This is a genomic window from Pseudoalteromonas sp. SG45-5 (genome assembly GCF_014164085.1).
Classification (GTDB): domain Bacteria; phylum Pseudomonadota; class Gammaproteobacteria; order Enterobacterales; family Alteromonadaceae; genus Pseudoalteromonas; species Pseudoalteromonas aliena.
In genome coordinates this window covers 1-56,706 of sequence record NZ_JACJEM010000028.1, presented here as the reverse complement: position 1 = coordinate 56,706, position 56,706 = coordinate 1, and the positions used below count along the sequence as shown (strand labels likewise).

General features: G+C 38.8%; 55 protein-coding genes, 1 tRNA gene and 1 pseudogene. 38 read left to right on the top strand and 19 right to left on the bottom strand.

The window, feature by feature from the left end; translation table 11 throughout:
• The first annotated feature begins 244 nt into the window (after window positions 1-244).
• Together H5119_RS10890 and H5119_RS10885 are read left to right on the top strand one after the other, a co-directional pair.
• Window positions 245-1,291, top strand: a complete 1,047-nt coding sequence (locus tag H5119_RS10890) for an NAD(P)-dependent alcohol dehydrogenase (RefSeq protein ID WP_182702236.1) — start codon at window positions 245-247, stop codon at window positions 1,289-1,291.
• 88 nt (window positions 1,292-1,379) lie between these two features.
• The gene (locus H5119_RS10885; RefSeq protein WP_182702235.1) at window positions 1,380-3,518 is read left to right on the top strand and encodes a TonB-dependent receptor; all 2,139 of its coding nucleotides are present in this window, start codon (window positions 1,380-1,382) and stop codon (window positions 3,516-3,518) included.
• Window positions 3,519-3,546: 28 nt separating this feature from the next.
• On the opposite strand, the gene H5119_RS10880 is transcribed toward H5119_RS10885, so the two are convergent.
• A complete protein-coding gene (locus tag H5119_RS10880; protein WP_182702234.1) occupies window positions 3,547-3,753 on the bottom strand; it encodes a DUF2986 domain-containing protein in 207 nt (68 codons plus the stop codon).
• A gap of 136 nt (window positions 3,754-3,889) precedes the next feature.
• Here H5119_RS10880 and H5119_RS10875 point away from each other — a divergent pair, with 136 nt between their 5' ends.
• Window positions 3,890-5,377: a dipeptidase gene (locus tag H5119_RS10875; RefSeq protein WP_182702233.1), complete on the top strand. Its 1,488-nt coding sequence runs from the start codon at window positions 3,890-3,892 to the stop codon at window positions 5,375-5,377.
• A gap of 18 nt (window positions 5,378-5,395) precedes the next feature.
• Here the strand turns inward: H5119_RS10875 and H5119_RS10870 are convergent, their stop codons facing one another.
• Window positions 5,396-6,193 carry an EAL domain-containing protein gene (locus tag H5119_RS10870; protein WP_182702232.1) on the bottom strand — a complete coding sequence of 266 codons (798 nt, stop codon included), beginning with the start codon at window positions 6,191-6,193 and terminating at the stop codon, window positions 5,396-5,398.
• A 222-nt stretch (window positions 6,194-6,415) separates the two neighbouring features.
• On the opposite strand from H5119_RS10870, the gene H5119_RS10865 reads away from it, so the two are divergent.
• Window positions 6,416-6,598, top strand: a complete 183-nt coding sequence (locus tag H5119_RS10865; RefSeq protein WP_182702231.1) for an XRE family transcriptional regulator — start codon at window positions 6,416-6,418, stop codon at window positions 6,596-6,598.
• A gap of 9 nt (window positions 6,599-6,607) precedes the next feature.
• Here H5119_RS10865 and H5119_RS10860 read toward each other — a convergent pair.
• Together H5119_RS10860 and H5119_RS10855 are read right to left on the bottom strand one after the other, a co-directional pair.
• Window positions 6,608-6,741, bottom strand: a pseudogene (locus tag H5119_RS10860) (DUF2256 domain-containing protein).
• Between the two features lie 2 nt (window positions 6,742-6,743).
• Complete coding sequence (locus H5119_RS10855) at window positions 6,744-8,273, bottom strand: cryptochrome/deoxyribodipyrimidine photo-lyase family protein (RefSeq protein WP_182702230.1); 1,530 nt, start codon at window positions 8,271-8,273, stop codon at window positions 6,744-6,746.
• A gap of 98 nt (window positions 8,274-8,371) precedes the next feature.
• On the opposite strand from H5119_RS10855, the gene H5119_RS10850 reads away from it, so the two are divergent.
• Window positions 8,372-8,980, top strand: a complete 609-nt coding sequence (locus H5119_RS10850) for a flavin reductase family protein (RefSeq protein ID WP_077538666.1) — start codon at window positions 8,372-8,374, stop codon at window positions 8,978-8,980.
• 74 nt (window positions 8,981-9,054) lie between these two features.
• Complete coding sequence (locus H5119_RS10845) at window positions 9,055-9,813, top strand: sulfite exporter TauE/SafE family protein (protein ID WP_182702229.1); 759 nt, start codon at window positions 9,055-9,057, stop codon at window positions 9,811-9,813.
• Between the two features lie 55 nt (window positions 9,814-9,868).
• Here the strand turns inward: H5119_RS10845 and H5119_RS10840 are convergent, their stop codons facing one another.
• A complete protein-coding gene (locus H5119_RS10840; protein ID WP_182702228.1) occupies window positions 9,869-10,504 on the bottom strand; it encodes an SDR family oxidoreductase in 636 nt (211 codons plus the stop codon).
• A 233-nt stretch (window positions 10,505-10,737) separates the two neighbouring features.
• Complete coding sequence (locus H5119_RS10835; RefSeq protein ID WP_077538661.1) at window positions 10,738-10,983, bottom strand: hypothetical protein; 246 nt, start codon at window positions 10,981-10,983, stop codon at window positions 10,738-10,740.
• A gap of 542 nt (window positions 10,984-11,525) precedes the next feature.
• On the opposite strand from H5119_RS10835, the gene H5119_RS10830 reads away from it, so the two are divergent.
• A complete protein-coding gene (locus H5119_RS10830; RefSeq protein ID WP_077538659.1) occupies window positions 11,526-11,909 on the top strand; it encodes a response regulator in 384 nt (127 codons plus the stop codon).
• Window positions 11,910-12,016: 107 nt separating this feature from the next.
• On the opposite strand, the gene rpsT is transcribed toward H5119_RS10830, so the two are convergent.
• Window positions 12,017-12,277, bottom strand: a complete 261-nt coding sequence (rpsT, locus tag H5119_RS10825; protein WP_008166555.1) for a 30S ribosomal protein S20 — start codon at window positions 12,275-12,277, stop codon at window positions 12,017-12,019.
• 294 nt (window positions 12,278-12,571) lie between these two features.
• On the opposite strand from rpsT, the gene murJ reads away from it, so the two are divergent.
• The 13 genes from murJ (at window position 12,572) to H5119_RS10760 (ending at window position 27,642) form a co-directional block, all read left to right on the top strand.
• A complete protein-coding gene (gene murJ, locus H5119_RS10820) occupies window positions 12,572-14,110 on the top strand; it encodes a murein biosynthesis integral membrane protein MurJ (protein WP_404936253.1) in 1,539 nt (512 codons plus the stop codon).
• An 84-nt stretch (window positions 14,111-14,194) separates the two neighbouring features.
• Window positions 14,195-15,145, top strand: a complete 951-nt coding sequence (gene ribF / locus H5119_RS10815) for a bifunctional riboflavin kinase/FAD synthetase (protein WP_182702227.1) — start codon at window positions 14,195-14,197, stop codon at window positions 15,143-15,145.
• A gap of 5 nt (window positions 15,146-15,150) precedes the next feature.
• A complete protein-coding gene (ileS, locus tag H5119_RS10810) occupies window positions 15,151-17,979 on the top strand; it encodes an isoleucine--tRNA ligase (RefSeq protein WP_182702226.1) in 2,829 nt (942 codons plus the stop codon).
• A gap of 12 nt (window positions 17,980-17,991) precedes the next feature.
• A complete protein-coding gene (gene lspA, locus H5119_RS10805; RefSeq protein WP_182702225.1) occupies window positions 17,992-18,492 on the top strand; it encodes a signal peptidase II in 501 nt (166 codons plus the stop codon).
• A complete protein-coding gene (fkpB, locus tag H5119_RS10800; protein WP_077538652.1) occupies window positions 18,489-18,929 on the top strand; it encodes an FKBP-type peptidyl-prolyl cis-trans isomerase in 441 nt (146 codons plus the stop codon). The genes lspA and fkpB overlap by 4 nt, the downstream gene beginning before the upstream one ends.
• Window positions 18,929-19,858: a 4-hydroxy-3-methylbut-2-enyl diphosphate reductase gene (gene ispH, locus H5119_RS10795; RefSeq protein ID WP_182702224.1), complete on the top strand. Its 930-nt coding sequence runs from the start codon at window positions 18,929-18,931 to the stop codon at window positions 19,856-19,858. The genes fkpB and ispH overlap by 1 nt, the downstream gene beginning before the upstream one ends.
• A gap of 30 nt (window positions 19,859-19,888) precedes the next feature.
• The gene (locus H5119_RS10790; RefSeq protein WP_182702223.1) at window positions 19,889-20,923 is read left to right on the top strand and encodes a sensor histidine kinase; all 1,035 of its coding nucleotides are present in this window, start codon (window positions 19,889-19,891) and stop codon (window positions 20,921-20,923) included.
• A complete protein-coding gene (locus H5119_RS10785) occupies window positions 20,920-21,621 on the top strand; it encodes a LytTR family DNA-binding domain-containing protein (protein WP_182702222.1) in 702 nt (233 codons plus the stop codon). Before H5119_RS10790 ends, H5119_RS10785 begins: the two co-directional genes overlap by 4 nt.
• A gap of 347 nt (window positions 21,622-21,968) precedes the next feature.
• A complete protein-coding gene (pilV, locus tag H5119_RS10780) occupies window positions 21,969-22,520 on the top strand; it encodes a type IV pilus modification protein PilV (protein ID WP_077538644.1) in 552 nt (183 codons plus the stop codon).
• A gap of 1 nt (window position 22,521) precedes the next feature.
• On the top strand, window positions 22,522-23,517 hold the full coding sequence (locus H5119_RS10775; RefSeq protein ID WP_182702221.1) for a PilW family protein: 996 nt from the start codon (window positions 22,522-22,524) through the stop codon (window positions 23,515-23,517).
• Window positions 23,505-24,011 carry a pilus assembly protein PilX gene (locus H5119_RS10770; RefSeq protein WP_182702220.1) on the top strand — a complete coding sequence of 169 codons (507 nt, stop codon included), beginning with the start codon at window positions 23,505-23,507 and terminating at the stop codon, window positions 24,009-24,011. The genes H5119_RS10775 and H5119_RS10770 overlap by 13 nt, the downstream gene beginning before the upstream one ends.
• A gap of 15 nt (window positions 24,012-24,026) precedes the next feature.
• Window positions 24,027-27,209 carry a pilus assembly protein gene (locus tag H5119_RS10765; protein WP_182702219.1) on the top strand — a complete coding sequence of 1,061 codons (3,183 nt, stop codon included), beginning with the start codon at window positions 24,027-24,029 and terminating at the stop codon, window positions 27,207-27,209.
• Between the two features lie 10 nt (window positions 27,210-27,219).
• Window positions 27,220-27,642: a type IV pilin protein gene (locus H5119_RS10760; protein ID WP_182702237.1), complete on the top strand. Its 423-nt coding sequence runs from the start codon at window positions 27,220-27,222 to the stop codon at window positions 27,640-27,642.
• Between the two features lies 1 nt (window position 27,643).
• Here H5119_RS10760 and H5119_RS10755 read toward each other — a convergent pair whose 3' ends face one another.
• Window positions 27,644-28,180 (bottom strand): GspH/FimT family protein, encoded by a 537-nt coding sequence (locus H5119_RS10755; RefSeq protein ID WP_182702218.1) that lies wholly within the window; start codon window positions 28,178-28,180, stop codon window positions 27,644-27,646.
• Between the two features lie 79 nt (window positions 28,181-28,259).
• The gene (locus H5119_RS10750; protein WP_182702217.1) at window positions 28,260-28,835 is read right to left on the bottom strand and encodes a GspH/FimT family pseudopilin; all 576 of its coding nucleotides are present in this window, start codon (window positions 28,833-28,835) and stop codon (window positions 28,260-28,262) included.
• Window positions 28,836-28,988: 153 nt separating this feature from the next.
• Here H5119_RS10750 and glnB point away from each other — a divergent pair, with 153 nt between their 5' ends.
• The gene (glnB, locus tag H5119_RS10745) at window positions 28,989-29,327 is read left to right on the top strand and encodes a nitrogen regulatory protein P-II (protein ID WP_077539086.1); all 339 of its coding nucleotides are present in this window, start codon (window positions 28,989-28,991) and stop codon (window positions 29,325-29,327) included.
• A gap of 130 nt (window positions 29,328-29,457) precedes the next feature.
• On the opposite strand, the gene H5119_RS10740 is transcribed toward glnB, so the two are convergent.
• The 6 genes from H5119_RS10740 to H5119_RS10715 all read right to left on the bottom strand — a co-directional run bounded on the left by H5119_RS10740 (window position 29,458) and on the right by H5119_RS10715 (window position 35,173).
• Entirely contained in the window at window positions 29,458-30,813 is a 1,356-nt protein-coding gene (locus H5119_RS10740; protein ID WP_182702216.1) for a sodium-dependent transporter, read from the bottom strand.
• A 186-nt stretch (window positions 30,814-30,999) separates the two neighbouring features.
• Window positions 31,000-32,304 (bottom strand): HAMP domain-containing sensor histidine kinase, encoded by a 1,305-nt coding sequence (locus H5119_RS10735; protein ID WP_182702215.1) that lies wholly within the window; start codon window positions 32,302-32,304, stop codon window positions 31,000-31,002.
• A gap of 19 nt (window positions 32,305-32,323) precedes the next feature.
• Entirely contained in the window at window positions 32,324-33,028 is a 705-nt protein-coding gene (locus tag H5119_RS10730) for a response regulator transcription factor (protein ID WP_182702214.1), read from the bottom strand.
• Window positions 33,029-33,049: 21 nt separating this feature from the next.
• Complete coding sequence (locus H5119_RS10725; protein ID WP_182702213.1) at window positions 33,050-33,433, bottom strand: DUF3019 domain-containing protein; 384 nt, start codon at window positions 33,431-33,433, stop codon at window positions 33,050-33,052.
• Window positions 33,423-34,280: a MipA/OmpV family protein gene (locus H5119_RS10720; RefSeq protein ID WP_182702212.1), complete on the bottom strand. Its 858-nt coding sequence runs from the start codon at window positions 34,278-34,280 to the stop codon at window positions 33,423-33,425. The genes H5119_RS10725 and H5119_RS10720 overlap by 11 nt, the downstream gene beginning before the upstream one ends.
• A gap of 89 nt (window positions 34,281-34,369) precedes the next feature.
• Window positions 34,370-35,173, bottom strand: coding sequence for a hypothetical protein (locus H5119_RS10715; protein WP_182702211.1), 804 nt, complete (start codon window positions 35,171-35,173; stop codon window positions 34,370-34,372).
• A gap of 108 nt (window positions 35,174-35,281) precedes the next feature.
• Here H5119_RS10715 and H5119_RS10710 point away from each other — a divergent pair, with 108 nt between their 5' ends.
• A complete protein-coding gene (locus H5119_RS10710; protein ID WP_182702210.1) occupies window positions 35,282-36,436 on the top strand; it encodes a serine hydrolase in 1,155 nt (384 codons plus the stop codon).
• On the top strand, window positions 36,433-36,927 hold the full coding sequence (locus H5119_RS10705; protein WP_182702209.1) for a histidine phosphatase family protein: 495 nt from the start codon (window positions 36,433-36,435) through the stop codon (window positions 36,925-36,927). The genes H5119_RS10710 and H5119_RS10705 overlap by 4 nt, the downstream gene beginning before the upstream one ends.
• A 108-nt stretch (window positions 36,928-37,035) precedes the next feature.
• On the opposite strand, the gene yhbY is transcribed toward H5119_RS10705, so the two are convergent.
• Window positions 37,036-37,332 carry a ribosome assembly RNA-binding protein YhbY gene (gene yhbY, locus H5119_RS10700; protein ID WP_077538615.1) on the bottom strand — a complete coding sequence of 99 codons (297 nt, stop codon included), beginning with the start codon at window positions 37,330-37,332 and terminating at the stop codon, window positions 37,036-37,038.
• Between the two features lie 88 nt (window positions 37,333-37,420).
• On the opposite strand from yhbY, the gene rlmE reads away from it, so the two are divergent.
• The 8 genes from rlmE (at window position 37,421) to H5119_RS10660 (ending at window position 45,490) form a co-directional block, all read left to right on the top strand.
• Complete coding sequence (rlmE, locus tag H5119_RS10695; protein WP_007377784.1) at window positions 37,421-38,050, top strand: 23S rRNA (uridine(2552)-2'-O)-methyltransferase RlmE; 630 nt, start codon at window positions 37,421-37,423, stop codon at window positions 38,048-38,050.
• 66 nt (window positions 38,051-38,116) lie between these two features.
• Complete coding sequence (gene ftsH, locus H5119_RS10690) at window positions 38,117-40,060, top strand: ATP-dependent zinc metalloprotease FtsH (protein ID WP_259398982.1); 1,944 nt, start codon at window positions 38,117-38,119, stop codon at window positions 40,058-40,060.
• A gap of 76 nt (window positions 40,061-40,136) precedes the next feature.
• Window positions 40,137-40,982 (top strand): dihydropteroate synthase, encoded by an 846-nt coding sequence (gene folP, locus H5119_RS10685; RefSeq protein WP_182702207.1) that lies wholly within the window; start codon window positions 40,137-40,139, stop codon window positions 40,980-40,982.
• The gene (glmM, locus tag H5119_RS10680; RefSeq protein ID WP_138585522.1) at window positions 40,982-42,331 is read left to right on the top strand and encodes a phosphoglucosamine mutase; all 1,350 of its coding nucleotides are present in this window, start codon (window positions 40,982-40,984) and stop codon (window positions 42,329-42,331) included. Before folP ends, glmM begins: the two co-directional genes overlap by 1 nt.
• Window positions 42,332-42,403: 72 nt before the next feature.
• Window positions 42,404-43,153: a triose-phosphate isomerase gene (gene tpiA / locus H5119_RS10675; protein ID WP_182702206.1), complete on the top strand. Its 750-nt coding sequence runs from the start codon at window positions 42,404-42,406 to the stop codon at window positions 43,151-43,153.
• A gap of 1 nt (window position 43,154) precedes the next feature.
• Window positions 43,155-43,508 (top strand): preprotein translocase subunit SecG, encoded by a 354-nt coding sequence (gene secG / locus H5119_RS10670; protein ID WP_138585520.1) that lies wholly within the window; start codon window positions 43,155-43,157, stop codon window positions 43,506-43,508.
• Between the two features lie 71 nt (window positions 43,509-43,579).
• Window positions 43,580-43,664: transfer RNA gene (locus H5119_RS10665), tRNA-Leu, on the top strand.
• A gap of 200 nt (window positions 43,665-43,864) precedes the next feature.
• A complete protein-coding gene (locus tag H5119_RS10660; protein ID WP_182702205.1) occupies window positions 43,865-45,490 on the top strand; it encodes a methyl-accepting chemotaxis protein in 1,626 nt (541 codons plus the stop codon).
• Between the two features lie 451 nt (window positions 45,491-45,941).
• Here the strand turns inward: H5119_RS10660 and H5119_RS10655 are convergent, their stop codons facing one another.
• Window positions 45,942-47,492 (bottom strand): PAS domain-containing methyl-accepting chemotaxis protein, encoded by a 1,551-nt coding sequence (locus H5119_RS10655; protein ID WP_182702204.1) that lies wholly within the window; start codon window positions 47,490-47,492, stop codon window positions 45,942-45,944.
• Between the two features lie 631 nt (window positions 47,493-48,123).
• Here H5119_RS10655 and gshA point away from each other — a divergent pair.
• Together gshA and H5119_RS10645 are read left to right on the top strand one after the other, a co-directional pair.
• Entirely contained in the window at window positions 48,124-49,701 is a 1,578-nt protein-coding gene (gshA, locus tag H5119_RS10650; RefSeq protein ID WP_182702203.1) for a glutamate--cysteine ligase, read from the top strand.
• A gap of 137 nt (window positions 49,702-49,838) precedes the next feature.
• Window positions 49,839-50,447 carry a transglycosylase SLT domain-containing protein gene (locus H5119_RS10645; protein ID WP_077538608.1) on the top strand — a complete coding sequence of 203 codons (609 nt, stop codon included), beginning with the start codon at window positions 49,839-49,841 and terminating at the stop codon, window positions 50,445-50,447.
• A gap of 202 nt (window positions 50,448-50,649) precedes the next feature.
• Here H5119_RS10645 and H5119_RS10640 read toward each other — a convergent pair whose 3' ends face one another.
• Complete coding sequence (locus tag H5119_RS10640) at window positions 50,650-51,918, bottom strand: HlyC/CorC family transporter (protein ID WP_157604317.1); 1,269 nt, start codon at window positions 51,916-51,918, stop codon at window positions 50,650-50,652.
• A 61-nt stretch (window positions 51,919-51,979) separates the two neighbouring features.
• Window positions 51,980-52,786, bottom strand: a complete 807-nt coding sequence (locus H5119_RS10635) for an inner membrane protein YpjD (RefSeq protein ID WP_182702202.1) — start codon at window positions 52,784-52,786, stop codon at window positions 51,980-51,982.
• Between the two features lie 251 nt (window positions 52,787-53,037).
• Between H5119_RS10635 and ffh the strand changes: the two genes are divergently transcribed.
• The 5 genes from ffh to rplS all read left to right on the top strand — a co-directional run bounded on the left by ffh (window position 53,038) and on the right by rplS (window position 56,641).
• Entirely contained in the window at window positions 53,038-54,417 is a 1,380-nt protein-coding gene (ffh, locus tag H5119_RS10630) for a signal recognition particle protein (protein ID WP_077538606.1), read from the top strand.
• Window positions 54,418-54,678: 261 nt separating this feature from the next.
• On the top strand, window positions 54,679-54,927 hold the full coding sequence (gene rpsP / locus H5119_RS10625; protein WP_011327633.1) for a 30S ribosomal protein S16: 249 nt from the start codon (window positions 54,679-54,681) through the stop codon (window positions 54,925-54,927).
• A 17-nt stretch (window positions 54,928-54,944) separates the two neighbouring features.
• On the top strand, window positions 54,945-55,481 hold the full coding sequence (rimM, locus tag H5119_RS10620; RefSeq protein WP_007378357.1) for a ribosome maturation factor RimM: 537 nt from the start codon (window positions 54,945-54,947) through the stop codon (window positions 55,479-55,481).
• Window positions 55,481-56,248, top strand: a complete 768-nt coding sequence (gene trmD, locus H5119_RS10615) for a tRNA (guanosine(37)-N1)-methyltransferase TrmD (protein ID WP_138585702.1) — start codon at window positions 55,481-55,483, stop codon at window positions 56,246-56,248. The genes rimM and trmD overlap by 1 nt, the downstream gene beginning before the upstream one ends.
• A 33-nt stretch (window positions 56,249-56,281) precedes the next feature.
• Window positions 56,282-56,641 (top strand): 50S ribosomal protein L19, encoded by a 360-nt coding sequence (gene rplS / locus H5119_RS10610; protein ID WP_007378355.1) that lies wholly within the window; start codon window positions 56,282-56,284, stop codon window positions 56,639-56,641.
• The last annotated feature ends 65 nt before the right edge of the window (window positions 56,642-56,706 follow it).

Here is a 56,706-nt window from a genome sequence, read left to right as displayed (position 1 = left end):
AAATAACTCACTAACGACGTTAAAAATTATTTATATAGAACAACTATGTATCATAATTTTAGCCTTGTTATTGAGCTATTTTCTTATCGCTATAATAGATCACTAATTTAATGCAATTGGTATAATAAAAAGCCCGAACAATGTTCGGGCTTTTTTGTGTCTATTTTTTGTATTGTCAGTTTCAATTCACAGCGGGTGTAGCATACTGTTGATGATTTAAATTTTTAACAACTATGGAGTTATTATGAAAACAGTAGGATATGCAGCAAAAAGCCAAGGTTCTGAACTCACAGAGTTTTCTTTTGAACGCCGCGATTTACGAAATAACGATATAGAAATTGAAATTTTATACTGTGGCGTATGCCATTCAGACTTACACGCCGTTCGAAATGATTGGGGTGGCAGTGATTATCCGTTAGTTCCTGGACATGAAATTGTAGGCAAAGTGTTGTCGGTAGGTAACGACGTAAAAAAATATAAGCAAGGCGACACGGTTGCTGTTGGTTGTATGATTGATTCGTGTAAAAGCTGCGATCAGTGTGATAACGACGAAGAGCAGTTTTGCCGAGAGGGCATGGTAGGTACTTATGCAGGTAAAGACAGAGTCAATGGCGACATGACTCAAGGCGGTTACTCAAAACACGTGGTTGTACGGGAAGAGTTTGTACTTTCGGTACCACAAAACCTAGATCTTTCACGCGTTGCACCGCTACTGTGCGCAGGTATTACAACGTACTCTCCACTTCATAAATGGGGTGTAAAAAAAGGTAGTCGAGTTGCTGTTGTAGGTCTGGGTGGACTTGGTCATATGGCTGTTAAAAATGCAGTTGCTATGGGGGCAACGGTTACAGTTGTCGGTCGTAGTGAGTCTAAAAAAGAAGACGCAGTGAAATTAGGTGCTGATCATTACTTAGTATCATCAAATGACGATGAAATGAAAGGGGCGCAATCTGCTTTTGACGTTATTATCGATACCGTGCCCGTCAAGCATGACTTGTCTATTTATACACCGCTACTTGATATTGATGGTACGTTAGTTATCGTTGGCCAAGTGGGTCCCGTGGATGAAGTAAATACGGTCCCCCTATTAATGGGACGTCGCCGAATTGCAGGATCGTTGATTGGTGGTATAGCAGAAACGCAGCAAATGCTCGATTTCTGTGGCGAGAACAACGTACTCCCTGAGTGTGAAATGATCAACATTAATGAAATTAACACCGCGTACGAACGGATGGAAAAGTCAGACGTTCGATACCGTTTTGTCATTGATATGGCGTCGTTAAGCGCTTAAAACTGATAAAGTGCGACAATTTGTCGCGCTTTTGCTTTAACCGTACATACTATAATTTATGCCAATTATTACAGTGGCATAAATTAAAATGGTTTATAAAAGAAAAATTAAAAAAACATATTTACTAACCCCTCTCGCACTTCTAATTAGCGGTGTGTTATCACCCACAGTATTTGCCGACGACACGTCATTGGAAGTAATTGAAGTACATGGTCATGTGCAAAATAAACACTTAGCGCTTAGCTCGTCAGAATCACTATTAAGTGATTTAGGTGTGGATTTTTCAGCGGCAGGTGGGGTGTCAAATTTACCCATTTTAAACGGTTTAATGGGCGATAGAATAAAAGTGCGTGTTGATGGCGCTGATTTAACCGCTGCGTGTGCTAACCATATGAATCCACCCCTTTCTTATATTTCTGCAAATCAAATTACCGCTTACAATGTTGTTGCGGGCATATCGCCAGTGAGTGCTGGTGGCGATAATATTGCAGGTGTAATAAGCGTAAATTCTATTTCTGCGCAGTATAACGAAAATAACGGCCTTAGTTGGCATTCAGGTTATGTGTCGGCGCAGTACAACAGTCTAGGTAATGGCCGTAAATTGGGTATGGGAGCGCGTGTTGCCAGTGATACTGTTAGCTTTAATTACCAAGGTGCTTTTAGCGACGCCAAAAGCTACGATGATGGTAATGGCGATTTGGTGTTCGATACTTTATATCGCGTGCAAAACCACAATTTAACTGCGGCAATACGTGATGAAAATCAACAGTTTGTACTTAAGCTAAGTCATCAAAAAATCCCGTATCAGGGATTTCCAAATCAGTATATGGATATGACCGATAACATCAGTTACGGAGCTATAGCTCAATATAAACGCTCTTTTGAAAACAGTGAGCTTGAGGCACAGTTAAATTGGCACAACGTAAAGCACGAAATGGGGTTTTTCAGTGCAGAAAAAACAGGCATGATGCCAATGAAAACCGATGCCCAAGATATAAGCTCGCAACTAAAGTGGCGCATTGCGCTTGATCAAAACAGCAGTATTTTACTCGGTCAAGAATATTATCATTACAGTATTAATGATTGGTGGCCAGCTGTTGAAGGGTCAATGATGATGGGGCCAAACGAGTACGTAAATATAAATAATGGCAAACGCGAGCGTATTGCTGTATTTGCTGAATATGAGAGTCAGTTAAACAAACAATGGTGGCTAAACACCGGTGTACGAATTGAAAATATAAGCACAAATGCAGGTGAAGTGCAGGGATACAACAATGGCATGCCTATGATGAATATGGGCACAATGAACTCTATGCCTATGCAGCCAAATAATGCCACTGCAGCTATTGAGTTTAATGCCAATGATAGAGCTAAAACAGATACGGTCGTCGATGTTAGCTTATTGCTTAATTATCAAATAACAAATAATGATGAGCTTCAGTTTGGTCTTGCTCGTAAAAATAGAGCGCCCAATTTGTACGAGCGATACAGTTGGGGAGTAAGCAACATGGCGACCACTATGATTGGTTGGTACGGTGATGCAAATGGTTATATTGGCGATCCTGACTTAGCTGTTGAAACGGCGCATACATTTAATTCTACGTATATTAAATCGGCAAAAGAAGATGACTGGCGTATTAGTGCTAATGTTTGGTATACCGATATTACAGATTATATTGACGCTGATATTATTAGGTCCTTCAATCGCTTTGGCTTAGAGGACACTACGCGTAATGTGCTCAAATTTACCAATGTAGATGCCACTTTATATGGCGTTAAATTAGACTTAACCGCTAATATTTATAAATCTAAACAGTTAGGTAACTGGCAATTAAAAGCGAAAGTTACCAATACCAGAGGCAATCGCGACGATACTAACCAGCCGCTTTATCAAATAAAACCACTGCAAACCGAGTTTGCTATTAACCAGCAACTAGGGCGCTTTGAAAATACATTATCGTGGCAATGGGTTGATACTAAAACGCGTATAGATAATAACCGCTTTGAGAACCAAACAAGCAGTTACAGTTTAGTAAATTTGAATTCAAAAGCATCGTGGGGGAGTTTAACGCTCAGCGCAGAAGTTACAAACTTATTTGATGAATACTATCAATTACCGCTTGGCGGAGTGAGTATTGCTCAGCTCAAACAGGGAAGTAGTAATCGTTTTGAGCAACTCGCAGGGCAGGGGCGTTCATTTAATATGGGCGTAAGCTACGTGTTTTAATTGCATTATACTAATCAACAAGGGCAGGTTATTCCTGCTCTTGGCTATTTTCATCAATTATTTGCGCAGTATTATCTTGCTGCTCAAGTTTTTCTCGTTCGGCTTTTGACACATAGGCAGGTTTGTTGCTTTTGTGTAGCTTTGCGTTAGTACGCTTGTCTTTTTTTTGAAATTTAGTGACGATTTTTTTACGACGGTTCACAGTTAAATGCCTTGTTAATTTTAAGTCGCGCATTATACAGCCATCCACATAAAAGCCGCTATATAAATATTAACTTAGGTAACTTGTGCGTTTACCGCAAAGTGCTATATGTAAACTCTTCTAAGCGTTATAGTTGCCGCTCTTAGTTATTAATTAAATGGGAATTGTTTTGAAAAAGTTAGCTTTAGCCGGTATTGCTTTATTTGCATTTGGCGCTCATGCGCAGTTAAATAAAAATATTGATAGCGTTGCCGATTACGCAGTAAATACCTACCAAAATGCTCAAATACACACACTAACTAACTTAGTGGCTTTTCCAACCGTTAATAAAAGCGACATTACGGCTCCTCAAAATCCCGACTTTATTGGCTTTAAAGCACTTTTAAAAATGAAAGCCGCAGAGCTTGGCTTTGATTACCAAGATTTAGGGTACACAGTATTAATTGGTATGGGTGAGCAAAGCGAAAAAGTAACCGTAGTAACGCATGGCGATGTACAACCCGCTAATGCGAGTAAATGGAAACAAAGCCCTTTTATTATTGATACATCAGAGCATGGCAAACTTGTTGGTCGTGGTACCGAAGATGATAAAGGCGCAATAGCGACAGCGCTCTACGCAATGAAAGCAATTAAAGACAAAGGCATACCGCTTAATAACCGTATTGAGTTAATGATTTATCTAGCAGAGGAGTCTGATTGGGGCCCGCTTACTGAATTTATGAAAACGTATGAGCAACCAAAATATGCAGTAACGATTGATGCATCATACCCTGTAGTGGTTGCCGAGAAAGGCTGGAGCTTAATTGCACCTACTTTTAATGCAACATCACCACAAACGGGTTTATATGTAAGTAGCTTAACGGGTGGTGCGTTTAGAAGCCAAATTCCAGAAGACGCAAGCTTAGTACTTCATAATGCAGATACTGCACTTATTAATACATTAAAAGCCAAAGCCAAAGCATTAAATAAAGTTGAGTTTAACTTTAGTGAAAAAAGTAATGGCTTATCAATAAGCGTTAAAGGGATGTCGGCGCATTCATCAGAGCCCGAGTCGGGTATAAATGCCATTGCTTACCTAGCCGAATTATTTAAAGGTATCGAGCTTGAAAATAACAGCGATGGGGAGCTAATCGACTTTGTTAACCAGTTAATTGGTTTAGATCTTCACGGTAAGCAATTTGGTGATATAGCGTATAAGCATGATTTTATGGGCCCGATGACAGTGGCTCCTACTGTTATTGAGCGCGATGGCAATGCGCTAACACTCGCTGTGAATGCACGTCGCCCGATGGGTAAAGATGAAGCTCTATTACAAAAACAGATTGATGATGCTCTTGCTAATTGGCAAGCGGCTAACAATGTAACGCTTGCTAACATAGAAACGGTTATTGGCACACCTATGCTGCTAGATAGCGCGCCGCATGCACAAAAACTGCTTGATATATTTAAGTATTTTACAGGCGATAAAAAAGCTGATTTTGTATCAATTGGCGGCGGCACTAATGCCAAACTGTTTGATAATGCAGTATCGTTTGGCCCTTCTATGCCTGGTAAACGTTACACCGGCCACTCAGAGCATGAATTTATTACCCTTGAGCAATTAGAGCTTAACTTACGTATGTATACAGCGATGATGATAGAGCTAGGTAATATGTAATTTAACCAGTAGCGCGGTTTAAATAATAGGTGCTGAGTGTTTATCAGCACCTATGTCTTCAAAGTTCACATCAGGTAGGCTCTCAAAGCTTGGTTTTGCAAACAAATAGCCTTGCATAAGCTCAACACCTGCGTGTTTTAGCCATGTATATTCTTCTACTGTTTCTATTCCTTCGGCAAGTGCTGTTATGTTTAAGTCGCGAAACATATTTAAGCAATGGGTGACTATAAATTGGCGTTTTTTGTCTTTGTTAATATTGCGTATAAGCGCCATATCTAATTTAATAATATCTGTTTGAAAGTCAGCTAGTAGGTTTAATCCAGAGTAACCTGCGCCAAAATCATCGGTTGCCGTTTTAAAGCCAAGTGATTGGTAGTAATCAACAACGCGTTTTATGTGTGCAGTATCTTCTACTTTTTCCACCTCGGTAAATTCAAACATGATATTTTTTATTGGAAAGTTATATTTTTTAGCCGCTTCTAAGGTGGTGCGTATGCATCGCTCGGGTTTATAAATAGCGTTTGGTAAAAAGTTAATACTCAACATAGACTCTACCCCCAATTTTGCGGCAAGCTCAATGGCTTTAATGCGGCACAGTTGATCAAACGCATAACGATTATCTTCGTTTACTTTAGAAATTATAGAGTAGGCAGATTCGCCATTTAATCCTCTAACGAGGGCCTCATAACCAAAAATAAGACTAGTTTGACAGTTAATGATTGGTTGAAAAGCCATTGAAAAATCAAACTTGAGCTTTTTTGTTTCAGCACAGTTACTGCATGTGACTTGTTCACAATATTTTGATTTTTCATTCATTTAGCTTTAGCCTCTTATGTTTATTTATTTATTTTAGATTAGTTGATATTAGAACCTAACACAAACGAATAGGGTATTGGCTTTTATGTTTTGAATACAATAAATAATTGTATTTTTTAAGTGGGGCATGATGATTAATTTCATATCAATTAATGACATTTACCAGTTATGCACGTTGTTTATTAAAACAATAATAGTGGCGTACATTGTTTGGATAATAAAATGAGTAATACAATTATATTAGGCAAAAAAATTAAAGCATATTTACTTATTTTAACATTTACTAATGGTTATAAATTTACTGGCTTCGCCAAGTTATATGTGTATTTTTTGTCTGCTTTAGGTGTGGGAATAGCGTTATTACTTCGTTATCTAAATGACTTAGAACAACACCAAAGAAGTTAAAATATTAAATCACTTTGTAAGTTTGCAGCGCTCTGAGCAATAAATAACGTTTTCCCAATCGCGTTGCCATTTTTTACGCCATGCAAAGGGCTTGTTGCACACAGGGCAATTTTTTTTGGTAGATTAATTTTTTTATGCACCATACTTATGAGTCCTCTTTGTTATTTTTACTAGGTGCTGTGCGTTTTACACGAGTGATTTTTTTGGTTTGGGTTACGTGTTTTTTAAGGATGACTCCTATGGCGCGTTTAACATCTGCTCGCTCGCGGTATTGCCATAAGCGTTCGCGCGCTTGCTTTGAAGCCGTGGTTAAATCAAGCATTGGCTCGGGGTAATCTTCTCCTAGCTTAAAGTCGTTAAATAGCGCTTCCATCGGGGTTTGTTGCCAAGGCTCGTGCAAATATTCAATAGGGAGCTTTTCAAGCTCGGGGCACCATTTTTTAATAAAAGTACCTGTTGGATCTTGATCTTCTGATTGTTTAATTGGGTTGTAATGCCGAATGGTATTAATCCCTGTTACCGATGCTTGCATTTGAATTTGCGGGTAGTGAATTCCTGGCTCAAAATCTAAAAAGTAATTAGCGAGAGGAAAGCTTGCTTGCTGCCAGCTTATATTTAAATGATGCGTTACAAAGCTCACAAGCATGGCGCGCATTCTAAAGTTTATATACCCAGTCGCCTTTAAGCAGCGCATGCAAGCGTCAATAATTGGAATACCTGTTTGGCCCTGCGCCCAGCGTTGAACATCACTTTTCACGTTTTTGTCATCACGATACGGAAATACATGATAACCAGGATTAAGGGCCAAAAATTCCATTGTGCATTCGCTTTCAAATTTTTGCATAAAGTGGCAATGCCAATGAAGGCGAGACACAAACGCTGCAAGCGGGCGTTTCCAGCCTTTTTTATTTGGATGCTTTGAATGATATTGCTCAATAGCCATTTGATACACTTGCCTGAGGCTAATATTACCCCACGCTAAATAAGGCGAAAGCCGAGAGCAATGAGTTTGGCTTAAACTTGGGCTAGATATACCCTTTTGATAACCTTTACCGCGTTCAGCAAAAAAACTATGCATGATCTCTTGGGCATGTAGCGGGCCGCCTCGTTGAAAATTATCATCGTCTTGTGTGTAAGTATTGGGTAAATCAGGTGCTTGATAGTTATTTAGCGCAATAGTCTGAATGTTTTTCCAGTTGGGTACGGCAATAGGTGATTGCATTGTTTTTTGCCAATGCTCATTCCAATTATCGCGATTTTTTTTACCGCGTATAACAGCACCTGTTTGCGACTCCAGCCAATTAATGTGATTATGTTGGCACCACGCTTTAACAACTTTATCTCGCTTAAACGTGTTGTTTAAGCCTATTTCTTGATGACTAAAAATATTAATTATTTCAAATTGCGTTTTTAATGATTCAAGTAAGTCGCTCATGTTTAAATTAAATATATAAACGCAGGTGTTAAAACGAGCTAACTGTTTATTTAATTCAACGATTGATTGGTATACAAAGCGCCAATGGCGCTCGTTGTAATGCGCATCTTCAAGTAGCAGAGGTTCAAAGTTATAAAGTAATAGCGTGGGTAGACCGTTACTAAAAGCATTTTTTAAAGGCGGGTGGTCGCGTAGGCGTAAATCGCGTTTAAACCAGACTATGTTTATTTTTATACGCATGAAATCAACATATTATTTAAAAAATGCTATTTAGGGTTTAAGTTGTACGCAGCGCAGTGATTTTCCGATTTAGTTTTCAAGATTAAAAGTGAGAAACCATGTTTTTAGATTTAACCGATAACAGTAACCATTCTGTTTACTCTTATCTCGTTGGTGGTATAAGTCCCAGACCTATTGCTTGGGTAAGTACGTTAAGTAGCGAGGGGGTTGCCAATATTGCGCCTTACTCTTTTTTTACTGTCGCCAGTTGTAACCCACCGGTGTTGAGCGTAACGCAAGTAAACCCAAGTAATAACAAAAATAAAGACACGCTAAATAATTTACTCGTTACCAAAGAGTGCGTGGTTAATATTGTTAGTCATGATCTCATTGAACAAATGAATCAAAGCGGTGCAAATTACTCAAGTGAAATAAGTGAGTTTGATGCCGCTAATATCTCTCAAACGAGTAGTCAGCTAGTTCATGCGCCAAGTGTTACCGATTCTAAAATAAAATTTGAATGCAGATTACGAGAGGTCATTACTATTTCAAAGGAACCGGGAGGGGGAAAAGTCATGCTATTAGATGTGATTGGCATCAATATAGATGATGAGGTTTTAGTCAATGGATATATAGATCCAACACGTTCTAATACAGTGGGTAAAATGGGCGGTGATTATTTTAGTACCACGAAAGACAAATTTGTGCTCAAAAGACCACTGTTTTAGTGTTTAGCAATAGAGACTGTATAGATTCTAAATTTAGTTATGTTTAATCGCTTTATGAAAAGAATGCTTTAAATATGGATTTATTTACGACTGATCTTATTTCGCCTATGTTGGCATTAGTGTTTGTTTTGTTGGCAGGTTTTACTTCATTTTTTTCTGCTGCCTTTGGTGCGGGCGGCGGGCTAATGTTACTTGTTGTGATGGCATCGTTTATGCCCATGACTTTAGTTGTTCCTATTCATGGGCTCGTGCAACTAGGGTCAAATATCAATCGCTTATTACTGAGTTTTAAACATATAGATAAAAGTATGTTTATTTATTTTACGCTTGGAGGCGCAGCTGGGGCGGTATTGTCGAGTTTTATTGTTTCAAACATTCAATTTGATGTTATGAAGTTAGTTGCAGGAGTTTTTGTCATTTATATTTTGTGGGGAAAGACTCCATTATTGCACAGCAGATCGATACTTTGGCGTTTAGCTGGTGGCTTTGCTACTACATTTATTTCGATGTTTATCGGTGCAAGTGGCCCATTAGTCGGGAGCTGCTTACACATGAGCAACTATAGCAAGATGCGTTTTACAGCCACGTTTTCAAGTATTATGTCAACCCAGCATTTATTTAAAGCTGGCGTATATGGGGTCGTTGGTTTTAGCTTTTGGCAGTGGCTACCTTTAGTCGGTGCAATGATTTTAAGTGGGGCTATAGGCACATGGCTGGGAATTCGATTATTAAACCACATACCAACAGACAAATTTAAGTGCATTTTTAAATATATTTTAACGCTATTAGCATTGCAATTAGCTTGGCAGGGCTTTAAATTGTTATGTAATTAATGCTCATTCTACGAGGTAGAATGAGCATGTTTTAATAAAATCAGTTCATTAAGGCTTATTTAACAGCTGCTTTAATTGGTTTATCACCATCAAATAATTCAAAAATGCGACTGCCATTGGGACTATTTGTAGCAATATGAAGTAACGCATTAGCCACATTTTCTCGGCTAATTTTAGCTTTATCCTGATCTTGTGGGCGCTTAGTTGTTACTGTTAATGAAGCTGCATCGTTAGTTAATGTTCCTGGGCGAACAATAGTGTAATTTAAGCCACTGTTGATTAAATGCTCATCGGCCATGTTCTTAGCAACTAGATATGGTTTTAAATCGCCATCAATTGAATCGGGGTCGTCTGCACCAATTGAGCTGACCATGATAAAGTGCTTAATTGCGTGCTCTCGAGCGTAGGTTACCGCTTTAGTTGCAGCCCATAAGTCAATTAACACAGTTTTGTCATCCCCTGTATTACCACCCGAACCAGCCGCAAATATAACTTGTTCGCAGTCTTTTAGTGCGTTACTAAAATCACCTTCGAGATCTTGCTCTACAATATTTAAAAAAGGGCTTTGTAAATCGCTTAGTTTGCTTTTGTCACGTACTAAGGCAACTACACTTTGTTCATTTTTAAGCAGTAACTCGGTAGTCATTTTACCAATTTGTCCGCTTGCACCAATAATTAGGGTCTTGCTCATAATTAATTCCTTCTTAATTTAATAGATTGAAAAATAATGTGCCGTGCAAATAGACCTTGGGGTGTGAATATATTTTTAAAGGGTAAATTGGAATTTTAATTAATTTATTTTATTTAAATAAAAAATTTACGAGCCTGTAGGGGAAGTCGTCTTGTCGTTATTAGTGCAGGTTGAAGTTCAATCATAAAAAAACCCAGCAGAGCTGGGCTATAAAATATTCTAAGGAGAAATTGTTAACTTTGGGTTACATTAAATTGCCCAAAAGTATAAACCTTGAACAGGTAAAAAGTATTTATTAACACCAAACTCATATTTGAAATAACACTCGACGACATAAGATCTAAGCTAAATGATAAGAATAATAAACCACACGCACTAATAGCTGCAATGCGCAGTAAAGTGATCTGGTTGATAAAGAATGCACCTAAACCTAGTGCAAGTAATATAGTATTTAAAAGCCAATCTAGCTCGTTTAGCATGGTCGTTTCAATAGTTCAGTTGTTGAAAAAAGGAGCGCCATTATGTTGATATTTTGCACAGCTTTCAACCAAGTAATTTTAAATTTTCAGATTAGTTTTTTTAATCCAAAAAATCATTATTGTTATGTATTTATCATCAATTACAGTTCTTAATGCTTTTGGTGGGTGTTTAAATAGCACAGTGAATTATTTGATTAACATTTATTATAAATAGAGATTTTAACTCGAGAAGTGGGTTGTTCATCTGGGTTAAGAGTAACTTACGACAAGACATGACTTAATAACGAGATAATCTTCATTGCTTTAAAGTATTTATAATATATGGAGCTTTGCTTTTAGCAGGCTGACACTATTAATGCGTTCTCATGTTTGGTCATTATATAAATGTATGACTTCTTTATTTAACTGGTACTTATTATTTATGGCTTAACATAAAGCAAATGTGGTCTTTTTGGTGTAGGTCTCTATAATTAAAAAAGTAAATTTATATATGAAGTTAGAAATTAATTATAATCTAGCTTATAGCCTATGAAGGAATAAAGATGAATACGCAGCTATCAATTTTAATTGTAGATGACGTTAGCACGGTGCGTAGCTTTTTGAGTCAAACGCTAATGCATTTAGGGATAGATAATGTAAAGGAAGCATCTACCGCCTCACAGTGTATTAGTGAGTGCCAAGCTGCAAATTATAATATTATTTTTTTAGATATTGAATTACCAGACGGGGACGGCAAAGAGTTAATAGCGCAGATCAACGATTTAAGCCCTGAGACGAATGTTGTTATGGTGTCGGCTCACTCTGGTATTGAAAATGTAAAAGATGCAATAGATAAGGGGGCCAAAGGTTTTGTAGTTAAACCATTTACTCCTAAAAAAATAGCGGCAATGCTTAAGAAGTTTTATCCAGACTTGGAAAATGTATAACACCAATCTGCTTAAATATTTATGCCGGTGGTTATAAACTACGAAATTAAGTTTTAGACAAAAAAAAACCGGCTAAAGCCGGTTTTTTATATTCTAACAAAAACAAATTATAGAGCTTTAATTTTAGCTGCTATACGGCTCTTATGACGAGCTGCTTTGTTTTTGTGGATTAGACCCTTAGTTGCGTAACGGTCTAGGATAGGTGTAGCAACAGAAAAAGCTTGCTGTGCAGCTTCTTTATCGCCAGCTTCAATAGCAACAAGTACTTTTTTGAAGTAAGTGCGCATCATTGAGCGACGGCTTGCGTTGTGCTGACGGTTCTTTTCGCTTGTGATAGCGCGTTTTTTTGCAGACTTGATGTTAGCCAAGGTTTGCTCCTAACAATCTTAAAATAAAGCTTAAATTAAAGGCCGTGGAATATGCCTGTTTCTATCATGAATGTCAATTTAAATTTAACATCCAAGAAAAACTGCACCATGTAACGAGCATCAATTTGCCGCTTTAGCAGTTAATGACGACATTGTAACAAAGCACAGACCCTCAGCCTAGTGCTTTAAAGCGATTTATAAAAAAGACTGTGGCATAATTGCATCTATTAGGGATTTTTAAGTAGGTTTAAAGTGTCAAAAGGTTTATTTCGTTCCGGTATGATTGTTAGCTGCATGACTATGATATCGCGAGTTTTGGGGCTTGTACGTGATGCTGTAGTAGCTAATTTGTTAGGCGCAAGTGCTGCAGCTGATGTTTTTTTATTTGCTAATCGTATTCCAAATTTTTTACGCCGTTTGTTTGCAGAAGGTGCGTTTGCTCAAGCATTTGTACCTGTATTGAGTGAAATCAAAGAGCAGCAGGGGGATGATAAAGTTAAACTGTTCGTTGCACAGGCTGCTGGTACGTTAGGGACTATTTTACTTGTTGTGACAATTGTAGGTGTAATTGCGTCTCCTGTTATCGCTGCACTATTTGGCACTGGCTGGTTTATTGATTGGTGGCAAGGCGGCCCTGATGCCGAAAAGTTTGAACTTGCTAGTTCATTACTTAAATTTACTTTCCCTTATTTATTCTTTGTAAGTTTAGTGGCACTAAGTGGTGCCGTAATGAATGTGTATAACCGGTTTGCTGTTGCTGCATTTACACCGGTTTTACTCAATGTATCTATAATTACATGTGCAATTTTTTTACATGATAAATTTAGCGTTGGGGCTTATTCTCTCGCAATTGGCGTGTTTGTTGGTGGTGTGGTGCAGTTGTTGTTTCAACTTCCATTTTTGTATCGAGCAAAAATGCTGGCTCGACCGCGTTGGGCATGGCAAGACGAAAACGTAAAAAAAGTACGCAAACTTATGTTACCGGCTTTATTTGGTGTCTCTATTAGTCAGATTAATCTGTTGCTAGATACCATGATTGCGTCATTACTAATGACAGGCTCAATTGCGTGGCTTTATTACTCTGACCGTTTAATTGAGTTTCCGCTGGGCTTATTTGGTATTGGTATAGCGACAGTTATTTTACCGGCGCTCTCTAAATTGCACAGCAGTAAAAAAAATAGTGACTTCCAGCACACTCTCGATTGGGGGGTGCGTTTTGTTATATTTTTAGGTCTGCCTGCAATGATAGGCTTAATGATCATTAGCCCACTTATTATTACTGTTTTATTTGATCACGGAGCGTTTAAAGAAGACAGTGTTGATCATGTTAAAGCCGTAAGCTTAGGTGTTGTTGCGTATTCAGTTGGCCTTGTCAGCTTTATGCTAATTAAAGTACTCGCGCCAGGCTTTTATGCTCGCCAAGATACCAAAACACCGGTGCGTATTGGTATTATTACCCTTGTGCTAAATATGGTGTTTAACATTATGTTGGCTCCTTTTATTGGTTATTTAGGTTTAGCGCTGGCTACTTCATTATCGGCCAGTTGCAATGCATTTTTACTTTATAGGCAGCTTAAAAAAGAAAACGTATATCAGTTTTCATCAATGAGTATACGCTTTACTGTTAAGTGTTTTATTGCAAGCGTTGTTATGGGAGCTATTACATGGTTTGTGAGCAGTTACTATTATTGGGCTACTTGGGCCTTTACAGAGCAAGTTGTATTACTAATAGCGTTGGTGGTTTTGGCAGGCGTTAGTTACTTTGCAATGCTATTTTTGATGGGTGTTAGACTAAATACGATAAAAAGTGTAGCAATTACTGAATCAAATTAAAAAAAAGATTATAATCGGCAACTCTGCGGCTTTAAGTGTTTTTTAGTCGTAATTAATAACTCGCTAAACAAGGCATCAGGTGGCATGGAGTTAATTAGAGGTATACACAATATTCGCCCACACCATTTTGGTTGTGTGTTAACTATTGGTAATTTTGACGGTGTTCATTTAGGCCACGCTGAAGTATTAAAAGGTTTACTTACTGATGCTAAAGCGCATAGCTTGCCTAGCACTGTAATGCTGTTTGAGCCTCAGCCACAAGAGTTTTTTGCCAAAAACAATGCACCTGCACGGTTAACGCGCTTACGAGATAAGCTACGTTTGCTAAGTAAGTTAGGCATTGAGAGAGTTATTTGCATTAGCTTTACTCAGCAGTTTGCAAATATGCACGCTGAGCAATTTGTTAGCGATATTTTGATTAAAAAGTTAGGTGTTAAAGCACTCACTGTTGGCGATGATTTTAAGTTTGGTAAACAGCGCCAAGGTAACTTTGCTTTACTTGCTAGCATGGGAAAACAAGCGGGCATGGATGTAAAAAGCACCGCGAGTTTTCGCCAGTTAAATGCTAGAGTGAGCAGCACTTTAATACGAGATGCTTTAGCATCAGGCGACTTAGCCAGTGCAAAAGTAATGCTTGGCCACGATTATGCTATTTCTGGACGTGTTATTCACGGCTGGAAAAGAGGGCGAGAGCTTGGTTTTAGAACCGCAAACATTGCTCTAAAACGCCAAGTTTGTCCCGTTAATGGGGTGTTTGCTGTACAAGTAACGATTGCAGGAAAACAGATTTTTGGCGTTGCAAATGTAGGTAATAAGCCCACATTTAATGGGACGCGCGCATTATTAGAAGTTCATCTTTTTGATTTTGCGCAGGATATTTACGGACAATTTATGCATGTGGAGTTAATAAAAAAACTTCGCAATGAAAAAAAATTCGAGACATTAACACAATTAACGGCGCAAATAGCAACTGATGTTGCTGCCGCTAAGCAGTGTTTTGGTTTAAATCAGGTAGCCGATAGAGACGGAATGTAGGATAAATGAGCGACTATAAACATACTTTGAACTTACCGGAAACACCGTTTCCAATGCGTGGCAATTTGGCACAACGTGAACCAAAAATGCTTAAAGCATGGTATGAAGACGACCTATACGGTCAAATTCGCAGCGCTAAGAAAGGTAAAAAGACCTTTATTTTGCATGACGGCCCTCCGTATGCAAATGGCGACATCCATTTAGGCCACTCAGTTAATAAAATATTAAAAGACATTATTGTTAAGTCTAAAACATTATCTGACTTTGATTCACCATTAGTTCCTGGTTGGGATTGTCATGGTTTACCAATCGAGTTAATGGTTGAGAAAAAAGTAGGCAAGCCGGGCGTAAAAGTAACCGCGAGCGAGTTTCGTGAAAAATGCCGTGCATACGCTAAAAAACAAGTTGAAGGTCAAAAAGTTGATTTTAAACGTTTAGGCGTATTTGCAGATTGGGATAAGCCTTACTTAACAATGAACTTTGACTTTGAAGCGAATGCAATTCGTGTACTTGGTCGTATTATTGAAAAAGGTCATTTGCATAAAGGTGCTAAGCCTGTGCATTGGTGTACAGATTGTGGTTCAGCATTAGCAGAAGCTGAAGTTGAATACCAAGATAAGCAATCACCAGCGATTGATGTACGATTTACTTTTGTTGATCAAAATGCTGTTGTTAGCGCATTTGATTTGCTTGAAGGCCATAAAGGTGAAGGCAGTGTTGGTACTGTTATTTGGACAACAACACCGTGGACGCTTCCTGCAAACCGCGCCGTGGCAGTGCATGCCGATTTAGAGTATGCATTAGTACAGGTTGAAGATGAAGGCGTACAACAACGTCTAATTTTAGGCTCTGAGCTTGTTAAAGATGCAATGGACCGTTTTGGTTTTAATCACTTTCACGTATTAGGTTATGTAAAAGGTGCTGCGCTTGAAAACTTACAAGTTGCGCATCCTTTTTATGATTTTAATGTACCGGTGATCGTTGCAGAACACGTAACGACTGATTCAGGTACTGGCGTTGTACATACTGCCCCTGGTCATGGTCAAGAAGATTTCGTGGCTGGTTTAAATTACAACCTTGAAGTAGCTAACCCTGTTGGTGCAAATGGTGTTTATTTACCAGATACCGAACTTTTTGCAGGTCAGCATGTATTTAAAGCGAATGCGAGCGTAATTGAAGTATTAAAAGAGCGTTGTGCGCTTATGCATCATCATGCGCTTACGCATAGTTACCCACATTGCTGGCGTCATAAAACCCCTATTATTTTCCGTGCTACACCACAATGGTTTGTAAGTATGGATCAGGCTAACTTACGTCAAGATTCTTTAAAAGAAATTAAAAACACGCAGTGGTTACCAGAGTGGGGCGAAAGCCGCATTTCTAACATGGTTGAAAGCCGCCCAGATTGGTGTATTTCTCGCCAGCGTACTTGGGGCGTGCCAATCGCGTTGTTCGTTGATAAAGACACCGGTGCACTTCACCCAAATACACAAGAGCTAATTTCACAAGCAGCAGAGCTTGTTGAAAAGTCTGGTATTCAAGCATGGTACGATTTAGAACCAGCTACTTTACTTGGTGAAGCAGAGGCCAAGCAATACATGAAAGTGCAAGATACGCTAGATGTATGGTTTGACTCAGGTGTGTCACACGCTTGTGTTGTAGACGCACGTGAAGACTTAGTGGGTCCAGCTGATTTATACCTTGAAGGGTCTGATCAGCACCGTGGTTGGTTTATGTCATCAATGATGACATCAGTAGCTATTAATGGTCATGCGCCATACCGCCAAGTATTGACGCATGGTTTTACTGTTGATGAAAACGGCCGCAAAATGTCTAAGTCACTAGGCAATGTTATTTCACCACAAAATGTGATGAATAAACTAGGTGCCGACATTCTACGTTTATGGGTGGCTTCTACCGATTACACGGCAGAAATGACTGTGTCGGATGAAATATTTAAACGTTCAGCCGACCGTTACCGCCGTATTCGTAATACTAGCCGTTACTTACTAGCTAACCTAAATGGTTTTGATCCAAAAACAGATCAAGTTGCTATTAATGACATGGTTGAGCTTGATAAGTGGATTGTTGGCCGTGCAGCTCAGTTGCAAGACGAAATTTTAGCCGCATACGATAGCTACCAAATGCTATTAGTAACGCAAAAGCTAATGAACTTCTGTACGGGTGAGCTTGGCTCCTTCTACTTAGACGTAATTAAAGACCGCCAGTACACAGCTAAGAGTGACAGCCATGCTCGTCGTTCTTGTCAAACAGCGCTTTATCATATTGCAGAAGCAATGACGCGTTGGATGGCCCCTATTATGAGCTTTACCGCACAAGAAATTTGGGAAGCGTTACCGGGTGAGCGTAGTGACTACGTATTTACATCAGTTTGGTACGATGGTTTACAAGCGCCAACAAATAGCCAGTTTAGTAACGATGACTGGTTAGAAATTCTAACTGTACGCGACGAAGTAAACCGCTTATTAGAAGCTGCACGTAAAGAAGAAGTCATTGGTGCAACGCTTCAGGCAACAGTTAATTTATTTACAGGTAAAGAGCTTGCCGCTAAATTAAATGCGCTTGGTGATGAACTGCGTTTTGTATTGTTAACATCAGCTGTAAATGTTACTGAAGTTGATAGCCAGCCTGCTGATACACAAGCCACCGAAATTGAAGGCTTATTTATTAGTGTTGCTGCAACAGATGCTACTAAATGTGAGCGTTGTTGGCATTACAGCGAAGATGTAGGTGTTGAGCCTGCTCATCCTGAAATTTGTGGTCGTTGTGTAAGCAATGTTGATGGCGAAGGCGAAAAGCGTCAATTCGCTTAGGAGTTATTCTCAGTGAGCAAACTAGCCCAAAAAAGTGGTTTAGTGTGGCTTTGGTTGAGTCTATTACTTTTAGTAATAGACTTTGCCAGTAAAACACTTGTTGTAGGGACAATGGCTTATCAAGAGTCGATAAATTTACTCCCTGTTTTTAGTATTACCTATGTTCATAACTATGGTGCCGCTTATAGCTTTTTAAGCGATGCGGGTGGTTGGCAGCGTTGGTTTTTAAGTGCGATTGCCATTGCTATTAGTGCTTTACTTGTGTGGTGGCTAAAACGTTTACCTGCAACAAACAAAGTACTGTGCGGTGCCTACGCGTTGGTACTTGCAGGTGCTATTGGTAATTTATACGATCGTATTGCGTATGGTTATGTAATCGACTTTATTCACGTATTTTATAAAGACTCACATTTTCCTGTATTCAATATTGCTGATTGCGCTATTTGTATTGGCGCAGCACTATTGTTATTTGACGCCTTTACCGGTGAGAGTCCGAAGGAGCATAAAGCATGAGCCAAGCTGTAATTGGTGAAAACTCGCAAGTTATTTTTCATTTCTCTATTAAGTTAGAAGATGGCTCTGCCGCTGATTCTACTAAGGTACATAATAAGCCAGCTAAATTAGTAATGGGTGACGGTAGCCTAACAGCAAACTTTGAAAAATGTTTATTAGGACTAACAGCTGGCGAAAGCAAAACCTTTGAACTAGAACCTGAGGATGCGTTTGGTCAGCCAAACCCAGATAATATTTACTATGTTGACCGTAGTAAATTTGGCCCAGAAACACCAGCTAAGGTAGGTGCAATTATTGCGTTTACTCAACCTGATGGGACTGAACTTCCTGGTTTAGTGCGTGAAGTGCAAGGTGAGTCGGTAACGATTGATTTTAATCATCCTTTAGCAGGTCAGCGTTTAACGTTTGAAGTAGATATTATTGAGGTAGAAGGTTAATGGAAATATTATTAGCTAATCCTCGAGGCTTTTGCGCTGGTGTTGACCGTGCGATTAGTATTGTTGAGCGCGCTTTAGATATTTTTGAAAAACCGATTTATGTTCGTCACGAAGTAGTGCATAACCGTTATGTGGTTGACGGGCTAAAAAGCCGTGGTGCAGTATTTGTTGAAGAGCTTGATCAAGTACCTGACGATAGCATTGTTATTTTTAGCGCGCATGGCGTATCGCAAGCTGTTCGTTTGGAGGCTAAACGCCGTGATTTAAAAGTATTTGATGCAACGTGTCCGCTTGTAACTAAAGTACATATGGAAGTTACGCGCGCTAGCCGCAAAGGTATTGAGTGTATTTTGATAGGTCATCATGGGCACCCTGAGGTAGAGGGGACAATGGGGCAATACGATAACTCAGCCGGAGGTATTTACCTAGTTGAAACAGTGGAAGATGTTCTGTCATTAAATGTAAAAAATGCAGACAATCTTTTTTACTGCAGTCAAACAACGTTATCTGTAGATGATACAGCGGATGTCATTGATACGCTTCGTACTAAATTTCCATCTATTGATGGACCGCGTAAAGATGATATTTGTTATGCAACACAGAATCGACAAGATGCAGTGCGTGATTTAGCAGACAAAGTTGACGTGTTATTAGTCGTAGGGGCTAAAAACAGCTCTAACTCAAATCGCTTGCGTGAACTTGCAGATAAAATGGGTACGGTTGCTTATTTGATTGATGATGCCACTGATGTGCAAGCCCAGTGGGTTGTAGATGCTAAATCAGTGGGAGTCACTGCCGGTGCATCGGCGCCAGAAGTGCTCGTACAACAGGTAATTAGCCGATTAAAAGAACTTGGTGGTAAACAGGTTGTTGAGAATCCTGGTGAAATAGAGAATATCGTATTTGCTGTGCCAGTAGAGCTGCGTTAATTTAAAAATTCAGATTAAAGGAGAGTCGTTATGAGCAAATCGCTTCAATCTGATGCATTGCTTTTTTCGGCTCTTTTTAATGAGCGAGGCGTTCTAGCTTCGCTTATTGTGTCTCAAGTTATTGCTATTGTGCTGGCGTTTTCACCCAATACAGATGGGGATATATGGCAACGCCTTGGGGTTATCAGTTTATTTATCCATTTAATTGTTTTAGTCAGTACTTCTTCTTTATATTTATGTCGGCTCTTTTTACAAAAACACACTCATTTTTTTCAATTAGCTTATTTTTTTATTACTTTTATAGTAAGTACGATTGCATTTAGCATACTGTTTTCATACTTTGCTTTTGATATAGAAAATAGAGAACAACTGGTGTTTTTTACTCTTCGAAATTGCATTATTGTTTTTTTGCTTACGGCATTATTTGTACAATTTTTATTACTTTACTTTGAAAATGAACAGCAAACAAAAGCGCTTTCTCGCGCCGAGCTCGATGCACTCCAAGCGCGTATTCGCCCCCATTTTTTATACAATAGCTTAAATACAGCCGCAGAACTTACTCATCATGATGCACAAGCCGCTGAGCAGGCTATTTTGGCGTTAGCATCATTATCGCAAGCCGCAATGCGCTCAGGGAAAAATGTATCTTTAGAAGATGAAATTGCGTTGAGTAAGCAATACATTGCACTCGAAATGTGGCGTTTTGGTACTCGTTTACAAGTTGATTGGCACATACCAAATGAGTTGCCAGCACTTTTAATTCCGTGTTTAACATTGCAGCCTTTAATTGAAAACGCGGTCTACTATGGTGTAGAAACGAGCGAAAGTGGGGCTGTTATTAATGTTGAGCTGCATGTTACTACTGGCTATTTAACTATTATTGTTTCTAATCCTATAACGGTGAATGAAACTAAAAAAAGAGCTAATAACGGCATGGCACTTGATAATATTCGCCAGCGATTAAATATTTATTATAAAAATAAAGCACAACTAACAATAGCTAATAACCATGGCGTATTTAGGGTGAAAGTTGTGATCCCTAAACGTGTTGAGAATATTTCATGAATATACTCATTGTTGATGATGAGCCCCTTGCTCGGGTACGCTTAAAGCGCTTACTTATTAATAGCCAAACGATAAGGTTATTAGGGGAGGCAAGTAATGGCCGAGAAGCGTTACAATTAGCTAAAAAACAGATACCTGATTTAGTTTTTTTAGACGTTGATATGCCTGGAATGAGTGGGTTAGAGGTTGCTAAAGAATTGAATTTTTCGGCTGTTCCCCCTGCAATTATATTTACCACGGCGCATCCAGAGCATGCATTAGATGCTATTGGATTAAATGCTGCGGGTTATTTAGTAAAACCAATATCAGAGCAAAGCTTATATAAAGCAATAGAGCAGTTAGGGCGCTTAACTAGAGTACAGGTACAAAAGCAGCACATGAATAAAATTAGCTATCAGCTAGCAGGTACGCTTAAGAGTATTGAAATGAAATCAATTTTTTATTTTAGTGCGGAAGAAAAATATACAAAAATAGTATTCGAAGAGGGTGACGCACTTATTGAGCAAAGCTTAAAGCAGCTCGAAGCGTTATACCAAACTTTCATTTTACGTATTCATCGCAACACCTTGGTAAACAGAAGCAAGATTATCGCTTTACATAGCCAAAGCAATGGACACCATGTTATTCAATTACAAGGTTGTGATGAATTACTTCCCGTTAGCCGCCGTGAATTAAGAGCCGTTAAGGATGCACTCTAAATAACCTGAACTCTGGATAATAAATCTATCTCAAGCAGCTTTTTCAGCGCTAACTGCATTGAATTTACTTACAATAGGCCAGCTATTGACACGTAATTCCGCCTTATTTTCACTGAAAATCTCTTGCTAGAGAAAAATAAATTTAAATATTATTATGATTCAATATATTAGTAAATGTCTTAACCAGAGTTCAGGTTAAATACCAAACAGTCTGCTACAAATTTAATTTCGCAAGATAAGCAGGATCTAACCGTTCATCAATAAATATAACCGTCTGTCGTAGTCCTACTTGAATCCACCTATAAATCGCATAAACTTACAATTAGATAATTTTATTTGGTTTTACTATGCAATCGTACCAGTTTAAATTGCAAAAAGGTTTCACACTTATTGAAGTGCTTATTGCATTTATTATTCTTAGTTTTGGCTTATTAGGTGCCGTTGCGCTGCAAGCGAAGGCAAAACAAGCCAGTTTTGACTCTATGCAGCGTGCTGCTGCTATTGCACTTGGAAATGATATAGTCCAGAGAATTCGCGTTAACGACAGCCCCCAATTAGCGACTCTTTATAAACAGTCCTTTACGAGTAAAACAGCAACTAATTCATCAACCACGTGTTTTGAAGGCTCGTGTAGTGCAGCTCAAATAGCTTTACTTAATATAGAGCAGTGGAAACGTGCTATTCGAGCGCGTGAAAATACGGGCTCACTAGATGGTGCAACAGTATGCATAAACTTAACACCAACAGGCAGTAAGGCATTTAATTTGGAGGTTATTGTATCATGGCAAGGCCGACAAGAATTTAAAGCAAATACACAAACAAGCAAAGTTAACTGTGGTGCCGCGGATAAGAAACGCCGTCTAGTCGTTTTAACCAGCTATATTTACATTAGGAGCTAGTATGTATCAACGAGGCTTTACGCTTTTAGAAATGATGATTTCACTTTTTATCGGTGTGCTGATCTTAGGTGGCGTTATGTTTACGTATATTGGCATGAAAGTTACGACGAAAGACACAATGACCATAGGCGAGCTTCAAGAGACTGGTCGTCTAGCAATAAATATAATGCAGCGTGATATAGAACAAGTTGGCTTTTGGGGAACTTTTTACGAAGACTCATTCGCAGCAAAAAACACTGAGACTTTATCTGCCCCTAGTGGTGACTGCTTTGAAGGGGTAAATAATGGAAGTTTTCCAGATTTTTCTAGCGGGAGTAATTTTAGATCTATTTATGCAAAAAAAGCCAACTCAGGAACCGAGCTTAACTGTGTAAAAAATCCGATTAAAGGGAGTGATATTCTACAAATAAAGTTTTTACAGGGTAAGCAAATTATAATCGAACCTGGAAATAACAATACACAAGATGACGAAAACTATTTTATTGCAGAGCAAGAAAAATCCCAATATGTTCGTGGAATTATAGCTCCTGGAACATTAAATATTAGTGCAACTGTTTGGCCTTATAGCCATCATGTTTATTATCTTGCGAAGCAAACCTATAAAGTAAATAACAAAAGTTTAACAGTACCTGCTTTAATGCGAAGTCGCTTAGTTAATGATGCTATGAAAACAGAAACAATTATGGAGGGGGTTGAAAATATGCGTTTTGTTTTTGGTTTGGACACTACAGGCGACAATCGTGTGGATACTTACAGAAGCATTAACGATATGACCCCGAGTGATTGGGAAACCCGCAGAAGGATATTAACGGTGCAGATGTTTTTATTGATCAGAGCACTACAGCCGGATGCCGGTCTTAAGGTTAAAAATCAAACCTATACCTTGGGTGAAGATGCAAATAAACGTGAATTAAAATTCACTGATAACTTTAGACGTACCGTATTCACGACAACGATTCGTTTGAATAATGTTGGAGGAAATTCATGGCGAATTTAAAAAACACCTCGCTAAAACAGCAAGGAGTGGTGCTTATAACAGCGCTGATCATGGTTATTGCAGTAACGGGGATAGCGGTAACATTAATGAGTAGCAGTAGTATTGATGTGAAAATTACAAATGCGGCACAAGAAAGAGAAGTGGCAGAAAATAAGCTAATTGGAGAGATACAGCGCGTAATTTTTACTGAAGTAAAAAAAGGCGGTAAGAGTAGTTTTTTATTAAGCCCTGAGGAAACGATAACAAAAGTAGTCAAAGAAGGTGAAGCCGATACTTTCATTTCAGCAAAAGATATAGCGAACCATGACGGTATGAAAAGCACAATGACTAATTTAAATCAGGGGGTTCAAAATTTAACTTGCCTGCGAAGTAATGCAGCAACTACCGGTATTTCATGCAATATACTACAAGTTACGACGACTATTGAATATGGCTCAAAAAGCAAGCACCAGTTAACAATAGTAACTGGAATGGCACAACAGGTAGTTAATTAAGTGAGCGGATTTAAAATGAAATTTAAGAAAGTGTTTGCCTCATTCCTTTGTTCAATTGTAAGTTTATCGGTCATTGCCGAAGATATAGAGCTATATGTAAATCACAACGTTGAGACGGATGAAAAGCCACGTGTTTTAATGATTTTTGATACATCCGGCAGCATGGCGTGGGATGTAACAGATGGAGATAGGTGTTATGACAGGAACTATTCTCAGATAGAGTGCTTTGAAAGCAAGTCCATATATAACCGAAATCAGCAATGCTACAAAAGAGTGAATGGCTCTTTGCGGGCTTCGTGTCAGGATAGTCGTTTAAAAGTTGCACAAAATGCCATTAAGCAATTAGTCAATGATAATGATGACATTGATTTTGGTTTAATGCGTTTTAATGGCAATAATGGTGGCTATGTTTTAGCCAGAATTGGTTCTGAAAAGGCATTTTTGTTAAACCAAATTAATGCATTGCCGGCAAGTGGCTCTACACCATTAACTGAAACCTTGTGGGAGGCGTACTTGTATATCACAGGGCAGCGTGTTTACTATGGGACTAACACTAATTCTCGTGATTTTACTGCAGAATCTTTCGGGGTATATCAGTCACCTTTTAAGCCAGTATCTGGTGAGCCATTACGCTGTGATAACAGTGTAAACATAATCTTAATGACAGATGGTGACCCATCTGAAGATGCAAATCGAAACAGCGACATAAATGAATTACATAAAAGCTATTTTTCCGGTAATGGACCCGTTGTGAGTAATAGCTATTTAACGGCATTAGCTAAAGTTATTCATGGTACTAAAGATGTTGAGATTGATTTATATACAAACACAAAAACAGTGCATGATATTGGTAGAGTCTATCCGATAGGCTTTGGGACAGGGATGAGTAATTCAGGTAAAAATTTACTCTCTGATACAGCGTCTTATGGTGGTGGTCAATATTTGCATGCAAATACTGCAACGCAATTATCAGATGCTTTAAAAAATACAATTTCACGGATTCGAGAGGTTAATGATAGTTTTTCATCTCCATCGGTCGCGAGTAACAATGTAGATCAAACGAGGAGTCGTAACGCGATTTATTTTGCCATGTTTTATCCGGAAACAGGTGCTCGATGGCGAGGGAATTTAAAGAAACTAGAAGTCTCTGGTAGTACAATTATAGATTCAGCAAGTAAACAAGCGCTAGATAATAATGGTTTAATTGATAAAGGGGCCAAAACATTTTGGCTCCCCAGTGGAGATCCTGCCGATGGTAATGCCGTCGCGCAAGGTGGCGTTAATCTTCATTTAACGACACTAAATACGACTAGTCGAAATTTATATACTGATAAAGAGGGAAAAATAGTCAGTTTTAACACATCAGTTGTAGGCGACATACTTGATTTAGTTACTGATAATCCCCTTAGCTTAGCAAGTTCAGACATAAAATGGGCTATGGGGGTAGATGTAGACGATGAAGATAAAGACGGTTCATCAAACGATCAGCGTTTAGATATTTTTGGCGATCCACTGCACTCGAAACCTGTTGCCATTGATTATGGCAATGATGATATTCGTATACTTATTGGCACTAATGCTGGCTTTTTACATATGTTTAAAGATAGTGGTAATACAGTGAGCGAAAGCTGGGCATTTATTCCCTCTGATCTATACGACATAATTAAGCCATTACGCAATAATCAGGCTGAGACCAAAGTGTATGGTATGGATGGGCCGATTAGTGTTTATTTTAATAATAAAGATTTAAATAACGATGGTATAAACGATGGCATTATAGATGCTAAAAAAGGTAATGAGGTTTGGGCTTTTGCTGGAATGCGCCGTGGAGGGAAAAATTACTATGCGTTGAATATAACATCTCCAAATAAGCCTGAAAAATTATGGGATAAGCCAATAGAAGGCGGTAAAGGAGACTTTAAGGAACTTGCTCAAACATGGTCTAAACCAAAAATCGCCTATATAAAAGCTTTTGGTGATAAGCCATTATTAGTTTTTGGTGCAGGGTACGACACCAATAAAGATGCCGCTATACGTAGTGAGGATGATATCGGGCGAGGTATTTTTATTGTGGATGCGAAAGAAGGGACTCTAGTATGGGCACTGACTCCAGACAAGAATGGTTTTACAGGTAAGCACAGTATTGCCGCCGATGTAACAACACTTGACTCTGATTATGATGGTTATATTGATAGGATTTATGCGGCAGACACAGGTGGTAATATATGGCGTATCGATATGCCAGGAACAGATGTAGATGAGTTTAGCCACTTTAAACTAGCTGAATTAGGTAGTAGCAAGGCAACAGAAGATAGGCGTTTTTTTTACCAGCCATTAGTGGCAAGAACTATGTTTAGTAAGGTTACAGAAACGACAATCAATGGTAAAAAAACAGTCACTCGCCTTGATACGCCTTATGATGCGGTAGTGATTGGAAGTGGTAATCGTTCAAAGCCAACTGATACGAATGAAAAAGATCAGTTATTTATGATCCGAGATGAAAATACGCTTACAAAATCATATAAAACTAAAGCGCCAGATAGTATTAAGCCAGCAGATTTGATGCAAATGAATAGTGACCCATTTGGGAATGCATTGGATGATGTAGATAAGTTTGTTGAGTTAGAAGCTGACTTAGCTGATTTTAAAGGCTGGCGATATGAGCTTGGAACCGGTGAAAAATCTCTAGCAGCTTCGACTGTGGTTGGTGGTGTTGCTTACTTTACGTCCTTTACACCTGAGTCAAAAATATCAACTGAAAATCAATGTTCACTCAGTGGCGGTGGGGGCTCTTTATATGCTTTTCATTTGCATTATGGAACTAAAGTTTATGACGAGTTAAAATTTGCAACGAGTTATGATGTGCCAGATACCCCTCAGCTCTTCTTTGGTGAAGCACCCTCTTGTGTTGATAGCAATGCCGATGGCAAATGTGATAATGACCCTAGTGTTGACGTTACCCAAGAAAGCCAATTTTATTTTCCGGGTCCATTAAGAAAAGATGGAGATAATCCAATGAAGCCGATTAAAATACAAGGGCCTGATTTGGTGGTTGTTGATGGCAAAATAAAGCTAGTAGATGAAGAAGATACTTCAGGAAATCCAGAAGATACTTCAGGAAATCCAGTGACTTTAGGGCTTGAGGTTTTCCAAACTTATATTTATAAACGTGAAGAAAATGATGAAATTAAGAACTAAGGATATACAAATGCTAAAAAAGCAGAATGGATTTACACTCATTGAACTTATGGTAGCCGTTGCTATTGTTGGTATATTAGCTTCTATAGCGCTACCTAATTATACCGAATACGTAAAGCGCGCATCTAGAGCAGAAGCTGCCGCTGCTTTATTGGATGCTGCAAACAAAGAAGAGCAGTTTTTTGTTGATAATCGTGAATATACTAAAATATTTTCAGATTTAGGTATTGAAAATAAAACTGAAAACAAACACTTCGAGTTATCAATAGAATTAAATACAGAAAAAACGACATTTACTATAACAGCAAAACCAATTGCAGGAGTGGTAAAAGATGATGCAGACTGTAAAGAATTATCCATTACTGATGTCGGGCTCAAAGGCGCTAAGGGTAAAAAAGGCAATTCCGATATTAATTATTGCTGGGGAAGGTAGCTTATTTTTTCTGGCATTTATTAGTTGATTTAATTCTAATTCTTCCTGTTTGGCTTATTGATAAAGCAAGTCCTTCCAGATTTGCTATATCATTGTTTGGGCAGTAGATAAAAGTACCGTTTTGAAAACCATTTAATGAGCCATCAGGTCTAAATGTAATCGCATTTCTTGGGTATTCAAGACTATCTGCATGGTGAGTATGCTCAAACGTACTTAATAGTAATTCTTCGTCATTTAGCGACGTAGACTTATCACTATCAATAAATAGTGATACCTGGTCATCCCAATAATCTACCACACACTCATTATTTTTTAGCGCACATAATGTAACGTATGTTCCATTTTCTATGGCATATAGCCTTGCGTAGTTAATGTTACGATGTAATAAGTTCATTTGATTACTTGCACGATTTAAGGCTAAAAAATCAGGAGAAAAAGACAGGGTAAGGTGGCTAATTATTGCAAAAATAGTTATGCATACCATTATTTCTAAAAGGGTCATCCCAACAACATTGTGTGAAAGTGTGATATACCTCATCCTTGAAGTTCCCGTTAGTGCAAAACATTATTTTAGTGTAGTAAATGATAACAATATGACAAGTATGTTTGGCTGTTTTTTAACCGCATTTACTTTCGCTATCACCAAGATAAAAGGCGGTGCCCGACTGGGTTATAGTCAACGCTTTTACGTTCTCGCTACCGCTATTTGGGCAATATACGAAATCACCCGGCTTAGTGGTAATTCGACCACTTGTATTGAATCGCAACATACTTTCGTTTCCTGTATATTTTAGCTTATCGTGTGGTCCAATTTTTTCCATTACACGCAGTAAGCTATCTCCGGGTGAATTGTAGCTAACTTTATTTTTATCACGGTCTTCTTTTGAATTGATTTTATCGATAAAAACAATGATTATTTTATTTTTATCCCAATTACTCCTGCATGGTAATTGTTGATCGTTCCTTTTTAGGGCATTGAACTGTACCGGGCAAACAATGACAATTTCATCGGAGCTGGCTGCTTGAGAGCGCGCATAGCTAACATTCCTCTTTAATTCTAACAAAAAATTCTCAGCGCGGTTCTCTTCTAGCATGTTACTACTGCTCCAAAGCGCAATTGAAGCGACAATCCCCACAATCGCAACCGTAACCATTAGCTCTAATAGGGTAAAGCCATGTTTCTTATTTTTCATATTAATCTCACTTACTGCGATAGTGTAATTATTGTTATAGTGAAAATTATATCACGGCTGATTGTTTTATCACCGCAATTCAATTGCTTTGTTTGCTATGAAGATAATGATTGTCTAAAATCGAGGTAATTAAAGCTTTGGAAAATAATGAATATGAAAAAAATTGAAGCAATCATCAAACCTTTTAAATTAGATGATGTGCGTGAAGCGCTATCGGAAGTCGGTATCAACGGAATGACGGTGAGTGAAGTTAAAGGCTTTGGGCGTCAGAAAGGGCATACCGAATTGTATCGTGGTGCTGAGTATATGGTTGATTTTTTACCTAAGGTAAAACTAGATATTATTTTAGCGGATGACGATGTAGAGCGTGCTATAGACGTTATTGTTAAAACAGCACAAACAGGAAAAATCGGCGATGGAAAAATATTTGTCACTGATGTAGAGCGTGTTGTTCGTATTCGAACTGCTGAAGAAGATGAGGATGCTATTTAAGCATTTTTATATCTGTTTTTTATTAAAATTCACAAGTTTTTAATTTGAATTCGCGTGGTTTTAATCTGAGATCCGTAATTAGCACGCTAATTACGGATGGTTTATTTTTTATAGCGTATTTTTGAGGTATTTAGCTTAGCAGTGAGTGCAAAAATACCATGCCTATAGCGAGCGGGCATACGAACTTAGTGTACCAAGGCCATATTTTCCAGAATAATGTGTTATGTACTTCTGGATTACCTTGCTGAATTGCTTTAAGCAACGAGCCTCTATACCAGATCCAGCCTACAAATATACAGCACATCAGACCAAGTAAAGGCTGAGCAACTTTGGTTGTAAGTGTAATTACTAAACCAAATAAACTCTCTAGATTACAGACTATAGTAATACTAACTACAGCAATTAATGCACCAATTAGGCATGTTGCTTGTACCCGCTTAAGTGCAAATCGCTCTACGGTATACGATACGGGTGCTTCAAGCATTGAAATAGATGATGTTAGTGCTGCAATGCTCATTAGCGCAAAGAATGCAAAGCCTACAAATAAACCCATGTCACCCATACCATCAAAAAGCGCTGGCAATACTTGAAATACTAACGTGTCCTCTGAGAGCAGCTCACCTGTTGTCGAAGAGAAAATCTCAACCCCTTGTGCTTGTGCAACGTACATAGCCGGAATAATAAGTAAGCCTGCGACAAAGGCAATGAATACGTCTATAAGCGTTACATAAGCCCCAAGTGAAACTAAATTTTCTTTTTTACTGATATAAGAGCCATAAATAATCATAACACTGGTGCCCAGTGATAATGAGAAAAAGGCCTGGCCTAATGCGCTAACTAATAATTTAGCGTCAAAAATAGACGAAAAATCAGGAACAAGGTACGCTTTTAAGCCCTCAACCGCACCATCTTGAGTCATTACGTAAGCTATTAGCGAAAATAAAATCCCTAAAAGTGCAGGCATTAAACGTTTTGACCATTTTTCAATGCCATTTTCGACACCACGGCTAATAATAGCCACTGTTAATAGAATAAACACGATAGTAAATATGATATTGCGGGTAAGTGATTGTTCACTTAACCACATTGAAGCTGATGATGCGCCAACTAATGTTGTGACTGGCTCTATCGTCGCGCTGAGCATCCAGCCTGCAACGATGGCATAAAAGCTAAGTATAAAGCCCGCACATAAAATACCGCCAAAGCCGACAATAAAAGCAAAGTGCTTTTGCCAAGGTTTATTTGATATTTTTGCAAGTGATGAAACAGCATTTGCTTGGCCGTGTCGACCAATCATTAGCTCTGCCATTAATGCAGGGTAGGCTAAAAAAAATGCCAATACTAAATATGCAACTAAAAACGCTGCACCGCCATTACTGGCTGTTTGTGTGGGAAAGCCCCAAATATTGCCTAAACCAACGGCAGAACCCGCAGCGGCCATAATGAAACCAAAGCGAGAGCTAAACTCGCCTCTAATTGCGCTCATATTATTGTACTTCTCTATTTTGTGACGGCGCTGACAATCTACTGGAAATGTAAAAAAATAAAAAGTGCTTATTGCTGATCTTACGCAATTTATTGAGTGAGCAGTGTGTTATAACCGTGAATTTTAATTAGTATTACCGTGTTTTATAAATTACCGAGTTGATTTAAAAGTCGTCCGGTACAGCACTTAATGAATACTTTGCGTTTTATAATGTTGATCAATAGTAAGGGTAAAGCAGGCGCCTCCAAGTTGTTTGCTGGTACTGACTTGAATATTACCGTGATGCCAATCGGCAACTTTAGCCACAATAGCTAAACCAAGGCCATAACTTTTATCTGCACGATTTCGGTGTGCCTCTTCTTTAAAAAATGGACTGAATACGTTGTTAAAGTTTTCCTTAGCAATACCAGGGCCATCATCCTCAACAGTAATAACAAGTTGTTGCTCATCAAGGCGTGCACTGAGGTAAATATGTTGTTCAGCAAAGTCGCATGCATTGGTTAATAAGTTTGTGATTGCGCGAGCGAGCCAGTGTAAGTCGGCGTTAATTATATCGTTCGAACTGTTGAGTTGAATATTGAGCATTTGTGATTCTAATTTAGGGGCTAGCTGCACTAAAATGTTTTCAAGGTAGTGCTTAATATTAGTGGATGAATACGTTAATTTATTAGCATTTTGTTCAAGTGTTGAAAATGCTAAATAGCTTTTTAGCATTGATTCCATATGATCTAAATCATTTTCCATACGGGCTAAGTATTGTTTTATTTTTTGTTTTTCGCGGCTGTCTAATGCTGCGTCGAGCCCAAACCTTAAGCAGGCAATTGGTGTGCGTATATCGTGAGAAAGACTCGAAGCCATAAGCTTATTTTCAGCAACTAGTTTTTCTATTTGGCTGGCCATCCGGTTAAAAGTAAGCTCTACATCTTTAATATAAGTAAAGTACGATACTTTAATTCTGGCTTGCACGTTACCTGATGCAAACTTTTTAGCCGCTTCATTTAAAACAGTGAGGCGTTTTGCTAGGGGGGCTATAATAAAACCCATAAAAACACATAACCCAGTATAAAAAAGAAGAGTCAGTACGATATCGTTACGCTGCTCTTTATTTGCGCGTTTATCTAGCCGCATTGAAATATGATAGGGGCTTAACGTTTGACTGCTATAAAGCATATAAAAGCCTTGTTGATCCTCTAAAATCAAACCATTAGGTCTATGCATTTGCAATAATAGTGAAGGAGGCAGAGCAAGTGAGTCATTTAATTTATAATCAAGCAGTAAATCAAAGTCATCAGCAAGTTTTTTTACATAAGCTTTACGTTCGGAAGTGGCAATATAAGTTAACTGCTGACTAAAACCAGTAATCATTTTACTTTGTACAGCAAACTCATCTTGTGGTGTGTGGGTTTGTTGGCTAAATGTATCAATTAACCAGCCTAACACTACAATCGATAAAAGTGCACTGCCAAGCAATGAGATATAAAATGTTTTCATTTATATACGCATCATTTTATTACCACGCGGTGGTAACGAGTAAATAGCCTCGCCCCCAGATGGTTTTAATTTTTTCTGGATTTTGCGGGTCGTCGTTAAATTTTTTACGAAGCGCAGAAATAAGCACGTCAACACTTCTATCAAGGCCGTCGTATTCTCTGCCTTTAGTTGCTTTAAAAACAGCATCGCGAGACACTACTTGACCTGCGTTACTCGCTAAGTAGTGCAGTAATAAGTACTCGGCGCTCGAAATATTTATATCTTGCTCGTTAAATTTTACGTTACGTGATTCGGTGTTAATACTCAACATACCAACAGTAACAATATTATTGTTTGTTTTTGGCTTGTTAGGTTCATTGTTTTGGCGAAGTGCCGCTTTGATCCGCGCTAAAAGCGCACGTGGACGAACAGGCTTCATTATATAATCGCTTGCTCCGACCTCTAAACCTATGACTTCATCCATTTCTTCGTTTCGAGCGGTAAGCATGATAATTGGTGCAGTATAAAAGCTACGAAGCTCTCTGCATACACTGATGCCATCTTGCCCAGGTAACATAATATCGAGTAGAACAATATTTGGGTTTAAGGTTTTTACTTTACTTATTACTTCATCACCTCGGTGGCAAACATGAGTGGTGTAACCCTGCTCAGTTAAATACTCAGCGACCCATTGAGCGAGCGATACATCGTCTTCAACGAGTAAAATAGTACCGTAATTATCCATAAACTATCCTTAATATGTTGTTTAAAATAGTCGCCAACGACGCTTTTTTTGCCTATTTTGGTATACCCACTGTAGCTTAACTTCGCTGGTATCGATTACTTTTGATGTGTTACTGTCAAAAAGCTCAAACGAGATGCTTTGCTCTGAGTCAAATGTGTAATTAAGCGTGCCTTGTTTTTGTTTTAGCCAACACTGCATAATATATTTAGAGGTTGCATCACGTAAGCAGTAGTTGCCAATAGTCGGTTGCTGCCATGTTATGACGACGTCAGCATAGCAATTTCGCCCTTCACGTAAGGCGACACATGTATCGGGAATTATAATAAGTGGTGCTGGGTTACTTTCTGTCTGTGCAGACAAAACAGTAGGAAAAATTGCGAGTATGCAAATCCATCTAAAATACATAACGTAGGCCTACCTTGGCTTTGTGTTGATATCTTTGAGAAATGATAGGACTGTTATCAATTTCTTTTGAAAACCATGTAGTAAGCCAACCAGCTAAAAAAACCCAATCTTGGTTTATAGGGTACTCCGCATGAAATTCAAAAATAAGACTAGTGCTAACGTTTGTTTTATAAATAGGGCGTAGTGCTGAAGCTTCATCTTTATCTATGCCAAAATAATAGTTAGTAAAATTGGCAGAATATGCACTTAGTCCAACACCCGATCTAAACTCCCAATTTCGCCAAGGTAAAATGTGACTAAAAAAGGTATTAATAATCCAGCCATTGTGAGTGCTTGAAATATCATGAAGGTATTCAAATGATATTTGTGAGTTAGCAAAGCGACGAGTTAATCTAAGACCAGTATCAAAGTCATAGCTACGTGATTTTATACCGCGTAATTCATCGATTATATCATTCCCGGTAAGGCCAATACCTCTTTCATCAAACCCTGCTTGAATATTGGTGGCTAAAATATCTAATCCCCAATCAAACTTATCAACTAAACTATAGCCTATTACAAGGCCACCACTGAGTTGGTTATGATCGAAGTCGAGATAGAATTTATCGTAAGATATAGCAAGGCTTAAATCAATTTCCATACCGTCGTCGTAGGAGTCAACCCCGACTAAGTATGAATCTTTAATATAATAGCCCCCACCAGCACTCCAATCCCAGGCAAAGCCTTGAGTAGGCTCTAGTGTGTTATCGGCGTAGTAGCGATTACTTGCCATACTTGTGGTACTGAACATGCAGCTACAAAACAAGCTTATATAAAATAAAGTATGGTTAAGTAAAGAGTGTTTCATCTTTCGACCTAATTATTAGTTGTTATAAAGCGTAGTATATTGTTAATAGCCTTTCATAATCTGTAAGAAAGTGTAGTGAAAGCTGCGCTTTACTGCACTTTAATTTTATCTATTAATATACTGCTTAAGTAAAATTGCATCATAGGAGTCAATGCACTCACTTCTGTGCGATTACATGGGCCACTTATTTTTGTCAGGCTAGATAGCTTCGATATTATTTTATAGCTGGGTATTTCTACTTTTTTATCGACTCGAGCAAGGCGCGCTTGCTCTGTATTTTGTTGGTGGATAAAAGCAGCTACTTCTAACTCGTTAGAGATTTTTTGTTCTTCGCTAAAGTTATAAGCCAGCGGCTCTCGATGAAAGCTTGCGCTGTCTATTGATGATTTTGCAAACCACACAACGTCACCAGACTGTTTATGGGTTAACCGCATGCTTACTTCTGTAAAAATCGCTGCGCATTGTTGAGCGGGGTATTGTTGAACAACCTTTTTATACAGAGAATATGTTTTTTCTGGTTTACTTGGTGTGTATTGAATATCGTCTTTAAATGTTAAATCAAGTTGTTGAATTGTAAGAATGTAATCACTATCGTTTCTTGTTGTTACTTTTAATTGTTTTTCGTTAAGCGCTTGGCTTATTTGCGACAATAACGTGTCAGTCATACTTGCTTTATCTGATACGATTTTAACTGTTTGATTAATCTTTATTTTATGAGCCGGTAATTGAACCGATTTTACTTTTGGAGAAGCATGCTCTGTTTCATACTCAAGCAGGTATGTTTGACTTTTTAAAGTTGGCTTTAACGGCATGGTTAAAGATTCAGCAGGTTGCTTTGTGATTGAACAACCAGCGGATAAAAAAATAAAAAGTAATACAACTAAAAAACGCATAAGAACTAAACACCCACTAAAGCATAATAATTGCCGTATTGTACGTTAGTCCAAACAAAACTTCATGATATTATGTGCGCAGATAAAGTTAAAAGATAAAATTATAAAATGAAGTACCTTAACCCTTTACTGTATTGGTTTGCCGCAGTGTGTTTATTATTTAGCTCGGTAGGTTTTGCAGCAAAAGCAGATCCTGACTGGAATGCATTTGTAAAAAAATACGGTCGCTACGCAGAGAAAAAACTAAAAAACAAAGGTATTCCAGGTGCTGCCTTGTCTATAGTGAATACAAAGAACCGAGATTATATTCATACTATGGGCTTAACTAAAGTGCCCAATGGCAAAAAAGTAAACGCGCACACCCGCTTTAGATTAGCATCTGTATCTAAAACGTTTGCAGGCTCGTTGGCTGCTCAACTAGCCGCCGAGGGCCTACTTAAATTAGATAGTCCAATTAGTGAATATATTCCTGATTTTAAAAACACGAATTATAAAAACGATTTAAAAGTGTTTCATATTTTAAGCCATTCAAGCGGCTTGGTTCCAAATGCTTACGACAATTTGATTGAATCGCCTATGAGTTCCCCCGATATTGTTCAGCAGTTACTAAATATTGAACCAATCTGTAAACCTGGACGTTGTTATGGCTATCAAAATGTTATGTTTAGTTTAATTAATGAGGTTATCTTAAAAAGCACAGACAGAAGCTACACTAGCTGGTTAACTGACACGATATTTAGTCCCCTAAAAATGGCTGATGCCAGTTTAGGTTATAACGCAATGGTAAAAGATCGTAATTATGCCTTGCCGCACGTACGTGGTAAAAAACGTTGGTATAGTACCAAGCTTAAAAAAAATTATTATAAAGTTGGGCCCGCAGCTGGCATTAACGCAAGTGCCAGTGATATGGCTATTTGGTTAAAAGCACAATTAGGTCAGTACCCTGACGTTTTATCACTTGATGCATTGGCAATTCAAACTCGTCCTTATACTTTGACAAAAAAAGAACGCCATAGGCGCGTATGGAAAAAGTATTTAGAGGACACATTCTATGGGTTAGGGTGGAGAATATATAATTATGCCGATGAAATACTTTATTATCACAGTGGTTGGGTTCAAGGATATCGCAGTGACTTAGTTGTTTTCCCTCATTTAAACGTTGGTTTCAGTTTAATAATAAATGCAGAAACCGGTGCAATTAATGAATTGACGACGGAATTTATTAATCGCTTATTAGAGTATAAACGAGGTCAAAAAATATGAATGTTAAAAATATAATGATGCTATTTTTACTCGCGTTACTGAGCTGTGATTCAGTATTTGCAGCGCCGGATGAAATTTATTTATTCCGCCATAGTGAAAAATCATCAGGGGAGAATCCTAGCTTAACAGAATTGGGTGAAAAGCGTGCGCAGAGTTTGATTAGTCTATTTGAAAAATATAATGAAGTTCAGTTATTTAGCAGCAACTACAAGCGCACATTACAAACAATAGCGCCATTAGAAAAGTACTTTAAGACTAAAGCTGAGGTATATAATGCAAGTGATTTAATTGCACTTCAAAATACATTCCTTGATTTAGATGGAGTTGTGATTGTAATTGGGCACAGTAACACTACACCTAAGCTTGCAGAGTTACTCTCAGGTGACAATGTTGGGCCAATGCATGAAACAGATTTTACGCGTTACTTTTTATTAAATAAAAATAATGAGACGCATAAATATGATGTAAGTGATTTAACCATGAACTTTTAGGCTCCAATAGCTATCAATTGAATCTTTCAATCCACAAAGATTAACACGGCCTAGAACAAAAAAAACCAGCGTTAACTGGTTTTTTTATATGCGAAATAAAATACTATTTTAGTTACGTGGTAAATGTATTTTTTTCTCAGCGCTTTGACGGTAAAGCACGATAGTATGACCGATTGTTTGTAGCTTAGTCGCACCTGTTTCACGAACTATAGCTTCAAAAATAAGTGCTTTAGTCTCACGATCGTCAGTTGGAGCTTTAACTTTAATCAATTCGTGAATTTCTAATGCGCTTTGAATTTCCATTACTACGCCTTCGGTTAAACCGTTAGAACCTAGTAAAACTACAGGCTTGAGGCTATGTGCCTGACCTTTTAAAAACTGCTTTTGTTTGTTTGATAATGTCATGTTTATACAAATTTTGCTGAATATGGCTTGAATTAAGGGTATTCTACCGCCATCTAAAGAATATTACTAATTAGTTGCGTGTTAATTTATGACAAATAAAAAACAGTCAGCCAGTTCACAGCGATGGCTGAAAGAACATTTTGATGATAAATATGTTCAAGAAGCGCAAAAAAAAGGCTGGCGTTCTAGAGCCGTTTTTAAATTAGATGAAGTCCAAAATAGAGATAAAATACTGCGTCCAGGTATGACCGTAGTTGATTTAGGTGCGGCTCCTGGTAGTTGGTCTCAATACCTAGCTGAAAAAGTGGGTGATAAAGGTCAGGTAATAGCGTGTGATATTTTACCAATGGACTCTCTTGCCGGTGTTGACTTTTTACAAGGTGATTTTCGTGAGGAGGCGGTATTAAATGCGTTATTAAAACGCATTGATGGTAAAAATGTTGATGTGGTATTCTCTGACATGGCACCAAATATGAGTGGTAATAATTCAGTTGATCAAGCTGGTAGTATGTATTTGGTAGAGCTTGCACTAGACATGTGTAGTCAAGTACTAAAGAAAAATGGCGCATTTATTGTAAAAGTATTCCAAGGTGAAGGCTTTGATCAATACTTACAAGACGTACGTAATAGTTTTAAAGTAGTGAAAATACGTAAACCTGATGCCTCGCGTGCCCGTTCTCGGGAAGTATATATAGTAGCGACTGGATACAAACTGTAGTACAGTTGCTTGGCGTTTAGTTGAATTTAAATTAATTGGATACAAGAGGTTAACCCCTTGAGCGATATGGCGAAAAATTTAATACTATGGCTGGTCATTGCAGTTGTGCTGATGTCAGTCTTTCAGAGCTTTAATGGCGGCGATCAAGTAGATCGTCAAACAAGCTACAGTCAATTTGTTAAAGATGCCCGAAATGGCTCTATACAAGAAGTGGCAATTGAAAGTACCAGTGGCACAATTACTGGCACTAAATCCAGTGGCGAGCGTTTTCAAACGATTATGCCAATTTACGATAAAGACATTTTAAATGACTTACTTAAAGGCGATGTCATTGTGAAGGGTGTTAAACCTGAAGAACAATCGTTTTTAGCAAGTATATTTATTTCTTGGTTCCCGATGATATTGCTTATTGGTGTATGGATATTTTTCATGCGTCAAATGCAAGGCGGTGGTGGTAAAGGGGCTATGTCGTTTGGTAAGAGCAAAGCGCGCTTAATGAGCGAAGACCAAATTAAAACAACCTTTGCTGATGTTGCAGGTTGTGATGAAGCAAAAGAAGATGTTACCGAACTGGTAGACTTTTTACGTGACCCATCAAAATTCCAAAAGCTAGGCGGTAGTATTCCTAAGGGCGTACTAATGGTCGGCCCACCTGGTACTGGTAAAACACTCCTTGCAAAAGCGGTTGCCGGTGAGGCGAAAGTCCCATTTTTCACAATTTCTGGTTCAGACTTTGTTGAAATGTTCGTAGGTGTTGGTGCATCACGTGTGCGCGACATGTTTGAGCAAGCTAAAAAAGCAGCGCCTTGTATTATCTTTATCGATGAGATTGACGCTGTTGGTCGTAAACGTGGTGCTGGTATGGGCGGCGGTAACGACGAACGTGAGCAAACACTTAACCAAATGCTAGTAGAAATGGATGGTTTTGGTGGTAACGAAGGTATTATCGTTATCGCAGCAACTAACCGACCAGATGTATTGGACCCTGCATTACTTCGCCCAGGTCGTTTTGATCGTCAAGTAGAAGTAGGTTTACCTGATATTCGTGGTCGTGAGCAAATACTTAAAGTACACATGCGTAAAGTGCCATTAGGCGATAACGTAGAAGCGGCTCTTATAGCACGTGGTACGCCAGGTTTCTCAGGTGCTGATTTAGCAAACTTAGTCAATGAAGCTGCGCTTTACGCAGCACGTGGTAATAAGCGCGTTGTAAGTATGGCTGAGTTTGATGCTGCTAAAGATAAAATCATGATGGGTGCTGAGCGCAAGACCATGGTGATGAGCGAGCAAGAGAAAGAGATGACGGCTTACCACGAAGCAGGCCATGCAATTGTTGGCCGTATGGTGCCGGAGCATGATCCTGTTTATAAAGTATCTATTATTCCACGTGGCCGAGCGCTCGGTGTAACAATGTATCTACCGGAACAAGATCGCGTTAGCCATTCAAAAGAGCTTTTAGAATCGATGATTTCTAGCCTCTATGGCGGTCGTATTGCTGAAGCACTTATTTATGGTGCTGATAAAGTAACAACGGGTGCAAGTAACGATATTGAGCGAGCTACAGATATAGCGCGTAAAATGGTTACGCATTGGGGTTTAAGTGAAAAACTAGGCCCGTTACTTTACGCTGAAGATCAAAACGAAATGTACATGGGCGGTGGCAGTAGCCGTTCATCAAGCATGTCGGATGATACAGCAAAAGTAATAGATGCAGAGGTTCGATTACTATCTGATCGTAACTATCAACGAGCAGAAGAAATATTAAAAGAAAACATTGATATTCTTCACTCAATGAAAGATGCGCTGATGAAATATGAAACTATTGATGCTAAGCAAATTGATGATTTAATGGCACGCCAACCAGTGCGAGAGCCGCGTGATGCACACGATCGCCACGAAGCAAAACCTGTAAAAGCGGAGGAACCTCAAGAGCCAGTAGTTGATGAAAGTCAAAAATTGGATGATTCATCAAAAAAAGATGAAACAAACCTTGATGATAAAGCTGAATAATCGTTAAAATAGTTAATGAAAGCCCCGAACTTCGGGGCTTTTTTGTATCAGCGATTTAGAAAAATAAAGGTTGGCAATGACTAGCACATTAACTCTTCCAAGAGGGCGTACACTCAATCTTGAAAAACCCGTTATTATGGGGATATTGAATGTAACGCCGGATTCGTTTTCTGATGGTGGGCAATTTTTAAAGCCTGCTGAAGTGTTAAAGCGTGCGATGCAATTATTAGATGACGGTGCGACAATTTTAGATATCGGGGGTGAATCAACTCGCCCAGGTGCCCCCGATGTAACGCTTGAAGATGAACTTGCCCGAGTAATTCCAGTCATAAGAGTAATTCGTGAGCAAAGTGACTGTATTATCTCAATAGATACAAGTAAAGCGCAAGTAATGGAGCAAGCAATATTAGCAGGAGCTGATATTGTTAATGATGTGCGCGCACTACAAGAACACGGAGCGTTAGAGGTCGTTTCTCAGTTTAAAGATGTAGCTGTTTGCTTAATGCATATGCAAGGACAACCTCGTAGTATGCAATCAGCCCCTCATTACGATGATTTATTTGCCGATATCAACACATTTTTTACTCGGCGTATTAAAGCCTGTGAAACAGCGGGAATTAAGTTAGAACAACTTATTCTAGATCCTGGTTTCGGGTTTGGTAAAACGCTTGCTCATAACTATGAAATATTAGCTAAGTTTGATGATTTTAATAAATTTGATTTGCCATTGTTGGCAGGGTTATCACGTAAATCGATGATAGGTAATTTGTTAAATAGAGACATAAACGAGCGATTAGCGGGCAGCCTAGCAGGCGCGTTAATTGCAGCGCAAAATGGCGCAAAAATTATTCGTGTACATGACGTAAAAGAAACTGCAGACGTACTCAATGTATATCAAGCCTGCACACAAGGAATTTTATAATGAAAGAAAGAAAGTATTTTGGCACAGATGGTGTGCGTGGATTGGTAGGCACTCCACCAATTAATCCTGAATTTGCGATGAAATTAGGTTGGGCTGCAGGACGAGTGTTATCTCAAAGCGGTACTAAAAAAGTAATCATAGGTAAAGATACACGTATTTCAGGGTATATGCTTGAAACAGCACTTGAGGCTGGCTTAATTGCTGCCGGTATTGATGTTATATTACTTGGCCCTATGCCGACGCCTGCTGTTGCATATTTAGCACAGACATTTCGCGCTGAAGCAGGGATTGTAATTAGTGCTTCACATAATCCATATTATGATAATGGTATTAAGTTCTTTAATGGGCAAGGCCTAAAGCTCGATGATGCTGTTGAGCTTCAAATTGAAGCTATGTTAGATGAACCAATGACGTGTGTTGCTTCAGACAAGCTAGGTAAAGCGAGTCGTTTGCCTAGCGCTGATGGCCGTTACATTGAGTTTTGTAAAAGCCAGTTTCCACAAGGGCTATCGCTAGAAGGTTTAAAAGTAGTTGTTGATTGTGCTAATGGTGCCACCTATCACATTGCACCCTCAGTTATGCGTGAATTAGGCGCAGAAGTAATAACCCACGCATGTGAACCCAATGGTGTAAATATTAATCATGAGTGTGGCGCTACACATGTAGATACCTTAAAACGCAAGGTGCTTGAGTTAAAGGCTGATGTTGGTATTGCTTATGATGGCGATGGCGACCGTGTGATGATGGTTGATCACAATGGTCGTGTATTTGATGGCGATGATTTAGTTTATATTATTGCTTGTCAGGCTGCTCAAGATGATAACCTAGGTGGTGGTGTTGTTGGTACTGTAATGTCTAACATGGGTTTAGAAAATGCCTTAAAAGCTAAAGGAATCGAGTTTGAACGCAGTAAAGTGGGTGACCGATATGTAATGGAGCTGCTACAGCAAAAAGGCTGGAAAATTGGTGGAGAGAGCTCTGGTCACGTTCTAAATCTTGATTTGATAAGCACGGGTGATGGTATCATTTCAAGTTTACAGGTATTAGCTGCAATGGTTGCACAAAATCGTACATTACAAGATTTAGGGGCAGGCTTTACAAAATACCCAATGAAAATGATTAATGTGCGCTATACGCCAGGAACAGATCCGACTAAATCATCTGAAGTGCTGGCAGCTGTTGCTGAAGTAGAGCAAACATTAGGTGAAAAAGGGCGTGTATTACTTCGTAAATCAGGAACCGAGCCAGTTGTTCGCGTTATGGTTGAAGCAGAACAAGAAAAGATTGTAATCGATAGTGCGCAAAAAATCGCAGCTGTTGTTGAATCTATGAGCAAACACACTGATTGATAACAATAACCGCTTGTATTTTTGGGCGATAAAAGTTAATATCTCGCCCGTTTTCTAATGTGGAGTGGAAAAATGGCAATACGCAAAGCGATGGTCGCAGGCAATTGGAAAATGAATGGTTCTTTAGAACTAGTTAAGCAAATGTCTGACGCTATCAACAATGTTAAATCTAAAAAGATAGACGTTGTATTATTTCCTCCGTTCCCATTAGTTTCAGCGCTCATTGCAAGTGGTGTATCTACTGGAACTCAGACTATTTCTGAGTATAAATCTGGTGCTTTTACAGGTGAAGTTGATGCACAACTAGTTAAAGACTTAGGGGCAGAGTATGTGCTTGTAGGCCACTCTGAACGAAGAAGTATTTACAATGAAAGCAATAGTACTGTGGCTGAAAAGTTTTCACGTGCTCAACAAGTCGGTTTGACTCCTATTTTATGTGTAGGGGAAAGTGAATTTGAGCAAGAGAATGGTAAAACAGAACTTGTCGTTGCTGCACAAATAGATGCTGTAATTGAGAAATTAGGTGTAGCAGCATTAAAAGATTCTGTGATAGCATACGAGCCCGTTTGGGCCATCGGCACAGGTAAAACGGCGTCGCCAGAACAGGCGCAAAACGTTCATAAATTTATCCGTGATAAAATTGCTGCATTAGATAGTGATTTAGCACAAGGGCTTACCATTTTGTATGGTGGTAGCGTAAATGAAAAAAATAGCGAATTATTATTTGCACAAACAGATATAGACGGCGGCTTAATTGGCGGTGCTAGTTTAAAAGCAGATTCATTTTCTGCGATCTGTGAAAGTGCGAAAGGAACCCTATAAGATGTACGAAATTTTATTAGTAGTTTATTTAGTAGTTGCTTTAGCTTTAGTTGGCATGGTTTTAATCCAACAAGGTAAAGGCGCGGATATGGGTTCGTCATTTGGTGCTGGCGCTTCTGGGACTGTTTTTGGTTCATCAGGTGCAGGTAACTTTATGACAAAAACAACAACAAGTTTAGCCACTGTGTTTTTTGTTTTGAGTATCGTTTTGGGTAACCTTACAGCTAGTCAAATCAAAAAAACTGATGAGTGGGAAATTTTACAAAAAGCACCGTCAGCTGAAACAGTAATTCCTGTTGAAGAAGATGTGCCAGTGACAGTTACTCAAGATAAAAATTCAGATATACCTAATTAATAATTAATTGTTAAACGATTTATATTCCTCAAATAAATCACTAGATTTAACAGTTAAGTAAAAGTTCAAATGCGGATGTGGTGGAATTGGTAGACACGCCACCTTGAGGGGGTGGTGCTTTCGGGCGTGGGGGTTCAAGTCCCCCCATCCGCACCAAATTAATAAGCCAGTAACAGCAATGTTACTGGTTTTTTTTTACTGAATTTTGAAATGGAACGTTTTTTGAGCACTCGGTTGCTGCTAATTGCATTTAATTTCAAAAAAAGCATAAAAAAACTAGAAATATTAAAAATATAGTTAACACTTATAGGTATTGAGCCGATAATAGATCTAGACAATAAAATAGGGTAAACAGTATGGCTTCAGGCTTCTCTTTTCAAAATCTAAGTATTACTAAAAAAATACATGCAATAACGAGCATAGCTGTTATTGCATTCCTACTGATCGTTTTGATCAATTACTTTGCGATGAATGATAACAGAGTGTCGCTTGATGAAATGGAGAAGTCATCTTACAAAGTCGTAAAACTAACCTCATCAAATGTAACCCTTTTAGAAAAACTTGATGAGTTATACACCCAAGCAGTGACATTTGGTGAGCAAGAGCTTGTTATAAAAGCAAGTGATACTTATAAAATGCTTGAATCAAACATAGAACTAATAGAGCAAATAAATCCCTCTTTCGTTAACAGCACAACAAAAAAAGAACTCGTTAATTACGAAAGAATATCTTCTAGCATTGCAAATGGAATGGTTAATGGCGGAGCTGATTTTAGTAAAATACAGCAACAAGCTAAATTAAAAACAACCTTATATAGCTCAGTGTTAGAAAGTTTTAAAGGTGCACAGCAAAAAGCGGATGATAGATTTTTTGAATTAGTCGGGAATACCCGCTCTCGCTCTGATGATGCCCTCACTTTGATGCTTGTTGTTTCAGTTGTGTCTCTAACGTTGCTTTTGTTTATGGCTATTTGGATTGCCAAAGGGATCGGTTCATCAGCGAGTGATGCCGCAAATAACTTAAGCTTACTTGCAAGCGGTAAGGGCTCTTTAAGTACGCAGTTAACAGTAAACTCAGAAGATGAAATTGGGCAAGTGTCAATTAACTTCAATGCGTTTATAGCCTTACTTAAAGATACTGTACTTGAAGTAATTGCAGTATGTGAACCGTTAATGGAAAACTCAACACGGTTAATGCAAGGCATGGAACAAGCTGAAAAGGCTACAACAAAACAAACCACTGACGCAGAAATTGTTAAGCAGTCAATGGAAGAAATGAAGCAGAGTGTTGGTGATATATCTCAATCAGCAGGTAATGCGTCACATGCGGTTCAAACTGCAGAAAAAGAAGTAGAACAAAGCCGCTCTCAAGTACAAATGTCTGTAACTGCTTCACGCACTCTTAGTGATGAGATAAATCAAGCAGCTACAACAATCAATAAACTTGCAGATGATACAAAAAATGTGTCACAAATTTTGAACGTAATTACTTCAATTGCTGATCAAACTAACTTATTAGCGCTTAATGCTGCAATTGAAGCTGCACGTGCAGGTGAGCATGGTCGTGGTTTTGCCGTTGTTGCTGATGAAGTTCGTGAACTTGCCTCTCGCACAGCGCATTCTACTAATGAAATTCGTGAACTATTAGGCGCACTAACTAAAGCAGCTAATGAGTCGGTTACAGCAATGACTTCGGCTCGTGATATGGCAACCGACAACGCGACGGCTGCTGAGAAAACAGGTATCTCAATTGAAAAAATTGCAGAGCAGATGCTAGAAATTAATGGTATGAACTCACAGATTGCAGCTGCGACTGAAGAACAGACCTCTGTTGCCGCTATGGTTGTTGAGAATGTATCTAATATGCATGTGTCATTTGAAGACACCATGGATTCATTGCTAGCAGTACGTGATGTAGCTAAAAACCTACATTACTTATCGGATAATCTGCTAGACGCGACGGCTAAATTTAGAATTGAGTAAGTGATAGCTTTAATAGCTATCAAAAGTAGATAATAAAAAATGGGCTAATTTATAGCCCATTTTTTTAACTAATTTCCGTAGTATTTTAATACAAGCCTTTTGTATTGATCCACTTAATTAAGTGAGCTATTTGAGGTAAGAAAATTTTGTTAATAACAAGGAAAAAACCTCGTTATTTAGTTGCTCTCGGTAATTACTCTTGCATTGCTCTACCTCTTGCGTCATGCAGTTGTATATCAGAAGTTTTTAACACCATTTGCGTCAGATTAAATCTTTTTAATTAAGTATTACCAGCGAATAGCTATTATTAGCCTGACTGGAGGAATTAAATTTATAGGGAATAACCACATAAGGTATTTCTTTTATAAAAAAAGGCCCGTATAGGGCCCAGTTTGAAATAAAGCAATGCGTAGAACTTAGAGACAGTTTAAAGTTATAACCAGAGTAATTGTTATTTGGCGGTAAAAGTAAGTAAAAGATCATTTACCTTACGTGAGCCCTCAACTAGCTCAGCGGCTCCTTTTGCGACATTAAAGCTCAAGTTTAAGTTATCGTCACCAAGCTCTTTAATCTGTGTTACGTTGCCGCCAATGTCACTACTAACAACTTGTTGCTGCTCTGCTGCTGCAGATATTTGAGTCGCTAGTTGAGATATTTCGCTTATTTGCAAAAATATACCATCAAGCTCTACTTGAGTTTGATCTGTTGTACTAACACAACTATCAGCTTGTGTTTTAGTATCTTGCATTATTTTAGACCAGCTAAATAATGTGTCTTGGATTTCTTTTATTGAACTATGAATCTGAGCTGTTGCATTTTGAGTGCGAGATGAAAGTGCACGCACTTCATCAGCCACAACGGCAAAGCCACGACCATGCTCACCTGCACGAGCAGCTTCGATAGCGGCATTAAGCGCAAGCAAGTTGGTTTGTTCGGCAATACCCTCGATCTCACTCATTACTTGACCGATCTTATCCGCTTCAGAAGCTAAACTGTTTGCTGTTGTAGCTGCTTGTTCTACTTGCGTCGCTAAGTCAGAAACCATCGAGCTATTGCCAGCAATATGTTGTTTTATATCAGAACAACTTTGATGCGTAAGATTTACTTTATCAGCTGTATGGTGAGTATTATTAGATATTTCACCAATAGTTGAGCTCATTTGTAGCATTGCCGAGGCTATTTGTTCTAAGCGCTGTCCTTGTGAGGCGATACCTTTTTCCGTTAGTGTTGATTGTTCATCTAGGTGTATCGCTATATTATTGAAATTCAGTGTTGAATCTCTCATTCTGCCAAGTACAGTTCGTAATTTTGCGCTAAGCATTTGCTCTCTATAATCACTCACACTATGTGGATTACTTCCACTAAAAATGTAGCGAGAGACCGAATCGAACTTTGCTTTTTGGGTGTTTAATATCTTGGGTGTGGCAATTAATTCATCATAATTGAGCGCTATAACTAAAACACACACAAGTGAATTAATTAACGCAGCACTCCAAGAGGCCAATATAGCAACAGAAACTAACCAAGCGATTAAGCCAATAAGTGTAATGCCTTGTCTAAGATTTGTTTGCTCGCGAAGGTTGAACAGTGATTTACCCGCGTTTATTTTATTATAAAGGTGCTGGGCGCGTTGCTTAAGCTGTTCACTTGCTTTACTTCTTACTGATTGATAGCCAATCAATTGCCCGTGCTCAAAAATAGGCGTCACAAAGGCGTCTACCCAGTAGTAGCGTCCATCTTTGCAACGATTTTTTACCATACCTCGCCAAGAATGACCTTGCTTTAGTATCGACCACATTTCTTTAAATGCGGCCTTAGGCATATCTGGATGACGTACAATATTATGGTTTTTACCTATTAGCTCTTCTGGGCTATATCCTGCGATAGCACAAAACTCTTGATTAGCGTATGTAATTACACCTCTTAGATCCGTTGTAGAAACGAGCTCTTGTGATTCATCAAAGTGAACCTCTTCATTTATTAAGCTTTTATTATTGCGCATTGTATTTACTGTCATCCTTTAATGTTGTCGCTATTATATTGCTTACTGGGTACAAAGCAAAAAATCGAACCAATCTATACCTGCTTACAATTTATATCTTACACTTTTATGATCTACATCAAGTCTTTTTGAATTAAATTATAACTATTGAAATTGCTTTGAATTATTTTTATCTAAATTCTGGTCTATTACGCAGGTTAACTTAATACTAAAGTTAACCTGCATCCGTTTAGGCTACAAAGAGTTAATCGCCTCTAGGGGGGAACCCAATGAACAGCGTATGTTTGGCATTTATTCTAATCGCCTATTTATGGGGGATAACCACACTGCATAGGCTCTGCCTTGCCTAAATACCAAATAGGCTGCTGCAAATTTAACCTTGAAAGATAAACAGGGCCTAATATGTTTTATAATAAATTGGTTAGTTGCCCAGCAAAGCAATTGTATAATGTTAAGAGCAGTGGCAGTATGACGATTTATTGCATGGTGTAATTCATATCACGCGTATGTTCAAAACAGGGCAAACGATCATTGGTAAAAAATTGTATCGTTCTTAGCAATTTAATCTTGAGTAATAAGTGACTAGCCCCCATAACCCTATGATTAAGCCACGTGGCCCGAGGAAATATTTTTGACAACACATGATTTAACAAATGCGCTTAATGCGTTATCAGCTGAAAAGCACCACAACGCAGTTAAAGGCATTAAACGTGGCATTGAACGAGAGTCGCTAAGAATACAAAGTAATGGCGTGATATCTCCTAAAGGACACCCTACAGGGGTGGGTAGTGCGTTAACTAACGGTCACATTACAACTGACTTTTCTGAATCATTACTTGAGTTTATTACCCCTGTTAGTGATTCGTCGTCGCAAACTCTTAAGCAATTAAAAGATTTACAAAAGTTTACGTTAGAAAAAATGGGCGATGAACTGCTTTGGCCTATTAGTATGCCATGCTTTATCGAGCATCAAGATGATATTGTTTTAGCTCAATTTGGCAGTTCCAATACAGGTAAAATGAAAACACTCTACCGTGAAGGGTTAAAAAATCGCTACGGTAGTATGATGCAAGCCATTGCGGGTGTACATTTTAATATTTCTTTTCCAGATACCTTATGGCACTCGCTTCATTCGCTAGAACAAAGCAATGCAAGCATGCAAGATTTTATTTCTGATGGTTATTTAGCACTTATCCGAAACTTTAAGCGCGAACTTTGGTTAATTAGTTATCTATTTGGTGCATCGCCGGCCTTATGCAACTCATTTTTGCAAGGGCGAAAAACTGAGTTACCCTTTAAAAAATTGGGCAAAGGCACACTTTATTTAGAGGTGGGCACAGCGCTGCGTTTAGGTAATCTAGGGTATACAAATAGCGCACAATCATCTTTACGTGTTATGTATAATTCGCTTGATGAGTATGTAGCAGGGCTTAAAAAAGCAATTAATACGCCATCAGATATTTACAGTAATCTTGATGACTATACCAGTGCAGCACCAAAGCAACTAAATAAAAATATACTGCAAATCGAAAATGAATTTTATTCACCTATACGCCCTAAACGCAATGCTAAAAATGGTGAAACGCCAACAGATGCATTACTTAGAGCGGGTATTGAGTATATTGAAATTCGCGCACTAGACGTCAACCCATTTAGCGAAGTGGGTATTGATATAGAGCAAATTCACTTTCTAGACGTTTTTTTGACGTATTGCTTATTAAAAAATTCACCACAAATGGATTGGAAAGAACAAGCGTGTAGTACTGAAAATCTCGATACGGTTGTAAATCAGGGGCGCGAAGAAGGGCTCATGCTTAACTTTAATAATGAATCACGTAGTCTTCAATCATGGGGAGGTGAGATATTTTCTCAATTAAGTGAAGTAGCAGTGTGGATGGATAATGCTTACGGTGTTGATTATTACTCAAGTACAGTAAAGCGGATGGCTACATGGATCCATAACCCAGCATTGACCTATTCGGGGCGTTATGTGGCAGAACTAAAAGAGTCTGGTTTAGATAATGGACATTTTGCTTTAGCGTTGGCTAATAAGTATAGGAAAAACCATGCTGAGGCCCAGTATAGTGAGTTTTTAAAGCCTTGGTTGGAGCAACAAGTTGTAGAGTCTAATGAGGCTCAGGCAGCGATTGAAGGGGCTGATACGCAATCGTTTACTGAATTTTTGGATGCGTATTTTAAAGGGAAATAATTGGCTGTTAGTTAAAATAAAAAAACGCAGCCCTTAAGTGGCTGCGTAAATATTCTTCAGGGATGAAACAATGCTGTACTGCTGCATTATAAAATCAGACCTACACATTTTATAAAAGTTCAGTGAGATCTTAAAATATGAAAAAAAACACAATTATTTTATCTCTAGCGCTGACTATAGCTGGCTGTGCAACCGCTCCTCCAAAGCAACCTAATGATATTTGTAAAATTTTTGAAGAAAAGTCAGATTGGTATTACGACGCAAAAGACGCTCAAGAAAAGTGGGGCTCTCCAAAGCACGTACTCATGAGTATGATGTATCAAGAAAGCTCGTTTAAACATGACGCTGCCCCACCCATGGAATATTTTTTATGGATAATCCCAACGGGGCGTGCCAGTGATGCTTATGGTTATTCACAGGCCAAAACGCCTACGTGGTCTGATTATATTAGAGAGACGGGGAACAGTGGCGCAGATCGGGACGACTTCGATGATGCAATTGATTTTATGGCATGGTTTGTTTATAAAACTCACAAAGTGAATGGTATTTCTAAATGGGATGCTTACGCACAATACCTTAATTATCATGAAGGGTGGGGCGGCTACAAACGTGGTACTTATAAAAGGAAAAAGTGGTTAATGAGCGTCGCTAACAAAGTGAAACATCGTGCGAGTCGTTATGGCGCACAACTTAAACGTTGTGAGGGGTCTTTAGATAAGGGGTGGTTAGAGCGGTTGTTCAGCTAAGCTTATAAATAGTTAACCTGAACTCTGGATAATAAATCTATCTCGAGCAGCTATTTTCAGCGCTAATTGCGTTGAATTTACTTGCAATAGGCCCGCTATTGACGCGTAAATTCGCCTTGTTTTCACTAAAAATCTCTTAACCAGAGCTCAGGTTAGTTAAAGTTATTTATGAAAAAGGAGCCAACTGGCTCCTTTTTTGGTTTTAACGGCTTCGCTTATTCGGCTGTATTTTTACCTGTTTGATCATGTTCTCTTTTACTTCGAGCACTTCAACAGGGTAACCTGCAATACGTAAACTAATGTTGGCATCAGGAATATCTTCTAAATATTCAACAATTAAGCCGCTAAGTGTTTTAGGGCCGTCGAGCGGAAATTCCCAACCCATTTCTTTGTTTAAATCGCGAACGTTAGCACCACCATCAACAATAAAAGAACCATCTGTTTGAGTGGTTACTTCTTCACTTGGTGTCCGTGTTTGTGTTGTTGTAAAGTCACCAACGACTTCTTCAAGAATATCTTCGAGTGTAACTAAACCTTGAATATCACCGTATTCGTCAACCACTAAACCAATACGCTCTTTAGATTGTTGGAATTTTAAAAGCTGCGTATTGAGCGAAGTACCTTCAGGTATAAAGTAAATTTCGCGTACAGCACGCAATAGCGATGGTTTATCAAATTGTTCTTTTGTAAGTAGCCTAAGCGCATCACGCGAATGAATAAACCCAACAGCATCATCAATATTATCTCTATAAAGTAATACACGCGTATGTTGAGAATGCGTAAGCTGACGGCTAATTAGTTTCCAGTCGTCATTAATATCAATCGCCACAATTTCGTTGCGTGGGATCATAATATCTTCAACGGTGACTTGCTCTAAATCTAAAATTGAAGTTAGCATGCTTTGGTGACGGGCGGGTAATAGAGCACCGGATTCGTTTACCACTGTTTTTAATTCTTCTTTACTCATGCTGTGTTCGTCGATTTGAGCGGCACTAATACCAAATAACCGCAGTATTCCATTGGTCATCCAGTTAATAACAACAACAAAAGGGAATAGAATTTTAAGTAACCCTTTGAGTATTATTGAACTTGGAAAAGCAACTTTTTCAGGATATAAAGCGGCAAGTGTCTTAGGAGTCACTTCGGCAAATATCAGCACAACAAGTGTGAGTGCACCTGTAGCAATAGCGATACCTAAATCACCATATAAACGTATACCAATAATAGTGGCAACTTGCGCCGCTGCTATATTGACTAGGTTATTGCCGATTAAAATTAAACCAATTAATCTATCTGGACGGCTGAGTAATTTACTGACTCGCTTAGCTGCACGATGATCTTGTTTAGCAAGATGTCGCAGGCGTATACGATTGATTGACATGATCCCAGTTTCTGAACCGGAAAAATAAGCAGAAAAAAGTACCAATAAACCTAAAATGATAAATAGGGTACTTGTCGATATGTCGTCCAACGATGGATCCTTTTCTTATAAATCAATGCGTATTAAGCTAGAGTGAGCTTGCAGAGTCAAGTTAAAACTTATTAAGTATCACTTCTTGTATGAAACGGCTGCCAAAATAAGCAAGTGTGAGGATAAATGCAGCGACCATGATGGTAATAACAACGGGTTTTCCTCTCCATCCTTTTTTCATATGACCTAATGCAACGACTGCAAATATTACCCAAGCGAGCAAAGATAGTATCGTTTTGTGGATAAATTCTTTTGCAAACATCCCATCAAGAAAAACAAAGCCAGATATTAATGCAAAAGTAAGCAGTACAGTACCTAAGTTAAGCAGTTGGTATAATTGACGTTCAACAACCATAAGAGGTGGTAAATGACTATGCACTATGGCTAAATCTTTACGTTTTAAACGCTTATCAATAAAGTAAAACTGAACCCCGTATAAAGTAGCAATAATTAAAATACAATATGCCAGTAAAGATAAAGAAATATGAGTGACTAAGCCAATTTCAACTTGCAAGCTTTGCAAAAGCAAGTGGTGAGGGATAAATAAGCTTGCAATGCTTAATAATGCGGCAAAACCATATACAACAGGGAGTAACAAGGTTGCAGGAAACTTTAACGATACGGCCGTGACAGATACAACGATAACCCAGCAGGTTAGTAAAGCCACATTAACGATACTTAAATCTTGGCCGTCGGCACGAAAAACAGAGTTTACCAACAATAGCATATGCGCCAATATAGCAACCGTACTCAGTACTATAGTGACTTTTTGGCTTGGTCCTTGTTGGTGAAACAGTCGTGAAAGCACGTGAGACGTTGCTAGCACATAAAATAAACTGGCAATAATAGTTAAACTAATAATCAGCATAATGCTTGGGCCACTTAATTTGAATCAAAAAAATTCTTGTTGTTATGTGGCCATTGTATTTTATAGCAAAGCAAATGCATAGACCTTAAAAAAAGAAACTCAACTACTAGCACTTGAACACTGTATTGTCCGCCACCATTTACGGTATACTGTTTTTAATTCAAATTTAATAATATCAATATCGTTAATTGAACGGCCAGACTAAGCGGTCGTGTGATTAGATTGATATAACGTCTTATCGGAACCGATACATGTTTGAGAACCTCCAAGAACGATTAGGTAAAACCTTAAAGAATATCAGTGGTCGAGGCCGCCTAACAGAAGACAACATTAAAGACACTCTTCGTGAAGTGCGTATGGCTTTTTTAGAAGCCGATGTGGCGTTGCCTGTTGTTCGTGATTTTGTAAAACAAGTGAAAGAACGCGCCGTTGGTGTGGAAGTTACTAAAAGTTTAAGCCCAGGCCAAGTATTCGTGAAAATCGTCCGCGAAGAACTTGAAAAAGCAATGGGTGAAGCCAATGAAGAACTGAGCTTAAATGCACAACCACCAGCGGTTGTAATGATGGCAGGTCTTCAAGGTGCAGGTAAAACCACGAGTGTTGCAAAACTAGCTAAGTTTTTAAAAGAGCGTAAGAAAAAATCGGTGCTTGTAGTCAGTGCCGACGTATACCGCCCTGCGGCAATCAAGCAGTTAGAAACACTTGCAGCTGAAGTTGATGTTGATTTTTTCCCAAGTGATATCTCGCAAAAGCCGGTAGATATTGCAACAGCTGCTATCTCTCATGCAAAAAAGAAATTTATCGATGTAGTACTTGTTGATACCGCTGGTCGTTTACATGTCGATAGTGACATGATGGATGAGATTAAAGATCTCCATAAAGCAATCAACCCAATTGAAACATTATTTGTTGTTGATGCAATGACAGGCCAAGATGCCGCCAATACAGCAAAAGCATTTGACGAAGCATTACCACTTACCGGTGTTATATTAACAAAGACCGACGGTGATGCGCGTGGTGGTGCCGCTTTATCTATTCGCCATATCACGGGTAAACCGATTAAATTTATGGGTGTTGGTGAGCGTACTGATGCATTAGAGCCTTTTCATCCGGACCGTATAGCGTCGCGTATTTTAGGTATGGGTGATGTACTTTCATTAATCGAAGAAGTCGAGATGAAAGTCGATAAAGAGCAGGCTGCCAAAGTTGCGGAAAAAGTATTTAAGGGGGCAGGTTTTACGCTTGACGATTTTGCCGATCAACTTAAACAAATGAAAAGCATGGGCGGTATGATGTCTATGCTTGATAAACTGCCTGGTATGTCTAATTTACCCGATGCAGTTAAAGGGCAAATGGGTGATAAAACGTTCATTCAAATGGAAGCAATTATTAGCTCTATGACGAAAAAAGAACGTGCTCGTCCTGAAATCATTAAAGGTTCGCGTAAAAAACGCATCGCAGCGGGCTCTGGTACACAAGTACAAGAGATCAATAAGTTGCTCAAGCAGTTTACCCAAATGCAAAAAATGATGAAAAAGATGAAAGGCAAAGGCGGCATGATGAAAATGATGCGCGGTATGAAAGGCATGTTACCTCCAGGAATGATGGGCGGTGGTGGGCCTAAATTTTAAAATTAGCTCAGCGCTATTTTTTAGGATCAAAATAATATTCAATAAAAAAGGAGCAAATTGCTCCTTTTTTATTGAATAAATTATGCGCATTGTACATAGTTAATCCTATTTCTTCGTTCAGATCACAATTTAACCTACTAAACTGTCTTTTTGGTTCACTTCTTACTTGCGTTATTGCCAAAAACTCGTACAATTCCCCAGCTCCCCATTCTGGGGAGTAAATCTTATTAATGAAAACAGTCAATCTTTATAGAGGACGGTATGGTAACTATTCGTTTGCAACGTGGTGGCGCTAAAAAACGCCCTTTCTATCAAATTGTGGTTGCGGATAGCCGTTTCTCGCGTGACGGTCGCTTCATCGAGAAAGTAGGCTTTTTTAACCCAATTGCTGCAGGTCAAGAAGAAAAAATTCGTTTAGATTTACCACGTGTTGAACACTGGGTAGGTCAGGGCGCATCTCTTTCAGATCGCGTAGCTAAGTTAGTAAAAGACGCTCGTAAAGCGGCTTAATAGGCGTAAGTGTAACCATGAGTCAAGAGAACACCTCATCAATAATTGTCGTAGGAAAGCTCGGTGCCCCATATGGTATAAAGGGCTGGCTTAAGGTACATTCATTTACTGATGATCCCATAGGGATCTTCGATTTCAGCCCGTGGTTGATAGGGCAGCAAGGTAAATGGCAGTCCTTAGAAGTGGTCGACTGGCGTCGTCACAACAAAGGCTTTATCGCTAAATTTGCGCAGGTAAACGACCGAGACGAAGCTATGGCTTATACCCATGCCGAAATCTCAATGGATTCAGCGCAATTACCAGAACTCCCGCAAGGTGAGTTTTATTGGCGAGATCTCATTGGCATGTCCGTTGTAACTGATAAAGGTTATGACTTAGGCATTGTTGATGACCTAATGGAGACAGGATCAAATGACGTACTAGTTGTGAAAGCAAACAGTAAAGACGCATTTGGTCAAGCTGAGCGTTTAATTCCTTTTTTAACTGATTCAGTTATTAAAGACGTTAAATACGATGCAAGAGAAATTACCGTAGACTGGGATCCTGGGTTTTAATGACGCAAACTAGTTCATTATGGGTAGGGGTGATAAGCCTTTTTCCAGACATGTTTGATGCAATTACCCAGCAAGGGGTTACCGGTCGCGCAGTAAAAAGTGGTTTAATTGATTTTAACTGTTGGAATCCACGGGATTACGCTTTAGATAAGCATAGAACAGTGGATGATCGCCCTTACGGGGGCGGACCTGGTATGTTAATGATGGTTGAGCCATTAAAAAAAGCCATTCTTGACGCTAAAAAAGCGGCTGGTGATGGTGCTAAAGTAATTTATATGTCCCCACAAGGGCGCAAACTTGATCAGCAAGGAGCAAGCGAACTCGCAAGCTCTAAAAAACTGATTTTGATTGCCGGTCGCTATGAAGGTATAGATGAGAGAATAATAGAATCATATGTTGACGAAGAATGGTCAATTGGTGATTTTATTTTGAGTGGTGGTGAACTACCTGCCATGACATTAATTGACGCAGTAGCGCGATTAGTGCCAGGCGTGTTAGGTCATAACCAGTCAGCAGAACAAGATTCGTTTTCGGATGGCTTGTTAGATTGTCCACACTATACACGACCAGAAACATTGGACGACAAACAGGTTCCTGCTGTATTACTCAGTGGCAACCACCAAGAGATAGCAAAATGGCGGCTTATGCAGTCATTAGGCCGAACTTGGTTACGACGTCCTGACTTGTTGCATAACCTAGCTCTGACTGAGGAGCAAGCGGTATTACTCGCGAAATTTCAGCAAGAGTACCAAAAAGCTTGTGGCTAGAAGACAGTTACACCTAGGAAAGTGAGAAACATAATGGCAAAAGTAAACCAAAATATTATTAAAGCGCTTGAAGATGAGCAGCTTAAAACAGACGTACCTACATTCGGCCCTGGTGATACAGTGGTTGTACAGGTAAAAGTAAAAGAAGGTGCTAAAGAGCGTCTACAGGCCTTTGAAGGTGTTGTAATCGCTAAGCGTAATCGTGGTCTTCACTCAGCATTTACAGTTCGTAAGATTTCGAACGGTGAAGGTGTTGAGCGTGTATTCCAAACGCACAGCCCTCTTATTGATAGCGTAACAGTTAAGCGTCGCGGTGCAGTTCGCCGTGCTAAGCTTTACTATCTACGTGAGCGTTCTGGTAAATCTGCACGTATTAGAGAAAAACTTAACTAATACGCGCTGTTTATCAACGCAAAAAAACGGGTTGCATCCTTCGGGTTGCAACCCGTTTTGGTTTT

What these genes read in the sequence shown, in the direction of transcription:
- ribF (WP_182702227.1), top strand. Translation starts at nt 14,195, where the DNA reads ATGGAGTTAATTAGAGGTATACACAATATTCGCCCACACCATTTTGGT.
- H5119_RS10735 (WP_182702215.1), bottom strand. Translation starts at nt 32,304, where the DNA reads ATGAAAACATTTTATATCTCATTGCTTGGCAGTGCACTTTTATCGATT.
- ispH (WP_182702224.1), top strand. Translation starts at nt 18,929, where the DNA reads ATGGAAATATTATTAGCTAATCCTCGAGGCTTTTGCGCTGGTGTTGAC.
- H5119_RS10635 (WP_182702202.1), bottom strand. Translation starts at nt 52,786, where the DNA reads ATGCTGATTATTAGTTTAACTATTATTGCCAGTTTATTTTATGTGCTA.
- H5119_RS10730 (WP_182702214.1), bottom strand. Translation starts at nt 33,028, where the DNA reads ATGGATAATTACGGTACTATTTTACTCGTTGAAGACGATGTATCGCTC.
- H5119_RS10755 (WP_182702218.1), bottom strand. Translation starts at nt 28,180, where the DNA reads ATGAGGTATATCACACTTTCACACAATGTTGTTGGGATGACCCTTTTA.
- H5119_RS10750 (WP_182702217.1), bottom strand. Translation starts at nt 28,835, where the DNA reads ATGAAAAATAAGAAACATGGCTTTACCCTATTAGAGCTAATGGTTACG.
- ileS (WP_182702226.1), top strand. Translation starts at nt 15,151, where the DNA reads ATGAGCGACTATAAACATACTTTGAACTTACCGGAAACACCGTTTCCA.
- H5119_RS10740 (WP_182702216.1), bottom strand. Translation starts at nt 30,813, where the DNA reads ATGAGCGCAATTAGAGGCGAGTTTAGCTCTCGCTTTGGTTTCATTATG.
- H5119_RS10830 (WP_077538659.1), top strand. Translation starts at nt 11,526, where the DNA reads ATGAATACGCAGCTATCAATTTTAATTGTAGATGACGTTAGCACGGTG.
- ffh (WP_077538606.1), top strand. Translation starts at nt 53,038, where the DNA reads ATGTTTGAGAACCTCCAAGAACGATTAGGTAAAACCTTAAAGAATATC.
- H5119_RS10880 (WP_182702234.1), bottom strand. Translation starts at nt 3,753, where the DNA reads ATGCGCGACTTAAAATTAACAAGGCATTTAACTGTGAACCGTCGTAAA.
- folP (WP_182702207.1), top strand. Translation starts at nt 40,137, where the DNA reads ATGACTAGCACATTAACTCTTCCAAGAGGGCGTACACTCAATCTTGAA.
- H5119_RS10725 (WP_182702213.1), bottom strand. Translation starts at nt 33,433, where the DNA reads ATGTATTTTAGATGGATTTGCATACTCGCAATTTTTCCTACTGTTTTG.
- rimM (WP_007378357.1), top strand. Translation starts at nt 54,945, where the DNA reads ATGAGTCAAGAGAACACCTCATCAATAATTGTCGTAGGAAAGCTCGGT.
- ftsH (WP_259398982.1), top strand. Translation starts at nt 38,117, where the DNA reads ATGGCGAAAAATTTAATACTATGGCTGGTCATTGCAGTTGTGCTGATG.
- H5119_RS10645 (WP_077538608.1), top strand. Translation starts at nt 49,839, where the DNA reads ATGAAAAAAAACACAATTATTTTATCTCTAGCGCTGACTATAGCTGGC.
- rlmE (WP_007377784.1), top strand. Translation starts at nt 37,421, where the DNA reads ATGACAAATAAAAAACAGTCAGCCAGTTCACAGCGATGGCTGAAAGAA.
- trmD (WP_138585702.1), top strand. Translation starts at nt 55,481, where the DNA reads ATGACGCAAACTAGTTCATTATGGGTAGGGGTGATAAGCCTTTTTCCA.
- fkpB (WP_077538652.1), top strand. Translation starts at nt 18,489, where the DNA reads ATGAGCCAAGCTGTAATTGGTGAAAACTCGCAAGTTATTTTTCATTTC.
- tpiA (WP_182702206.1), top strand. Translation starts at nt 42,404, where the DNA reads ATGGCAATACGCAAAGCGATGGTCGCAGGCAATTGGAAAATGAATGGT.
- secG (WP_138585520.1), top strand. Translation starts at nt 43,155, where the DNA reads ATGTACGAAATTTTATTAGTAGTTTATTTAGTAGTTGCTTTAGCTTTA.
- pilV (WP_077538644.1), top strand. Translation starts at nt 21,969, where the DNA reads ATGCAATCGTACCAGTTTAAATTGCAAAAAGGTTTCACACTTATTGAA.
- glmM (WP_138585522.1), top strand. Translation starts at nt 40,982, where the DNA reads ATGAAAGAAAGAAAGTATTTTGGCACAGATGGTGTGCGTGGATTGGTA.
- H5119_RS10655 (WP_182702204.1), bottom strand. Translation starts at nt 47,492, where the DNA reads ATGCGCAATAATAAAAGCTTAATAAATGAAGAGGTTCACTTTGATGAA.
- H5119_RS10705 (WP_182702209.1), top strand. Translation starts at nt 36,433, where the DNA reads ATGAATGTTAAAAATATAATGATGCTATTTTTACTCGCGTTACTGAGC.
- H5119_RS10835 (WP_077538661.1), bottom strand. Translation starts at nt 10,983, where the DNA reads ATGCTAAACGAGCTAGATTGGCTTTTAAATACTATATTACTTGCACTA.
- H5119_RS10765 (WP_182702219.1), top strand. Translation starts at nt 24,027, where the DNA reads ATGAAATTTAAGAAAGTGTTTGCCTCATTCCTTTGTTCAATTGTAAGT.
- rplS (WP_007378355.1), top strand. Translation starts at nt 56,282, where the DNA reads ATGGCAAAAGTAAACCAAAATATTATTAAAGCGCTTGAAGATGAGCAG.
- H5119_RS10845 (WP_182702229.1), top strand. Translation starts at nt 9,055, where the DNA reads ATGGATTTATTTACGACTGATCTTATTTCGCCTATGTTGGCATTAGTG.
- H5119_RS10870 (WP_182702232.1), bottom strand. Translation starts at nt 6,193, where the DNA reads ATGAATGAAAAATCAAAATATTGTGAACAAGTCACATGCAGTAACTGT.
- H5119_RS10770 (WP_182702220.1), top strand. Translation starts at nt 23,505, where the DNA reads ATGGCGAATTTAAAAAACACCTCGCTAAAACAGCAAGGAGTGGTGCTT.
- H5119_RS10885 (WP_182702235.1), top strand. Translation starts at nt 1,380, where the DNA reads ATGGTTTATAAAAGAAAAATTAAAAAAACATATTTACTAACCCCTCTC.
- H5119_RS10850 (WP_077538666.1), top strand. Translation starts at nt 8,372, where the DNA reads ATGTTTTTAGATTTAACCGATAACAGTAACCATTCTGTTTACTCTTAT.
- yhbY (WP_077538615.1), bottom strand. Translation starts at nt 37,332, where the DNA reads ATGACATTATCAAACAAACAAAAGCAGTTTTTAAAAGGTCAGGCACAT.
- H5119_RS10865 (WP_182702231.1), top strand. Translation starts at nt 6,416, where the DNA reads ATGAGTAATACAATTATATTAGGCAAAAAAATTAAAGCATATTTACTT.
- H5119_RS10710 (WP_182702210.1), top strand. Translation starts at nt 35,282, where the DNA reads ATGAAGTACCTTAACCCTTTACTGTATTGGTTTGCCGCAGTGTGTTTA.
- H5119_RS10840 (WP_182702228.1), bottom strand. Translation starts at nt 10,504, where the DNA reads ATGAGCAAGACCCTAATTATTGGTGCAAGCGGACAAATTGGTAAAATG.
- H5119_RS10760 (WP_182702237.1), top strand. Translation starts at nt 27,220, where the DNA reads ATGCTAAAAAAGCAGAATGGATTTACACTCATTGAACTTATGGTAGCC.
- rpsP (WP_011327633.1), top strand. Translation starts at nt 54,679, where the DNA reads ATGGTAACTATTCGTTTGCAACGTGGTGGCGCTAAAAAACGCCCTTTC.
- H5119_RS10785 (WP_182702222.1), top strand. Translation starts at nt 20,920, where the DNA reads ATGAATATACTCATTGTTGATGATGAGCCCCTTGCTCGGGTACGCTTA.
- H5119_RS10855 (WP_182702230.1), bottom strand. Translation starts at nt 8,273, where the DNA reads ATGCGTATAAAAATAAACATAGTCTGGTTTAAACGCGATTTACGCCTA.
- H5119_RS10775 (WP_182702221.1), top strand. Translation starts at nt 22,522, where the DNA reads ATGTATCAACGAGGCTTTACGCTTTTAGAAATGATGATTTCACTTTTT.
- H5119_RS10720 (WP_182702212.1), bottom strand. Translation starts at nt 34,280, where the DNA reads ATGAAACACTCTTTACTTAACCATACTTTATTTTATATAAGCTTGTTT.
- murJ (WP_404936253.1), top strand. Translation starts at nt 12,572, where the DNA reads ATGACTATGATATCGCGAGTTTTGGGGCTTGTACGTGATGCTGTAGTA.
- H5119_RS10790 (WP_182702223.1), top strand. Translation starts at nt 19,889, where the DNA reads ATGAGCAAATCGCTTCAATCTGATGCATTGCTTTTTTCGGCTCTTTTT.
- H5119_RS10890 (WP_182702236.1), top strand. Translation starts at nt 245, where the DNA reads ATGAAAACAGTAGGATATGCAGCAAAAAGCCAAGGTTCTGAACTCACA.
- H5119_RS10715 (WP_182702211.1), bottom strand. Translation starts at nt 35,173, where the DNA reads ATGCGTTTTTTAGTTGTATTACTTTTTATTTTTTTATCCGCTGGTTGT.
- glnB (WP_077539086.1), top strand. Translation starts at nt 28,989, where the DNA reads ATGAAAAAAATTGAAGCAATCATCAAACCTTTTAAATTAGATGATGTG.
- H5119_RS10660 (WP_182702205.1), top strand. Translation starts at nt 43,865, where the DNA reads ATGGCTTCAGGCTTCTCTTTTCAAAATCTAAGTATTACTAAAAAAATA.